This window comes from Marinigracilibium pacificum, from assembly GCF_012926615.1.
GTDB classification, from domain to species: Bacteria; Bacteroidota; Bacteroidia; order Cytophagales; family Cyclobacteriaceae; genus Mangrovivirga; species Mangrovivirga pacifica.
Window position 1 is genome coordinate 57,672 of the sequence record NZ_JABBNU010000008.1, and the last position, 55,145, is coordinate 112,816.

Annotated in this window: 70 protein-coding genes (2 of these 70 cut by a window edge); 15 read left to right on the forward strand and 55 right to left on the reverse strand. The window is 36.6% G+C overall.

Going from position 1 to position 55,145, the window contains the following annotated elements:
* The 5 genes from HH304_RS13240 to HH304_RS13260 form a co-directional block, all read left to right on the forward strand.
* Window positions 1–727, forward strand: partial view of a PspC domain-containing protein gene (locus tag HH304_RS13240; RefSeq protein ID WP_169682432.1) — the final stretch only. It extends 1,697 nt beyond the left edge of the window; the window shows 727 of its 2,424 coding nt (coding positions 1,698–2,424); the start codon falls outside the window, past its left edge; its stop codon occupies window positions 725–727.
* A 125-nt stretch (window positions 728–852) separates the two neighbouring features.
* Entirely contained in the window at window positions 853–1,278 is a 426-nt protein-coding gene (locus HH304_RS13245; protein ID WP_271711618.1) for a carboxypeptidase regulatory-like domain-containing protein, read from the forward strand.
* Window positions 1,279–1,386: 108 nt separating this feature from the next.
* A complete protein-coding gene (locus tag HH304_RS13250; RefSeq protein WP_271711619.1) occupies window positions 1,387–1,926 on the forward strand; it encodes an RNA polymerase sigma factor in 540 nt (179 codons plus the stop codon).
* Entirely contained in the window at window positions 1,919–2,722 is an 804-nt protein-coding gene (locus HH304_RS13255) for a hypothetical protein (protein ID WP_169682436.1), read from the forward strand. Before HH304_RS13250 ends, HH304_RS13255 begins: the two co-directional genes overlap by 8 nt.
* Before the next feature lie 2 nt (window positions 2,723–2,724).
* Window positions 2,725–3,813, forward strand: a complete 1,089-nt coding sequence (locus HH304_RS13260) for a hypothetical protein (protein ID WP_169682439.1) — start codon at window positions 2,725–2,727, stop codon at window positions 3,811–3,813.
* A 35-nt stretch (window positions 3,814–3,848) separates the two neighbouring features.
* On the opposite strand, the gene HH304_RS13265 is transcribed toward HH304_RS13260, so the two are convergent.
* From HH304_RS13265 to HH304_RS13275, 3 genes are read right to left on the reverse strand one after another with little or no spacing between them, the layout of a single operon-like run.
* Entirely contained in the window at window positions 3,849–4,316 is a 468-nt protein-coding gene (locus tag HH304_RS13265; RefSeq protein WP_169682441.1) for a hypothetical protein, read from the reverse strand.
* A gap of 12 nt (window positions 4,317–4,328) precedes the next feature.
* Window positions 4,329–5,672 (reverse strand): adenylosuccinate lyase, encoded by a 1,344-nt coding sequence (purB, locus tag HH304_RS13270; protein ID WP_169682442.1) that lies wholly within the window; start codon window positions 5,670–5,672, stop codon window positions 4,329–4,331.
* A gap of 57 nt (window positions 5,673–5,729) precedes the next feature.
* Window positions 5,730–6,041: a HesB/IscA family protein gene (locus HH304_RS13275; protein ID WP_169682444.1), complete on the reverse strand. Its 312-nt coding sequence runs from the start codon at window positions 6,039–6,041 to the stop codon at window positions 5,730–5,732.
* 134 nt (window positions 6,042–6,175) lie between these two features.
* Between HH304_RS13275 and HH304_RS13280 the strand changes: the two genes are divergently transcribed.
* From HH304_RS13280 to HH304_RS13290, 3 genes are read left to right on the forward strand one after another with little or no spacing between them, the layout of a single operon-like run.
* Entirely contained in the window at window positions 6,176–6,700 is a 525-nt protein-coding gene (locus HH304_RS13280; protein ID WP_169682446.1) for a DUF7935 family protein, read from the forward strand.
* A 2-nt stretch (window positions 6,701–6,702) separates the two neighbouring features.
* Entirely contained in the window at window positions 6,703–7,302 is a 600-nt protein-coding gene (locus HH304_RS13285) for a hypothetical protein (RefSeq protein ID WP_169682447.1), read from the forward strand.
* A gap of 32 nt (window positions 7,303–7,334) precedes the next feature.
* Window positions 7,335–7,802 (forward strand): response regulator, encoded by a 468-nt coding sequence (locus HH304_RS13290; RefSeq protein ID WP_169682449.1) that lies wholly within the window; start codon window positions 7,335–7,337, stop codon window positions 7,800–7,802.
* 46 nt (window positions 7,803–7,848) lie between these two features.
* Here HH304_RS13290 and HH304_RS13295 read toward each other — a convergent pair whose 3' ends face one another.
* Genes HH304_RS13295 through HH304_RS13320 form a run of 6 tightly spaced genes read right to left on the reverse strand, consistent with a single transcriptional unit; the run spans window position 7,849 to window position 13,882 of the window.
* A complete protein-coding gene (locus HH304_RS13295) occupies window positions 7,849–9,576 on the reverse strand; it encodes a M3 family oligoendopeptidase (protein ID WP_169682451.1) in 1,728 nt (575 codons plus the stop codon).
* 4 nt (window positions 9,577–9,580) lie between these two features.
* Complete coding sequence (locus HH304_RS13300) at window positions 9,581–10,654, reverse strand: ferredoxin--NADP reductase (RefSeq protein WP_169682453.1); 1,074 nt, start codon at window positions 10,652–10,654, stop codon at window positions 9,581–9,583.
* A gap of 51 nt (window positions 10,655–10,705) precedes the next feature.
* A complete protein-coding gene (locus HH304_RS13305; RefSeq protein ID WP_169682455.1) occupies window positions 10,706–11,578 on the reverse strand; it encodes a ChaN family lipoprotein in 873 nt (290 codons plus the stop codon).
* Window positions 11,565–11,933: a dihydroneopterin aldolase gene (gene folB, locus HH304_RS13310; protein ID WP_169682814.1), complete on the reverse strand. Its 369-nt coding sequence runs from the start codon at window positions 11,931–11,933 to the stop codon at window positions 11,565–11,567. The genes HH304_RS13305 and folB overlap by 14 nt, the downstream gene beginning before the upstream one ends.
* A 2-nt stretch (window positions 11,934–11,935) precedes the next feature.
* Entirely contained in the window at window positions 11,936–12,928 is a 993-nt protein-coding gene (locus HH304_RS13315; protein ID WP_169682457.1) for a DivIVA domain-containing protein, read from the reverse strand.
* A 48-nt stretch (window positions 12,929–12,976) separates the two neighbouring features.
* On the reverse strand, window positions 12,977–13,882 hold the full coding sequence (locus HH304_RS13320) for a WD40 repeat domain-containing protein (protein WP_169682459.1): 906 nt from the start codon (window positions 13,880–13,882) through the stop codon (window positions 12,977–12,979).
* 26 nt (window positions 13,883–13,908) lie between these two features.
* Here HH304_RS13320 and HH304_RS13325 point away from each other — a divergent pair, with 26 nt between their 5' ends.
* A complete protein-coding gene (locus HH304_RS13325; RefSeq protein WP_169682461.1) occupies window positions 13,909–14,562 on the forward strand; it encodes a 4'-phosphopantetheinyl transferase family protein in 654 nt (217 codons plus the stop codon).
* On the opposite strand, the gene HH304_RS13330 is transcribed toward HH304_RS13325, so the two are convergent.
* The 4 genes from HH304_RS13330 to HH304_RS13345 all read right to left on the reverse strand — a co-directional run bounded on the left by HH304_RS13330 (window position 14,559) and on the right by HH304_RS13345 (window position 18,898).
* Window positions 14,559–15,404: a transglutaminase-like domain-containing protein gene (locus HH304_RS13330; protein WP_169682463.1), complete on the reverse strand. Its 846-nt coding sequence runs from the start codon at window positions 15,402–15,404 to the stop codon at window positions 14,559–14,561. The genes HH304_RS13325 and HH304_RS13330 overlap by 4 nt on opposite strands.
* Window positions 15,405–15,417: 13 nt before the next feature.
* Window positions 15,418–17,043, reverse strand: coding sequence for an acyl-CoA carboxylase subunit beta (locus HH304_RS13335; protein WP_169682465.1), 1,626 nt, complete (start codon window positions 17,041–17,043; stop codon window positions 15,418–15,420).
* Window positions 17,044–17,106: 63 nt separating this feature from the next.
* The gene (locus HH304_RS13340) at window positions 17,107–18,039 is read right to left on the reverse strand and encodes an MlaD family protein (RefSeq protein ID WP_169682467.1); all 933 of its coding nucleotides are present in this window, start codon (window positions 18,037–18,039) and stop codon (window positions 17,107–17,109) included.
* 76 nt (window positions 18,040–18,115) lie between these two features.
* Window positions 18,116–18,898, reverse strand: coding sequence for an N-acetylmuramoyl-L-alanine amidase family protein (locus HH304_RS13345; RefSeq protein WP_333908757.1), 783 nt, complete (start codon window positions 18,896–18,898; stop codon window positions 18,116–18,118).
* A gap of 85 nt (window positions 18,899–18,983) precedes the next feature.
* On the opposite strand from HH304_RS13345, the gene HH304_RS13350 reads away from it, so the two are divergent.
* Window positions 18,984–21,698, forward strand: coding sequence for a putative LPS assembly protein LptD (locus tag HH304_RS13350; protein ID WP_169682471.1), 2,715 nt, complete (start codon window positions 18,984–18,986; stop codon window positions 21,696–21,698).
* An 80-nt stretch (window positions 21,699–21,778) separates the two neighbouring features.
* On the opposite strand, the gene lysS is transcribed toward HH304_RS13350, so the two are convergent.
* The 3 genes from lysS to HH304_RS13365 all read right to left on the reverse strand — a co-directional run bounded on the left by lysS (window position 21,779) and on the right by HH304_RS13365 (window position 25,790).
* Window positions 21,779–23,521, reverse strand: a complete 1,743-nt coding sequence (gene lysS / locus HH304_RS13355) for a lysine--tRNA ligase (RefSeq protein WP_169682473.1) — start codon at window positions 23,519–23,521, stop codon at window positions 21,779–21,781.
* Window positions 23,522–23,643: 122 nt separating this feature from the next.
* Window positions 23,644–24,615 (reverse strand): ABC transporter ATP-binding protein, encoded by a 972-nt coding sequence (locus tag HH304_RS13360; RefSeq protein ID WP_169682475.1) that lies wholly within the window; start codon window positions 24,613–24,615, stop codon window positions 23,644–23,646.
* A 2-nt stretch (window positions 24,616–24,617) separates the two neighbouring features.
* A complete protein-coding gene (locus HH304_RS13365) occupies window positions 24,618–25,790 on the reverse strand; it encodes a proline dehydrogenase family protein (RefSeq protein WP_169682476.1) in 1,173 nt (390 codons plus the stop codon).
* Between the two features lie 97 nt (window positions 25,791–25,887).
* Here HH304_RS13365 and HH304_RS13370 point away from each other — a divergent pair, with 97 nt between their 5' ends.
* Entirely contained in the window at window positions 25,888–26,976 is a 1,089-nt protein-coding gene (locus HH304_RS13370) for a bifunctional 3-deoxy-7-phosphoheptulonate synthase/chorismate mutase type II (protein ID WP_169682478.1), read from the forward strand.
* Window positions 26,973–28,049 (forward strand): 3-dehydroquinate synthase, encoded by a 1,077-nt coding sequence (gene aroB, locus HH304_RS13375; protein WP_169682480.1) that lies wholly within the window; start codon window positions 26,973–26,975, stop codon window positions 28,047–28,049. The genes HH304_RS13370 and aroB overlap by 4 nt, the downstream gene beginning before the upstream one ends.
* Here the strand turns inward: aroB and HH304_RS13380 are convergent.
* On the reverse strand, window positions 28,031–28,264 hold the full coding sequence (locus HH304_RS13380; RefSeq protein WP_169682482.1) for a YtxH domain-containing protein: 234 nt from the start codon (window positions 28,262–28,264) through the stop codon (window positions 28,031–28,033). The genes aroB and HH304_RS13380 overlap by 19 nt on opposite strands.
* A 100-nt stretch (window positions 28,265–28,364) precedes the next feature.
* Here HH304_RS13380 and aroA point away from each other — a divergent pair, with 100 nt between their 5' ends.
* Entirely contained in the window at window positions 28,365–29,582 is a 1,218-nt protein-coding gene (gene aroA / locus HH304_RS13385; protein WP_169682484.1) for a 3-phosphoshikimate 1-carboxyvinyltransferase, read from the forward strand.
* On the opposite strand, the gene HH304_RS13390 is transcribed toward aroA, so the two are convergent.
* From HH304_RS13390 to HH304_RS13400, 3 genes are all read right to left on the reverse strand, one after another.
* Window positions 29,583–30,398, reverse strand: coding sequence for a helical backbone metal receptor (locus tag HH304_RS13390; protein WP_271711620.1), 816 nt, complete (start codon window positions 30,396–30,398; stop codon window positions 29,583–29,585).
* A complete protein-coding gene (locus HH304_RS13395) occupies window positions 30,346–31,416 on the reverse strand; it encodes a M42 family metallopeptidase (protein ID WP_169682486.1) in 1,071 nt (356 codons plus the stop codon). Before HH304_RS13395 ends, HH304_RS13390 begins: the two co-directional genes overlap by 53 nt.
* Window positions 31,417–31,481: 65 nt before the next feature.
* Window positions 31,482–33,074 (reverse strand): acyl-CoA carboxylase subunit beta, encoded by a 1,593-nt coding sequence (locus tag HH304_RS13400; RefSeq protein WP_169682488.1) that lies wholly within the window; start codon window positions 33,072–33,074, stop codon window positions 31,482–31,484.
* 133 nt (window positions 33,075–33,207) lie between these two features.
* On the opposite strand from HH304_RS13400, the gene HH304_RS13405 reads away from it, so the two are divergent.
* The gene (locus HH304_RS13405; RefSeq protein ID WP_169682490.1) at window positions 33,208–34,149 is read left to right on the forward strand and encodes a Ppx/GppA phosphatase family protein; all 942 of its coding nucleotides are present in this window, start codon (window positions 33,208–33,210) and stop codon (window positions 34,147–34,149) included.
* A gap of 3 nt (window positions 34,150–34,152) precedes the next feature.
* On the forward strand, window positions 34,153–35,241 hold the full coding sequence (locus HH304_RS13410; protein ID WP_169682492.1) for an Ldh family oxidoreductase: 1,089 nt from the start codon (window positions 34,153–34,155) through the stop codon (window positions 35,239–35,241).
* Window positions 35,242–35,248: 7 nt separating this feature from the next.
* On the opposite strand, the gene HH304_RS13415 is transcribed toward HH304_RS13410, so the two are convergent.
* The 35 genes from HH304_RS13415 to fusA all read right to left on the reverse strand — a co-directional run.
* Window positions 35,249–35,845 carry a hypothetical protein gene (locus HH304_RS13415; protein ID WP_169682494.1) on the reverse strand — a complete coding sequence of 199 codons (597 nt, stop codon included), beginning with the start codon at window positions 35,843–35,845 and terminating at the stop codon, window positions 35,249–35,251.
* Window positions 35,846–35,847: 2 nt separating this feature from the next.
* A complete protein-coding gene (locus tag HH304_RS13420) occupies window positions 35,848–36,162 on the reverse strand; it encodes an FtsB family cell division protein (protein ID WP_271711621.1) in 315 nt (104 codons plus the stop codon).
* Between the two features lie 126 nt (window positions 36,163–36,288).
* Window positions 36,289–37,572 carry a phosphopyruvate hydratase gene (gene eno / locus HH304_RS13425; protein ID WP_169682496.1) on the reverse strand — a complete coding sequence of 428 codons (1,284 nt, stop codon included), beginning with the start codon at window positions 37,570–37,572 and terminating at the stop codon, window positions 36,289–36,291.
* Between the two features lie 11 nt (window positions 37,573–37,583).
* Window positions 37,584–38,687 (reverse strand): glutamine-hydrolyzing carbamoyl-phosphate synthase small subunit, encoded by a 1,104-nt coding sequence (gene carA, locus HH304_RS13430; protein ID WP_169682498.1) that lies wholly within the window; start codon window positions 38,685–38,687, stop codon window positions 37,584–37,586.
* A gap of 89 nt (window positions 38,688–38,776) precedes the next feature.
* A complete protein-coding gene (gene rplQ, locus HH304_RS13435) occupies window positions 38,777–39,382 on the reverse strand; it encodes a 50S ribosomal protein L17 (RefSeq protein ID WP_169682500.1) in 606 nt (201 codons plus the stop codon).
* Between the two features lie 5 nt (window positions 39,383–39,387).
* Window positions 39,388–40,377 carry a DNA-directed RNA polymerase subunit alpha gene (locus HH304_RS13440; protein WP_169682502.1) on the reverse strand — a complete coding sequence of 330 codons (990 nt, stop codon included), beginning with the start codon at window positions 40,375–40,377 and terminating at the stop codon, window positions 39,388–39,390.
* Between the two features lie 31 nt (window positions 40,378–40,408).
* Window positions 40,409–41,011, reverse strand: coding sequence for a 30S ribosomal protein S4 (gene rpsD / locus HH304_RS13445; protein WP_169682505.1), 603 nt, complete (start codon window positions 41,009–41,011; stop codon window positions 40,409–40,411).
* 26 nt (window positions 41,012–41,037) lie between these two features.
* Window positions 41,038–41,430: a 30S ribosomal protein S11 gene (rpsK, locus tag HH304_RS13450; protein ID WP_169682506.1), complete on the reverse strand. Its 393-nt coding sequence runs from the start codon at window positions 41,428–41,430 to the stop codon at window positions 41,038–41,040.
* A 44-nt stretch (window positions 41,431–41,474) separates the two neighbouring features.
* Window positions 41,475–41,852, reverse strand: coding sequence for a 30S ribosomal protein S13 (gene rpsM, locus HH304_RS13455; RefSeq protein WP_169682508.1), 378 nt, complete (start codon window positions 41,850–41,852; stop codon window positions 41,475–41,477).
* A gap of 2 nt (window positions 41,853–41,854) precedes the next feature.
* The gene (ykgO, locus tag HH304_RS13460) at window positions 41,855–41,971 is read right to left on the reverse strand and encodes a type B 50S ribosomal protein L36 (protein ID WP_137089645.1); all 117 of its coding nucleotides are present in this window, start codon (window positions 41,969–41,971) and stop codon (window positions 41,855–41,857) included.
* Between the two features lie 4 nt (window positions 41,972–41,975).
* The gene (infA, locus tag HH304_RS13465) at window positions 41,976–42,194 is read right to left on the reverse strand and encodes a translation initiation factor IF-1 (protein ID WP_169682510.1); all 219 of its coding nucleotides are present in this window, start codon (window positions 42,192–42,194) and stop codon (window positions 41,976–41,978) included.
* Window positions 42,172–42,972: a type I methionyl aminopeptidase gene (gene map, locus HH304_RS13470; RefSeq protein ID WP_169682512.1), complete on the reverse strand. Its 801-nt coding sequence runs from the start codon at window positions 42,970–42,972 to the stop codon at window positions 42,172–42,174. Before map ends, infA begins: the two co-directional genes overlap by 23 nt.
* Before the next feature lie 3 nt (window positions 42,973–42,975).
* Window positions 42,976–44,292 (reverse strand): preprotein translocase subunit SecY, encoded by a 1,317-nt coding sequence (gene secY, locus HH304_RS13475; protein WP_169682513.1) that lies wholly within the window; start codon window positions 44,290–44,292, stop codon window positions 42,976–42,978.
* Between the two features lie 8 nt (window positions 44,293–44,300).
* Window positions 44,301–44,747 carry a 50S ribosomal protein L15 gene (gene rplO, locus HH304_RS13480; RefSeq protein ID WP_169682515.1) on the reverse strand — a complete coding sequence of 149 codons (447 nt, stop codon included), beginning with the start codon at window positions 44,745–44,747 and terminating at the stop codon, window positions 44,301–44,303.
* Entirely contained in the window at window positions 44,744–44,923 is a 180-nt protein-coding gene (gene rpmD, locus HH304_RS13485; RefSeq protein ID WP_169682517.1) for a 50S ribosomal protein L30, read from the reverse strand. The genes rplO and rpmD overlap by 4 nt, the downstream gene beginning before the upstream one ends.
* Window positions 44,924–44,928: 5 nt before the next feature.
* Window positions 44,929–45,450, reverse strand: coding sequence for a 30S ribosomal protein S5 (rpsE, locus tag HH304_RS13490; protein ID WP_169682519.1), 522 nt, complete (start codon window positions 45,448–45,450; stop codon window positions 44,929–44,931).
* Window positions 45,451–45,454: 4 nt separating this feature from the next.
* Window positions 45,455–45,808: a 50S ribosomal protein L18 gene (gene rplR, locus HH304_RS13495; RefSeq protein WP_169682520.1), complete on the reverse strand. Its 354-nt coding sequence runs from the start codon at window positions 45,806–45,808 to the stop codon at window positions 45,455–45,457.
* Between the two features lie 11 nt (window positions 45,809–45,819).
* The gene (gene rplF, locus HH304_RS13500) at window positions 45,820–46,371 is read right to left on the reverse strand and encodes a 50S ribosomal protein L6 (RefSeq protein ID WP_169682522.1); all 552 of its coding nucleotides are present in this window, start codon (window positions 46,369–46,371) and stop codon (window positions 45,820–45,822) included.
* 10 nt (window positions 46,372–46,381) lie between these two features.
* Window positions 46,382–46,780, reverse strand: coding sequence for a 30S ribosomal protein S8 (gene rpsH, locus HH304_RS13505; RefSeq protein WP_169682524.1), 399 nt, complete (start codon window positions 46,778–46,780; stop codon window positions 46,382–46,384).
* Between the two features lie 89 nt (window positions 46,781–46,869).
* Window positions 46,870–47,139, reverse strand: a complete 270-nt coding sequence (gene rpsN, locus HH304_RS13510; RefSeq protein ID WP_169682526.1) for a 30S ribosomal protein S14 — start codon at window positions 47,137–47,139, stop codon at window positions 46,870–46,872.
* A gap of 6 nt (window positions 47,140–47,145) precedes the next feature.
* Window positions 47,146–47,700: a 50S ribosomal protein L5 gene (gene rplE, locus HH304_RS13515; RefSeq protein WP_169682528.1), complete on the reverse strand. Its 555-nt coding sequence runs from the start codon at window positions 47,698–47,700 to the stop codon at window positions 47,146–47,148.
* The gene (gene rplX / locus HH304_RS13520) at window positions 47,693–48,037 is read right to left on the reverse strand and encodes a 50S ribosomal protein L24 (protein WP_169682530.1); all 345 of its coding nucleotides are present in this window, start codon (window positions 48,035–48,037) and stop codon (window positions 47,693–47,695) included. Before rplX ends, rplE begins: the two co-directional genes overlap by 8 nt.
* Before the next feature lie 3 nt (window positions 48,038–48,040).
* Entirely contained in the window at window positions 48,041–48,409 is a 369-nt protein-coding gene (gene rplN, locus HH304_RS13525) for a 50S ribosomal protein L14 (RefSeq protein ID WP_137089632.1), read from the reverse strand.
* Window positions 48,410–48,411: 2 nt separating this feature from the next.
* A complete protein-coding gene (rpsQ, locus tag HH304_RS13530; RefSeq protein ID WP_169682532.1) occupies window positions 48,412–48,669 on the reverse strand; it encodes a 30S ribosomal protein S17 in 258 nt (85 codons plus the stop codon).
* A gap of 11 nt (window positions 48,670–48,680) precedes the next feature.
* Window positions 48,681–48,875 carry a 50S ribosomal protein L29 gene (gene rpmC / locus HH304_RS13535; RefSeq protein ID WP_169682534.1) on the reverse strand — a complete coding sequence of 65 codons (195 nt, stop codon included), beginning with the start codon at window positions 48,873–48,875 and terminating at the stop codon, window positions 48,681–48,683.
* A 4-nt stretch (window positions 48,876–48,879) separates the two neighbouring features.
* On the reverse strand, window positions 48,880–49,299 hold the full coding sequence (gene rplP / locus HH304_RS13540; RefSeq protein ID WP_169682536.1) for a 50S ribosomal protein L16: 420 nt from the start codon (window positions 49,297–49,299) through the stop codon (window positions 48,880–48,882).
* A gap of 46 nt (window positions 49,300–49,345) precedes the next feature.
* Window positions 49,346–50,062 (reverse strand): 30S ribosomal protein S3, encoded by a 717-nt coding sequence (gene rpsC, locus HH304_RS13545; RefSeq protein ID WP_169682537.1) that lies wholly within the window; start codon window positions 50,060–50,062, stop codon window positions 49,346–49,348.
* A gap of 2 nt (window positions 50,063–50,064) precedes the next feature.
* Complete coding sequence (rplV, locus tag HH304_RS13550) at window positions 50,065–50,457, reverse strand: 50S ribosomal protein L22 (RefSeq protein ID WP_169682539.1); 393 nt, start codon at window positions 50,455–50,457, stop codon at window positions 50,065–50,067.
* A gap of 11 nt (window positions 50,458–50,468) precedes the next feature.
* Entirely contained in the window at window positions 50,469–50,747 is a 279-nt protein-coding gene (rpsS, locus tag HH304_RS13555) for a 30S ribosomal protein S19 (protein ID WP_169682541.1), read from the reverse strand.
* 2 nt (window positions 50,748–50,749) lie between these two features.
* The gene (rplB, locus tag HH304_RS13560) at window positions 50,750–51,577 is read right to left on the reverse strand and encodes a 50S ribosomal protein L2 (protein ID WP_169682543.1); all 828 of its coding nucleotides are present in this window, start codon (window positions 51,575–51,577) and stop codon (window positions 50,750–50,752) included.
* Window positions 51,578–51,587: 10 nt separating this feature from the next.
* The gene (rplW, locus tag HH304_RS13565; protein WP_169682544.1) at window positions 51,588–51,875 is read right to left on the reverse strand and encodes a 50S ribosomal protein L23; all 288 of its coding nucleotides are present in this window, start codon (window positions 51,873–51,875) and stop codon (window positions 51,588–51,590) included.
* A 3-nt stretch (window positions 51,876–51,878) separates the two neighbouring features.
* Entirely contained in the window at window positions 51,879–52,508 is a 630-nt protein-coding gene (gene rplD / locus HH304_RS13570; RefSeq protein WP_169682546.1) for a 50S ribosomal protein L4, read from the reverse strand.
* Window positions 52,509–52,512: 4 nt separating this feature from the next.
* The gene (gene rplC / locus HH304_RS13575) at window positions 52,513–53,145 is read right to left on the reverse strand and encodes a 50S ribosomal protein L3 (RefSeq protein WP_169682548.1); all 633 of its coding nucleotides are present in this window, start codon (window positions 53,143–53,145) and stop codon (window positions 52,513–52,515) included.
* A gap of 185 nt (window positions 53,146–53,330) precedes the next feature.
* Window positions 53,331–53,636 (reverse strand): 30S ribosomal protein S10, encoded by a 306-nt coding sequence (gene rpsJ / locus HH304_RS13580; protein WP_137089622.1) that lies wholly within the window; start codon window positions 53,634–53,636, stop codon window positions 53,331–53,333.
* 11 nt (window positions 53,637–53,647) lie between these two features.
* Window positions 53,648–55,145 carry the 3' portion of an elongation factor G gene (gene fusA / locus HH304_RS13585; RefSeq protein ID WP_169682551.1) on the reverse strand. Its footprint extends 653 nt past the window's final position, so 1,498 of the gene's 2,151 nt are visible here — the last part of the coding sequence; its start codon lies beyond the right edge, outside the window — the gene reads right to left on this strand; its stop codon occupies window positions 53,648–53,650.

The following is a 55,145-nucleotide window of genomic DNA, read 5'->3' on the forward strand; positions in this document are numbered from 1 at the left end:
AACACTGAGCAAATATGGCTTCAGCCGATCAGATTTTTCTAATAATACCTGGGTATTTAATCCTGAAGGCCTGCAATGTATGACATGCTCTTCAGAATATGATTCTAAGTATAGTTACGAATACGATTACAATGGCAGAGATGGAGAAATCATAGAATTTGACTCTATATCAAGTCTGGTAATCGATGAAGCTTTTAATGTGAAGATAAATCAAGGAGAAAAGTATTCAGTAAAATTAAGCAGTCATTCAGAAAGATATGTTGAGAAAGTAAACCTTACTAACATTGATGGTACATTAACGCTTGACTTTGACAATGATGGAAACTCATGGTCCGATGAAAGTGATGAGGTTTACATTGAGATTTCTGTTCCGGAAATACAATCAATAAAGTCAACTGGTAAAAGTAAAATCTACATAAACAATCTTAGACAGGAAAATCTGGAGATTGACGCTTCTAACCAGGCGAAGGTTAATTTTTCTGGAGACATAAACAATCTTTTTATCACCGCAACGGGGATATCAAGAATTGACCTTGAAGGAAACTGTAAATTCATGCAAACGAAGATATCAGGAAGTAGCTCTTTAAATGCAAAACAATTAAGAACTGACAGAGCTGAAGTGACCGTTTCAGGTGCTGCACGAGCTAAAGTAAATGTTATTGATGAATTAATAGAAAACACTTCTCAATATGGCTCAATTGAAAACATCGGGCAGTATAACAAATAAGAATTTTCTGTTTATATTTATTAAAAACCGGCTTTAGGCCGGTTTTTTGCTTTAAATTAAAAGTAAGATCAAAACAAGTCCATAAAATGAAAATGAATCGAACAATTTGCTTAATACTTATAACAATGACCATATTTATGATCTCATGTGCCTCAGGCAAAAAACAAAGTAGTCAGGGAGTTATTGGGAAAGTAATGTGGTATGAAGGAAATTTTATGCCCACCATGGGAGATAACAGTCAAAGAGATAAACCTATTGGAGTTGAGAGAAAAATTTATGTATTCAAACCAATAAAAACTACATCTCTGGAAATTTCAAATAACACATGGGCCAAGGATATTTCTGAAGAGCCAATAAAAATTATAGAATCAGATAAAAGTGGTAATTTCAAGATCTCCTTACCTGAAGGTAAATACACTCTATTAAGTAAGGAAGAGGCTGGTTACTACATAAATAGCTTTGATGGAGATAATATAATTAACCCTGTCGAAGTAAGAAAAAACAGTTGGACTGAGGTAGAAATAAGGTTAGATTATAAAGCATCTTATTAATTTTTTTTGAGTGACGCAACCTTTTGATAAGTAGCTGCATCTTCCTATTGAATGCGAATAATGAAACTGAAGATTTCACATAACGACTCGCTGGAACAGGTCATCTTAATGTGCCGAAAGAACAATCGTTCTGCACAGAAATCGCTCTATGAACGATATTCTGGAAGAATGTTATCTGTCTGCAGACGCTACATTTCGGATAGCCTGGAAGCGGAAGGAGTTATGGTCAAAGGGTTTATGAAAATCTTTGAAAAAATTCATCAGTATGAATTCCAGGGAAGCTTTGAAGGCTGGATGCACAGACTTATGGTCAATGAAGCATTGATGTACATAAGAAAGAATAAAAACATGTGGCCAGAATCTGACATCAACGAAGCGTCAAATGTGCCTGATTATGCTGCACTTTCAAGTACACTAGAAGCCGATGATTTGATGAAAATGATTGATAAGCTTCCTCAAGGATACAAAACGGTATTTTCTCTATATGCTCTTGAAGGCTTTTCTCATAAAGAGATCGCAGAAAAACTTGACATAAGTGAAAACACCAGCAAGAGCCAACTCAGTCGTGCTCGCTCTCATTTACAAAAAATGCTTTGTGAAGAAGAGAGTAGAATTAAAAAAATTGTAAAGGAGGACCATCATGGATAACTCAAAAATTGACAAGCTGTTCAGGGAAAAACTATCTACTCATGAGTCCCAGCCTACAAATCAGGCATGGGAAGATTTGAATAGTATGCTGGACAATAAACAAAACAAAAACAAGAAAACAGTATACATGGTAGCTGCGGCTATTGTTTTCATGATTTTATCCTCGATATCATTTTACTTTTTTAACAATGAAAATAATGTAAGTGAACAACCTTCTCTTGCTAACTCAAATGAGGTCATTAAGCCTGAAGAAATTACTCAGCCAGATAATATCATTACCCCTGATGAGACTGAAAGTCTGGAACTCATTGCTAAAAATACTGATGAAGCAAAACAACCTGTTGATGAACAAAAATTAGAAGTTATTGATGACGAAAAGACAGAATACAAAGTAGCAAAAGCAGAACCGATCAAAAACCAACACCTGAATAAAAATATATCAAAGACTGAAAATGATAATTCAAAAGAGATACCTGAAGTGTTAAGTGAAATTTCACCTACTGAAGAAATTATTGCAGCAAATATTGAGTCTGAACAACCAAAAGAGGGATTTGAAGACTTACAAGCATCTGTTGAATCAGTTACGATTTCGTTTCCGAAAGTTGCAGCAAATACCAGAAGTTCGGAAACAACAGAATCAATTGAATCAACATGGGGAAATGACTCAGTAATCGAAAGCCTCACTGCAGATAGTAAGGTATCCAAAGAAGGAAAAAAGATTTTCAATTCATTAAAAAGTACTACCAATCAGTTATTCGCATTCAATGGTAAAAACAAAAACAAAGAAACTGAATAGGTATGAAAACTAGATTATTATATATACTAACCCTATCCTTTATTACAAGTCTGATATCTTTTGGACAAAAGGACACACTGAAACTAGAGTTTTCAGGAAACAATACGGTAATTATCCAATATAATGATTCAACAGGCCTGGATGAAATCAGGAGCTATGACTTAAACAGGATAGTTGATGATTATCGAAATCACCTTGATTCAGGTGATTCTGAAGACTTCAAAATGATCATTATCAATAATCAGGGTGATTACATAAGAATCAAAAGAAATGAAAAGGGAAAAATCTATGTAATCAAATCTGATGGAACAACTGATGTTCGCGTTGAAGGAGAAGATTACGAATCTGATGATGACAATGATGAAAGCAACTACACTTTTGAATACAGAAAAAACGAAAAATCTTCTGATTCAAATAGAAAAAGACCTGGCACAAAAACTACTGGTCATATAGAATATGGGCTAAATAACTGGATGGAAGGATCTGATTTCCCATCAGGCAACAATCAATATGCAGTTAAACCTTGGCATAGTGCACGTATAGGGGGAACAATCGAAAATAAATCTTCATTTGGAGGGCCGTTGTTTTTACTTTGGGGTGCAGGTATTCACTGGTACAATTTTAAATTTGAGGATCCGGCAACCCGAATCTCAAAAACTGATAACGGGGTTATTTTCTTCTCAGATCAAACTCAAGAATATGATCACATCAAAAGCAAGCTAACTGCCTCTTATGCATCATTACACTTTGTTCCAATGCTTGATTTCTCATACAAGAAGAAGAATGTAACTCTTGATGATGGTACCATAAGAAAAGTTACCAAATACAATAAAAAGAGCTTCAGAATTGGAGTTGGAGGGTATGTTGGATATCGTCTGGCGAGCTACTCCAAATTCACTTATAACCTTGATGGAGATAAAGAAAAAGAAAAAGATTTTTCGAGTTTTAACATGAATAATTTCAGGTATGGAGTAAGAGGTCAGATCGGATTTGGAGACTTCAACTTCTTTGTTGACTATGATCTCAACTCCGTATTTGATGACAAAAATGCGCCCGACTTAAACGCAGTAAGTTTTGGGTTCATATTCTAAAGCAAAAAGGGAGATTAAAATCTCCCTTTTTCATTTTATATATCTAGTTTTTCAACATCTTCATCACTAAGTTTCAGATCTTTAATTATCCGCTGCTTATCCGGCCTTAACTTTGTTGTTGAATAAAACAGCAGAACAATATATACCCCTAAAAACAACCCGTTTTCAGATAAAAAATAGCCAAAAACTGCGGCAAGTGAGGCTACTTCAAAAGCAGCAAATAACACAACATTCGAAGTCATAAATCCTGCTAATTTCATTCCAAGATCCTTAGCTCCAATTGCATTCTGAATTGATCTTTTATAATATAGAATCCCCCCTATAGCACTTAAAATAATAATTGCTATAATCAAAAGAGTGGTTGTCATATCTACTTCGGTCATTAATGGTTTTAATGATCCATCATAGAAATGTAACCAAACATAAACAAAAAATCCTAGTGGTAATGCCAAGGTAAAATAATAAAGCAATGACATTCTCTTAAGAAAAGATTTATTATTCATGGTTTTTTAAGTTTATTCACCTGTATAATTAAAAGGAGTAATTACAGAAAGCTCCTTCTTGATATCCTCAGATACATTTAATCCCTTGATAAAATCACTAATTGCAGAAGCAGTGATCTTTTCATTTTTCCTTGTCAATTCTTTTAACGCTTCATAAGGCTTAGGGTACCCCTCTCTTCTAAGAATTGTCTGAATTGCCTCTGCTACAACTGCCCAGTTTTCTTCCAGATCATTATCTATTGCAGCTCTGTTCAACTCTAATTTACCCATCCCTTTAGATAATGACGCCAGGGATATTAGAATATGACCAAAAGGCACTCCTACATTTCTAAGTACTGTACTATCTGTTAGATCTCGCTGTAATCTGGAAATTGGTAGTTTTCCTGATAGAAATATAAATAATGAATTCGCAATACCAAGATTACCTTCAGCGTTCTCAAAATCTATAGGGTTTACTTTATGAGGCATGGCTGAAGACCCAACTTCACCTTTCTTGATTTTCTGCTTGAAATAATTCATCGCCACATATTGCCACACATCTTTGCTGAAATCGAGCAATATGGTATTCACTCTTTTCCATGCATCAAAATAGGCAGCCATATGATCATAATGCTCAATCTGTGTTGTCGGAAAGCTTCTCTTCAACCCCAGATATTCAGAGACAAATGAATTTCCAAATTTATGCCAGTCCCTGTCAGGGTAAGCAATATAATGTGCATTAAAATTACCCGTTGCACCGCCAAACTTCGCTGCAAAAGGTATTACTTTCAAATATTCTAATTGCTCCTTTAATCGATTAACGAAAACCTCCAGTTCCTTTCCTAATCGAGTGGGAGAAGCAGGCTGTCCATGAGTTTTAGCCAGCATTGGCACATCTTTCCATTGAGCAGAAAGGTCGGCCATGATTTTAACAACATTCTCCAAAGCAGGAAATAAAACATTATCATGAGCTTCTTTCATTGAAAGAGGTATCGCAGTATTGTTCACATCCTGTGAAGTCAATCCAAAATGAACAAACTCCTTAACATCAGATAAGCCAAGCTGATCAAACTTTTCTTTGATCAGATATTCAACCGCTTTAACATCATGGTTTGTTGTCTTTTCAATTTCCTTAATCGATTTTGCATCCTCCAATGTGAAATCCTTATAAATTGATCTTAAAGAATCAAATTTATCCGAAGTAACAGATTTTAACTGAGGCAAATTATTCTCGCATAACGCTATGAAATATTCAATTTCGATTCTCACCCTGTATTTTATCAGGCCAAACTCTGAAAAATACTCTGCCAATGAATCTGTTTTAGATCTATATCGGCCATCTACAGGTGAAATTGCGGTTAAATCTTCTAGTACCATGATGTGACTATATCCGTGTTATTAATAAAGAGCCAAAAATAACTAATTCGTTTAAGTTTAGGCCAGCTCACCCTTAAATTCTTCCTTTTTTAAGAAAAGAAATCCTCTGGCATCACTTCCTTCATAAAAATCAACTACCATACCTATTAGATACATAACAAATTTCTTTTCAACATAAACCGGAATCCCCTCCACGTCGAAAGTATCATCAGACTCTTTCTTTTTATCAAACCCTAAAGCAAAAGACAACCCTCCGCAACCTCCTCCTTTAGCGCCAACACGAAGGCCATACCCTTCTGGTATACCCTTTTTTGTCATTATATTTTTAACTTCTGATAAAGCCGCCTTACTAAATTCAACTGTTTTCATGTCTTTTTTCAACTGTAAATGAATCAAAATAGTAATAATTCATACACATAATAAGTGCTAAATAAATTTCTTTCTAATTTTAGGTTTATTATTATATCGTAAGATTTCAATTTTTGTTAACAAATAATCATTTTATGGAAGGAATTATCGGAGATATATTGAAGATCACCATCCCTGCGGCTCTGGTACTTACAGCTATGTACCTGGCAGTAAAATCATTTATATCTAAAGAACTTGAAAAAAGTTCAATAAAAATTAAAGCTAAAAATTCTGAAACTGTACTTCCTATTCGATTGCAGGCATTTGAAAGAATGATCTTATTTCTTGAAAGAATTTCTCCTGACAATCTATTCCCGAGAATAAACAGGAATGACCTGACTGCTGATGAATTGCGATATGTTGCAATAAATGAAATCAGTATTGAATATCAACATAATCTGGCTCAACAAATCTATATGAGCGAGGATTCATGGCAACAAATTAAAAATGCTAAGGAGTTTATGATTAGTTCCATCAACGATGCTGCCGGACGCTGCGATAAAAATGCTCCCGGACTTGAATTAGCTAAAATAGTTCTTAGTGAAAGCATGCAAGATGAATCAAACCCTTTGATTACTGCCATGTTAACTTTAAAAGCTGAAATCAGAAAAATCTTTTAATCATGAACAAAAATATTTTTAATATAGCTTTAGCATTTGCCTTCTTGACTTTAGTAGTTTCTTGTGGTAAAAAAGATTCGGGAGAAGTGGCAGAACAAATTAACTATGACTCTGTTTACTCTTTATACAATACAGTGAAATTTAAATCTGATAGTAGCTGGGAACATATGATTTATGAAGACAATGGTAAACTTGAGCTTATGGAAGAGCTCATATCCATTATGGCCCAGTCAGGTTTAAGCAGTGAAGAGGCTGAAAAGCTAAAAAATGGATTGAATGACCTGAAAAGTTTGCAATATTCAAGAGCTGACCTTAAAGAATCTGAAAAAATTGATATTTATGATTCAGCAACTGATTCTTATACAATGCAACTTTTTGAAGCTGCCGATAAAATTAAAGTTCAGGACATCAATGGCGAGGCAGAAATCATTATGGATAGTATCGAATCAGCTAATAATAACAGGTTAATGCTTAGAATAGATCATGATGCTCACACTAAAGTGTACAATGAGATAATCATGAATTTTCCAGATTCAATATCTTCATTAGAAAATGGAGTGAAACCTGAAGAACGCGGGATCTTTACACTTCCTTTTGAATGATTTGAAATTAATTTCAACCACTTTGGATAGATATGCTTGCAAATAAACATCAACCTCTGGTAGTAGGTGCTCATGAAGAGATGAAACTAGAGCTGTTAAAAATGCATCTCGAGGATAAAGGGTTCAGAAAAATCAGGACATTTACTGATAGCTCTGAACTACTGGATTTTCTTGATGAAACTCGTCCATGGGCAGTGGTGACTGACATTAATATTAAAGGTCTGAATGGTATTGATCTTATTAGAAGAATAAAACAAAAATATAAGAACTTGCCTATTTATGTACTTTTTAATGAAGGTGTAAATGAAGTTATAATTGAAGAATCTATCAAAGCGGGAGCCGAAGATGTAATTGTTACTAGTGACAACAATCCAGGAATTCAAATAGAGGAAAAGCTCCGGAAGTTTTATAACAAACAAAGAAGGAAAGTAAACCTTTTCTTTGGTTTTGTCTTATTAAGCATAATACTTGGAATAATATTATACGGATTATTTAAATAAAGAAGGCCTTGAATATTCAAGGCCTTCCTTATTATAGCTTTATTTCTTAAACTATTTTATTTAGCTCATCGTTTACGAAGCTCATTAATTCTTTTATATAATCAGAAGAAAAGTCAAAGGATATTCCAGCCGCTTCATAAATCTCAGGAATAGTTTTAGTATATCCCAACTTCAAAGCATTTTTATAGCCTTCCAATCCTGCTTTATTATCTTCTTTAAAGCGTTTCCAAACAGCCACTGCTCCCAATTGAGCCATTCCATATTCGATATAATAGAATGGAACCTCATAAAGATGTAGTTGACGCTGCCATAAATTTTCACGATAATGTTCAAGCCCTGACCAGTCTGTTAAACTATCCGCAAACTGGCTAAATATCTTCACCCACTCAGCATCTCGCTCCTCTACAGTATGATTTGGATTTTCGTAAATCCAATGCTGAAATTTATCAATAGTAGCCACCCAAGGTAAAGTTTGGATAATTTGCTCCAGATGTTCTTTTTTAGCTCGTTTCAACTCCTCCTCATCAGAAAAGAAAATATCCCAATGATCCATTGTTATTAGCTCCATTGACATACTTGCTAGCTCAGCAACCTCTGAAGGTGTATGTTTAAAATCCGTAAGCTCAAGATCATTTGCCAAAAATGAATGCACAGCATGGCCTCCTTCATGTAGCAGAGTAACCATATCTCTCAACTTTGTAGTAGCATTCATGAAAATAAATGGCACTCCGGTTTCTGACAATGGATAGTTATATCCTCCTGGAGCCTTACCCTTTCTACTTTCAAGATCAAGGTGACCCATCTCTCTCATTTTTATCAGGCAATCTCCCAGGTAAGTATCTAATCTGTTAAATACCTGTATGGTTTTTTCCAAAAGCTCTTCTCCACCTTCAAATGGCTTCAATGGTTTTTTACCTTCAGGATCAACACTTTTATCCCATGGCCTTAAACTATCTACACCTAGAGACTGCTTTCTTCTCTCAGCCATATCATTAAGTAGAGGAACAACTTCTTGAGCAACTGACTCATGAAACGCATAACAATCTTCCACAGTATAATCAAACCTACCCATGGCAGAAAACATATAATCACGATAATTATCAAATCCTGAATTCTGCCCCATCTGATTGCGAAGACTTACCAAATCAGAAAATATAGAATCAAGTTTGGCTTTATCTTCTAACCTGCGGTCTGCAATTTTACGGTATACATCTTCTCTTAACTCTCTGTCAGGGCTAAGTAAAAAATCACCCGCTTGTTGAAGAGTAAGTTCCTTTCCATCAAGCTCAATTGTCATTGCGCCAGTTACAGTACCATACTCTTGTGACTTTGTTTGAGCTTCTGTTTGAAGAGGTATATTTTCTTCTCTGAAAATTTTAATACTTTCACGCATAGCTCTGGTAAGGATGTGATAAGCCTTTTCTTTTTCAACTCCTTCCAGAAATTCGTTTTCTATTGCCTTTTTATTCAATTTATCAGAATATGGAGCAATATGGGGCTGGATATTTTGCACAAAATTCCGGTAATCATCAACAAATTTCTCATTTGCAGTATCAGTAGTCATCCGGATATATCTCCAACCTAAATCTTCTGAAACAACTGCCTCTAACTCACTCCTGTCTTTAAACCACTTCCTTAGCTCCTCCTCTGTACTTAGCTTTCTATCTAGAAGATTATCAAAAAACGGTTTAATATCTTCCCAGGAATTTACTTTAAGCAGTTGAGGTAAAAACTCTCTTTTTGGTGTATCTGGGGTATCAGTTGTATTTATCATAATATTATTCGAAATCCAATTTTACATCATCACTTTGAGGATGCCCAACACAAGTTAGCACATACCCTTCATCTATCTCTTCTTGTGTCAAAGCATCACTTTCTTCCATTGATACTTCTCCACTTAAGCATTTAGCCCTACAAGCCGTACACATCCCGCTTTGACAACTAAATGGCATATCTAAATCCTTTATTAAACCCGCTTCAAGTATACTTTGCCCTGGCTTAACTGTCAATTCATACTCTTCACCTTCAAGGATTACTTTAATTTCTCTTTCAACACTTGTAGTAGAAGACTCATTTTTCTTTTCAGCAGGAGTAAAACTCTCTTTCCGTATTTTTTCTGAAGGAATTCCCTTTTTAATCAATGCTTCTTCTACCACCTTCATATATGGTGCAGGGCCACACATATAATACATCGATGGTTCGTCGCCAGTCAAACTGTTTAAAATTCCGGTAAGCATTTCAGGGTTTGGCAATCCCTCAAAACCATCATAATCCGCATGACCTCTTTCAAGAATATGTATCACCTTCAATCTACCTGAAAACTCTGCCTCTAGTTTATCCCAAACAGACTTAAATATTATCGAATCCTGATCTCGATTTGCATATACAAGGGTTACCGAAGAGCCAGGTTCATCCTCAAGAACCTGACGTGCAATTCCTCTTAAAGGAGTAATTCCACTACCTGCACCAAATAAAGCAATATGTCGTTGTGCCTCTGGGTCAGTATCGAGCACAAAATTACCCATAGGTAACATTACTGTCATTGTATCGCCGACATGCAAAGCTTCATTAAGGTAATTTGACATCTTCCCTCCTGCTACCCGCTTAACTGTTACTGCTGGGTATTCATCTACTTTTTTATATGTACAAAGAGAATATGACCTTCTAACCTCCTCTCCATCGATATCTGAGATTAGCGTTAAAAACTGCCCTGGCCTATAGATGAGATCAGGATTATCAAACACGATTGTTATCGCATCTGCTGTTTCTTTGATTATATCTTTAACAACAAATTCGGCATATTCCGAACCTGAATATTTCTTTTTCTTCTTTTTAAATAATCCAAATACCATATTGGGTTAGTTTAATACGGTTGCAAAAATATCAAAAATCGTCCTCTTAAATTAGTAAGTGACTGGAGAATCAGAAGGGATAACGATTATCAAATCAGCTTTATTTAAATTCTCCTTTTCAAGCTGATTAATTTCTTCCTGCATTATCACTTCAATAGTGAAAACGGATAAGCCAGGATTTTTGTTTGTTAAAAACCCAATGATACCCTCATGTTGTGTAGAATGGAACGACCCATTTAAATGAAATACCTTTTTAGCACCATTTTCAAATTCTTTTGCAATAGAGGTTGCCATGGTATAGTCTTTCAGCGCCTGAGCCTCTACAAAATAATCCATGTTCATTGTATGACCATGCCCACCCATTTGCTTGATTTGATTATATGTATCATAATCTGGTAAATCAAACTTCTTCTCAGGTACCAAATCGCTTGGTAATTGCATCAATAGCAGTGAATCAAGACCGACCTTCGATACAATAGAAGCATATCTACGTGGCACATTGCTTGCCAGTAAGGAGACAGAATTACTTAAACTATAATCAACTAAAGGAGCATAATCCGTACTGTAATTTGGCCATAGGTGAGTAACCGATTCAAGTTTTTTATTTGTAATGATTCCTAATTCGAGCTCATTCAAAAACATTTGCTGATCTGTTTCAAACATCTCAAATCCGGCAACCAGCCCCTCAGTAGGTAATGATTTTAAAATTCGAAGTGACAACCAATGTGATACCGCTTGATTATGTAGCTCACCAAAAAAAATCACATCAGCATTTTTTATTTCATTCAGCTTATCAGGAATCTGAACAGAGTTGCCTTCCGAATCAAATGCTTGATAAAGAGAGAAGGATGAATTTTGCGATTGAACTGGAAAACTAAAAAAAAATAGAATTACTGGTAAATAAAAAAAATTAAGTGATCTCATTACGTTCTCTTTTCATTGTTACTTTAGCCCTTTGGCATACACCACCAATAGGGGGGTTAAATTTCGAAATACTGACTTCTACTGATTTTGATTTAGAAAACCGAGTAAAAACACTATCAATTACTCGTTTGCAGATATGTTCCAGAAGTTTCGAGGGAATATTAATTTCATCGCGGATAATTTTATAGAGATCCTCGTAATCTAATGTTTCAGCTAATTTATCATGCTCGGCAGCATCACTAAAATTAACTTCTACAGTTATATCCACAGCATACTTGTTACCTATACGTCTTTCCTCATCGTAATACCCGTGATAAGCGAAAAATTCAATCCCTTCTAAAGTAATTAAGCCCATCATTAATCAAGGTTATCGAAAAAAGATCCGTCTTCAGCATTATCAGAATCGGTAGATACTCTACTTTTCTTTTCCATTTCTGCCCTAGCTTTCTTCTCTTCCTGCTCTTTATGAATACGTGCAGCTTCAGCCTTTTTTGCTTCTTGTTCTTTTATTAACCTTGCAGCTTCAGCCTTTTTCCTCTCTTCTGCTTCTTTTAATTTTAATAATTCTTCTTCCTTTTTTTTCGTCTCTTCAGCTTCCAGTTGTTGTCTTTCAGCTTCCTCTCTTAGTCGCTCTCCTTCTTCTTCTATGGCCTTCCTTTCTTCCTCAAGCTTTTTGGCAACTTCCTTATCTTCTTCTTCAGATGCATTAGGGTCAAACTTACTATACTTTGTCCCCCCTTCTGAAGATAGCACCTCCCTGATGATCTCATTAGCCGGACGCAAAGACCTTACTTCCTCTTTAGCATCTCTGATTGCTTTATCTATATCTTTCTCGGTACCTTGTTCTATTCTGGAAACCTTCTCAGCAATCTCATTCGATATTGATTTAATTTCCGATAACAGATCATTTTTGTACCCTTTAAGAATGCTATAATTCTTCTCTAACTTTCTTAACTCTTCAAGCATATCATCAAGGATATACTTAGCCTTATTTTCAGCATCAACGAGGTATTCTTTTGCCTTGCCTTTAGCCTCATTTATTATTGATTCAGCCTTCCATTGTGACTCACGTACATTTAACTCAGCTTGTTTGTTAGCTTGTTCAATAACATTGGCACCGGTATCTTCAGCTGTTTTTAAAGTCTTGAATAGTGATTCTTCTACTTCGCGAAGTTTTTCAACTTCCTTTTCTGAAGTTTTCAACTTTATTCTCAATTCGCGGTTCTCTTCGTTCAACTTCTCCCATTCCTGAGATAGTGAAAGCAAGAACGCCTGTACTTCTTCTTTGTCGTATCCTCTAAGCTTTTTCTCAAAAGTCTTCTGGCGTATTTCTAATGGTGTAACTTTCATCCGCGATCTATTAAAAATTATAAAAAATCAAATAATCAATATTAACTATTATAGAGATAATTCCCAAACAGAAATAGCTCTATCATCTCCTGCAGAGACTATAAAATCAGTTTCTGGAAGCCATAATAACTTATTTACTGATGTTCCATGACCTGCATGCCTTACTTTGTCTATTACTTTTAGCAATTTAACGTCTCCTGCCTGCCAGACTTTTATCGATTTATCCATACTTGCAGAAACGAAATATCTAAAATCTGACCGAAAAGCAACATTATTGATAGTATACATATGTGCTACAATCTCTTCTTTAAGCTCATAACCGGCCACAGCATTCCAGATTTTTATTCTTGCATCTCGCCCTCCACTTATCAACTCCATACCATCCTCAGAATACTCAACGGTAAATACCGAATTGTCGTGTGCAGAAAATGAATAAACACATTCAAAATTATCAAGAGAAAAAATCCGAATGTGATTATCACTATAACCTACTGCCATTTCATTTCTAGTTTCAGAAATTGCTATGGCTCTAACACTCTTTTTAGATTCTGACACTTTCTTCACAATTGACATGGACTTGCTATCAATAATGAACAAGGTTCCGTCACCATCTCCCACTATAAAATTGTCTTTAAAAGAACTAATATCAAAGAATGCAGCAGAAGATAATTTCAAACTGCCTGTTTCTTTCTTCGAATCAAGGTCAATCACATGAATGCCCTCATAATTCTCTCCTATTATCAACCTATTCCCAGCTTTATGCAAAGCATAGACTGATCTATTTACCTTAGCTATTAACTTTCCTTGATCCGGTAAACGGACATCCCATTCGGCGATTAAACCATCACCTCCGGAAGAAATAAATCTATGTCCATCTCCCAGGTCCTCAAGAGCATATACGCAATCTTTGTGACCATTAAAAGTATGAACTTTGGATACTTGAACTTTCGACATTAATTTTAATTTATTAACCTGCTGAAATGTCAGATACAAATGTAAAAAATATAGATAAGAACTCATTTCTGTTTATCAGGCAAATAAATGATATGGAAAATTCTTTTGAGATTGACCAATATGCCTCCGATGATGAAAAAAAAGTATTATCTACATTAAAAACAACGCAAAGAAAAAAGGAATGGTTAACTATTAGACACCTTTTATCTGAAGCGTGCATTAAATTTAAACTGGATTACTGTCCGGTAATTAAAGATAACCATGGCAAACCATACCTACCCGGGTTTGATGGAGGTATAAGTTATACCCACTCTCAGACTCAAGCAGGACTATTAATTCATCCCCATGCCTCTGTAGGTATTGACATTGAAAAGCCCCGGGAAAAGCTTTTCAAGGTAAAACACAAGTTTCTCAGCGACGAAGAATTAGAGTGCTATGATAATGATATTGAATTAATGACCATCGCCTGGTCTGCAAAAGAGTCTATTTATAAAGCCTATGGAAGAAAAAACCTCTCTTTAAAAGATAACATTGATCTTTTGTCAATAAACTATGATACTAAAATTATAGAGACAAGAATTATTAAAGGAGACTTGAAAGAGAAAATGAAGGTTCATTTCTTTTTTAGTAATGACGAAATTGTCACCTATACAATAAGAGAAAATCCAACACCATTTTAATTGCCAGGAAGTGGTAAAAATATCTGTAGCAGCTCTCTTATTTCAGATGTTTTATCTTCATCTTCCAGACTTTCAAAAGACATAATTAAATTTCGAAGCACTCTTTTGACAATATCTTTACTTGAACAAGGCTCATAATATTCCGGCTTTTTAGGGACATGAATATTTTCAAGATAATTATCGATGTCTTCTTTTCTGAATATCAGTCCTCTGTTGAATACATTAATGTAAAAATCTGTTTGCTTATTCCTGTAAATTAAAATAAACAAATTAGGCAGGTTTACTCCATGCAATGGTATGTTCAAACGATTTGCCACAAGCATATAAACTGAGCAAAGTAAAATTGGATTTCCCTTACCAGATTCAAGAACTGTATTAATAAAACTATTGGTTGGCGAATGAAAATTTTTGGTATTCCCAGAGAATTTATACTTGTTGAAAAAGATGCTGTTTAAGGTTCTTATTTGATCATAATAATGCATATTATCTTTAAACAACAACCATGTATCCAGGTAAATATCATTGAGCTTGTCTGTGAGGGTTTGAAATTCAAGATCAGGATATTGATATTTTGCAACCAGATAAAGACCATCAAGTAATTCAGGGCTTTCTTCTTCCGACCACTGTATTAATTTATTCTTGAGATCAGTAAACTGAAGTGAATGGATAATATTCTCTATTCTTTCCTGTACAACTGGATTAAGGTTCCTCTCCCATTCTTTTTCCAAAAAAGGAATAATCCGGTCTCCCAAAGACCGGATCTTTTCTTCAACATGTATTAATATACTTTCATCCTCTTCATCAAGAAGGGATACTAACGCCTTCAATTCCTTTTCTTCCATACCAACAAATTAATCACGTCTGTAGAACACCAACATTAAATTTTTCTATCGGTGCGTGATCTGCTGCTTCAATACCCATAGAAATTACTTTACGGGTTTCTATAGGATCAATTATTCCGTCGACCCACAGTCTTGCTGCGGCATAATACGGACTCAGCTGACTATTATACCTATCTGTGATCTCTTTTAAAAGTTTTTCTTCCTCTTCTTTTGATATTTCTTTTCCTGCAGCTTTAAGTGATGATACTCTGATTTGCAAAAGTGTTTTTGCCGCAGATGCACCACTCATTACTGCCATTTGTGCTGATGGCCAGGAGTAAATTAATCTTGGATCATAGGCTTTGCCACACATCGCATAATTACCTGCTCCGTATGAATTCCCCATAATAATAGTAAACTTAGGTACTGTCGAATTTGCCATTGCATTTACCATTTTGGCACCATCCTTAATAATCCCACCATGCTCAGCCTTACTTCCAACCATAAAACCACTCACATCCTGTAAAAATACTAAGGGTATTTTTCTTTGGTTACAATTCATGATAAATCTTGCAGCTTTATCTGCGGAATCTGAGTAGATCACTCCGCCCATCTGCATTTCCCCTTTCTTAGTCTTTACAACCTGTCGTTGGTTTGCAATGATTCCAACAGCCCAGCCATCGATTCTTGCAGTAGCACAAACTAATGTTTTACCATACAATTCTTTATATTCATCAAACTCCGATTTGTCTACCAGAGTTTTGATAATATCTCTCACATCATAAGGTTTTGTTCTGTCAGAAGGGAAATGACCGTAGATATTTTCCATCGGCTCTTCAGGTAGTGCAGACTCTTTTCGATCGAATCCAGCTCTTTCAAACTTCCCAATCTTATCCATTGTTCGTTTAATCGCATCAAGACAATCCTGATCGCTATCATACTTATTGTCTGTAACTCCGCTTATTTCACAATGAGTAGTAGCTCCACCGAGTTCTTCATTATCGATTACTTCTCCTATTGCTGCTCTGACAAGATAAGACCCTGCGAGAAATATAGATCCGGTTTTATCAACTATTAATGCTTCATCAGACATAATTGGAAGGTAGGCTCCTCCAGCAACACAAGACCCCATAATAGCTGCAATCTGTATTATACCCATTGCACTCATTTTGGCATTATTCCTGAATTGCCTACCAAAATGTTCCTTATCAGGGAAAATCTCATCTTGCATTGGTAAAAATACGCCTGCACTATCCACCAGATAAATAATAGGTAGACGATTTTCCATCGCTACTTCCTGAGCTCTTAAGTTCTTCTTTGCTGTTATTGGAAACCATGCTCCAGCTTTCACTGTTGCATCATTGGCTACAAGCACACATTGATGACCGGAAACATAGCCTATACCTGTTACAACTCCTCCAGAAGGGCATCCTCCTTCCTCTTCGTACATCCCATCTCCGGCAAAGGCTCCAATCTCTAAAAATTGGGTATCATCATCTCTTAGATAATCAATTCGCTCCCTGGCGGTGAGCTTACCTTTAGCATGGTGTTTCTCGATTCTTTTTTCTCCACCACCAAGCTTAACTTGATTGAGACGATAATTTAATGTGCTAACTAATTGTTTGTTTTGATCTTCGTTTTTGTTAAAAGTAATATTCATGGGTTAATGATTTTGCGTAATATAAGCAAAACCTTCGAAACCTAACAGTTGTTAGGATTGGAATTATTCATTAGCCTTTTCAAGGTCTTTAACAACCTTTTTATGCTTCTTCCCAAGAGGTCCAAAAAAGTGTTTAGGATAATAATTCATGTGATTTAACAAGCTGTCAAAACTCTTTAATGATGAGTTTAAATTCACATAAACTGAATCATCATTGAGTAGCTTACCCAAAGAACCCTGCCCTTCATTAATACTTGTTAAAGCTTTATTCAAATTAGATAATGCCATATTTGCAGAATCAACAGTTGCCTTTAGATCAGTATCTTTCAATGACTCACTAAATTCAGACATATTAGCTATCACTTTAGGAAGTCCATTTTCATCATCAGATAGTTTATAACTCAATTCTCGATATGCCGCTAATGTCTTTTTAATTTCAGGTGTTGTTTGATTAAACATATATGTAGCAGAGTTTGCAGTTGTTTCAAAAGTATCAAGACTTTGAGCAACTTTATCTGCTGCTATTTGTAACCTGAGAGATAATTCCTTGAATTCATCCATTACAGGAATCACCTTTTTTTGCAACTCAGCTATCTGATTTGATTGTACGGATCCAAAGAGAGTATCTCCATCATTGAAAAAACCTGAATTGGTTTTCAATTTTAACTCTACTGCTTTACTCCCTAACAAGTCATTAGATATAATCTCAGCAATAGTTGAATCACCAACAGGAATTTTTTTGTCTACATCAATAGTAATAGCGATTTCATTTCTTCTTTCAGGAAGCAGATTGATTTCACTTACTCTACCTACTGTAAAGCCGTTAATCAGAACAGGATTAGATACGGTCAATCCATCGATATTATTATAAACGACATGATATTGTCTGGTGTCGGAAAAAAAATCAATTCCCTTTAAAAAATTAAATCCATAGTAGAACATTGCCAGGGCAACTACTGCTAAAAGACCAACTTTAGTTTCTTTTGATAATTTCACTGCTTTTTCTTTTAGGGTATTGCAATATACCTTTTTTAAAGTTGATGTTTATATCTGCCTCCTCCAAGAAATCTGACTAATTTCTTGATTCCATTTCTTCCTTATAATCTCTTATCGCCCTAAAAATACCAGAAGCGATATATTCTTGAACCAACTCCTTATTTAACTCATTTTCTTCCTTTTGGTTACTAAGATAACCTGTTTCCACCAATACAGAAGGCATTGAAGTTCTCCATAATACGGCAAAACCAGCTTGCTTTACCCCTCTACTACGTCTTCCCGCTCTTTCTGAAAATTGAGTTTCTATTCTTTCGGCCAATTTCAAACTATTCTCCAGGTAAGCATCCTGATATAATGAGAATAAAATGGCACTTTCAGGTGAGTTCGGATCAAAACCCTCGTAGTTTTCCTGATAATTATCTTCAAATAAGATAGCTTCATTTTCCCTTTTCGCCACCTGCATATTACTTTCAGATTTATGCAATCCCATTACATAAGTCTCGGTGCCATGAATTTTAGGGTTTCCTACCCAGTTACAATGGATTGAAACAAAAAGGTCAGCGTTATTTTTATTTGCCAATTCCGCTCTTTGATATAATTCTAGAAAGGAATCATTATCTCTTGTATAAATTATTCTTACTCCATCGAGATAATTTTCGAGTGTGGCACCAAGTTTGAGCGCAATATTTAGTGCAACATTTTTTTCTTTAGAAATATTGCCATGGGTACCTGGGTCTTTCCCTCCGTGTCCTGCATCAATTACTATAACGTCAATTTTATTTTCAGCTCTTTCCAACGGAATGAACGAACCAAAGAATAAAAAAAAGCAAATGCTTAAGAATAGTATATTATTTTTCACTATTGTACTGTTGTTTTTGCCGAATCGCATAACTTTACGCAAAATTGTAAATTTTTCATCAAAGTATAAAAAATCACCTTCTTATTTGGTTACGAGATTTTTTTACATATTTCTAATATTTTCAACTATTTCTGGTTTTGCTCAGGGCCTAAATGTCAATTCTGACTCTAGTTCCGTAAGCAATGAAACCCGAAATTTAACTGATGATATCCTAAATCAAAAGGATACAGTACCTGAAAATTCTGCAGATACCCTGGAGGTAGATCTTTCTGCCAAAACCTCAAACCCATCAGGTCTATCTGGTGAAATCAAATACTTTGCCAAAGATTCCACAATCATGGATGTGGTTTCAAATAAAGTATACCTTTATAATGACGCTTGGATAACCTATGAAGATATAAAGCTTGAAGCTGATAGAATTGTTATTGATTATGAAGAACAATCTTTATCAGCTGAAGGAGTTCAGGACTCTACCGGTAAAGTAAGAGGTCAACCAGTCTTCAATGAGGGTACCCAAACATATTACGTCAGAAAACTAAAATATAACTTTAAAACAGAACGTGCGATTGTTGAAGGAATTGTAACAAAGCAAGGTGAAGCCATAATGCATGGTGATCAAATGTATAAAAATGAAAAAGATGAAATTTTCATCAGCAAAACTAAGTATACCACCTGTAACCACATAGAACCTCATTATTATATTTCATCCCGAGAAATAAAGGTAATCCCTAATGACAAAGTAATATCAGGCCCTTTCAATTTAAATTTCATGGGTGTTCCTACTCCTTTGGGCTTTGCCTTCGGAATGTTTCCGGATACTGAAACAAAAAATGACGGTACATCCGGTGTCATATTCCCAACTTTTGGAGAAGAAAGAAGAAGAGGTTTTTTCGTTCGTGACTTTGGATATTATTTTAACATCAGCCAATATGTCAAGCTTGCTTTAACAGCAGAAGTTTATTCTAAGGGTAGTATGGGAGCTAGAGCTGCTACGACATATAAAAAGAGATATGCGTATAATGGAAATTTTGACTTCACATATAATCGCCTGACTTCAGGAATTGAAGGTGATACTTCCGTTACCAAAGATTTCTGGGTGCGATGGAGTCATACTCCTCAATCAAAAGGAAATTCAAGGTTTTCTGCAAGTGTGAATGCTGGTACGTCAACATATAACCAGAATAACGAACTAAACCCTAATCTTAACACAAGAGCAACATTTAACTCTGCAGTTACCTATTCGACTATTTTCCCTAACTCACCATTTAATCTTTCTGCTTCAGCCAGATATAATCAGAATGTACAAACAAAGGAAGTTGACTTACAGTTTCCTGACCTAAGTTTTGGTATGAACAGGATCTTCCCGCTAAGATCGCTTACAAAAAAATCAAGAGGTTTGATTGGGGCAACATCATTATCCTATAATATGGCTGCAACAAATAGGATTTCGAATAAAGTTGATGGAGATTATTATGGTATAGAAAGAGATACAATTCTCCCGTTTAATGCAGAAAACATGCCTTTCTTTATTGAAAGAGCACGTAATGGCATCAGACATTCAATTCCTATTGGAACTTCAGCAAGTATATTTAAGCATTTTACTATCAACCCTTCTTTTACTTATAATGAAAGATGGTATTTCAGTAAACTAAACCATCGTTATAATAAAGAGATTAATCGAGTTGTATCTGACACCTCAGGTGGCTTTAACAGAGTTTATGATTTTTCAACAAGCGCTTCTCTAAATACAAGAATTTATGGAACGTACCAATTCAAGCAAGGTGCCAAAATACAGGCTATTAGGCATTTAATGACTCCTGCATTTGCTTACAACTATACTCCTGATTTTGGGGCTGAAAAATATGGTTATTACCAGACCATTGAGGTACCTGGAAAAGATCAGCCTGAAATTCGATCCAGATATGATGGCTATGCTTATGGAACCCCTGCTAGAGGAGAAAGCCAAAGCCTTAGCTTTAGCTTAACAAACAATGTTGAAGCTAAAATTCTTGACAAAAATGACTCTACAAGTGAAAAGCCTTATAAAAAAGTTCCGTTAATAGAAAACTTTAGCTTTAGTACAGGCTACAATTTTGCTGCTGACTCATTTAATCTTAATACTTTTAATTTTAGTTTCAGAACATCTTTATTTAACAGAAAATTAAGCCTTAACATCCCTTTAAGGGTAGATCCGTATGTTTACGAATTAACAGGGATTAATCAGGAAGATGGAGATATTACTCAAAGAAGAGTTAATAAATACGCATGGAATGAAGGAAGAGGTATCGGTCAATTATCTTCTGCAAGTCTTGCACTATCTACCAACCTTAATGGCAAAGGAAGACAAAGTGATAATGAAAGAAGAGATGAGATGGATGAAATAGCTTCAGGAAACCTAGAACTACAAGAAACCATTAGTAGAATAAATGCTAATCCTGACCTATATCTAGATTGGTCAATACCATGGAATTTAAGAATTAATTATAACCTATCGTATTCTAAAAGAGGTTTTGAGGATGCTGAAATATCTCAAAATGTTCGGTTTAGTGGTGACTTTAGTTTGACAGAAAACTGGAAAATAAACTTTAGCTCTGGGTATGATTTCAGAACTAAAGATTTCTCTCAAACCACAATTGGTATCAATAGAAACTTACACTGCTGGGTAATGAATGTTACCTGGGTACCTTTTGGAACCTTCCAGTCATTTAATTTTGAGATCCGTGTAAGATCAAGTATGCTACAAGACTTGAAATTAACCAGAAACAGAAACTTCAGAGACAACCCTTCATTTAATTTCTAATAATATAGAAGTCAAATAAAACTGATATAAAAAAAGCTGTCTGAATCAGACAGCTTTTTTATTTTTTTATTAGAATTTAATTACCCATTTAAAGCCGAGATCCATTCCTCAACTTCTTCTTTGGTAGGGTTTTTAACATCCTTAAGTTTCATTTTTTTACGAGTCCCGCAAACATCATTAAATAATTTATTTGCATTTGCCTCTTTTATTTTATCAAGTGTTGTAAGCCCTAGATTCTGAAGAATTGGAATAAGGTCTTCCCTCACGCCAATATTTACATAATCTTCTACTGTGGCTACAATAGCTTTCTTTTCCGGCTTCATTTGTGGGAAAAACAATACATCTTGAATTGAACCAGAGTTTGTCATGATCATTGCCAGACGGTCAATACCAATACCCAAACCTGCTGTTGGAGGCATACCATATTCCAAAGCTCTCAAAAAGTCCTCATCAAGAACCATTGCTTCATCATCACCTCGCTTACCTAATTCAAGCTGGGCTTCAAATCTTTCTCTTTGGTCTATAGGATCATTAAGCTCAGAAAACGCATTACAAATTTCCTTTCCATTACAAATCGCTTCAAATCGCTCAACAAGCCCTTCCTTATCAGCATGCTTCTTAGCCAAAGGAGACATTTCAACAGGATAATCAGTAATAAATGTTGGCTGGATTAAATTAGGCTCAACTTTTTCACCAAAGATTTCATCAATAAGTTTTCCTTTCCCCATTGAATCATCAACTTCAATACTTAATTCAGTTGCTGTCTTTCGAAGTTCTGCCTCGTCCATAGCTGAAATATCTATACCAGTAAACTCTTCTATAGACTCAAACATGGTATATCTTTTCCAAGGGCGCTGGAAATCAATCGTATTCTTTCCAACCTTGACAGCTGTTGTGCCATGAAGATCAATAGCAGCTTTTTCTACCATCTCTTCTACAAGATCCATCATCCAGTTATAATCCTTGTAGGCAACATATAGTTCCACCTGCGTAAATTCAGGATTATGGAATCTTGACATTCCTTCATTTCTGAAGTCTTTGGCAAATTCAAATACACCATCATATCCCCCAACAATCAATCTCTTCAGATATAATTCATTTGCAATTCGCAAATACAAGGTCATATCAAGAGTATTGTGATGAGTTTTAAATGGTCTGGCAGCAGCCCCACCATAAAGTGGTTGCAGGATAGGCGTTTCAACCTCTAAATACCCTTTATCTGCAAGGAAGCTCCTGATGCTATTAACCATTCGTGTTCTTTTCACGAAAGTCTCTCTAACTTCAGGGTTTACTATTAAATCAACGTAACGTTGTCTATATCTCGTTTCAGGATCAGAGAATGCATCATAGGTTTTCTTATTTCCTTCTTCATCCTCAGTTTCTTTAACTATCGGTAGTGGCTTTAAGCTCTTTGTTAAAAGTTTAAAGTCAGTAACATGTATTGTTAACTCACCAGTTTGGGTAGTGAAAACATATCCTTTGATTCCAATAATATCTCCGATATCAGTCATTTTCTTGAAGACATCATTATAAAGAGATTTATCTTCACCTTCACAGATATCATCTCGACGGAAATATAATTGAACTCTTCCAGTAGAATCCTGCAATTCAGCAAATGAAGCTGATCCCATTATTCGCCGACTCATTAATCGACCAGCTATTGAAATATTCTTATAGTCTGTTTTATTCTTTTCGTAATTTTCTTCAATGTCCTTTGCTGAAACATTTACTTCGAACAATTCTGACGGATAAGGATTTATTCCAGATTTTAATAAAGCTTCTCGCTTTTGCCTGCGTACGATTTCCTGCTCGCTTAATTGCATGGATTTTTATTTTTTTGTTATTAAAGGTGCAAAATTAATTAAGATTCAATGAAATTGAAGCCTCATAGATTAATATTTGTCGAAACCAATATTATAATTTAATTTTTCAGGTCAAAAATCAACTATTTTCGAACTGATAAAGACTTGTCCAGATCAAACTCAACATGAATTACACTATCTAATTCATATGCTTCTTCAGAAAATGCATGATATTCCTCACCATCTAATTCAAATGTATAAAGAAAGCTATTTCCCGCAAATACCTTTTCTTTTATTAATGCTGGTTTAGAATTTGATGATTTTTCCAGCTTGAGAAATGTATCCTCCCACCTTGAACCTTTGTATACCCCGTTCTTATCAGACATCCAGTTAACAGGTCCAAATAATTCAGCCGTGATTTTATATTTAGGGGAAAGGTATATGTTTTCAGGAGTGCCGCTTTCAATAAAAACACCATCCTTCATCACAATGATTCGATCAGCAAGCCCAAATAATTCTTCAGGATGATGCGTGACGATAACAGAAGTGATTTTATTATTTCTGAGATACTCTCTTAGAGCAGTAATTAGCCTTAATTTATTACCTCTGTCTAACTGACTAAAAGGCTCGTCCATCAAAAGCAATTCGGGAAACTCTGCTATGGCTACAGCCAATGCAAGCCTTTGCCTTTGCCCTCCACTAAGTAATTTGCAGATCTTGGACTCATAAGGTCTTAGCTGAGTCAAATCAATCAACTCAGCATACCTTTCCTCTATAAATTCCTGATTATAATGTCTAAGAGCAAATTTTAGTCGGCGGGCTACAGTATCGTTTGGATCTAGCTTAAAATCCTGTCTCAAATATTTTACTCCGTCAAAGCCTGGAATCAGTAAATCCTCAACAGAAGGCAGTTTTTCTCCCTCCTGATAAAATTCACCTGAATCAGACTCAATAAAGCCTCCGATAAGTTTTAGAAGTGTAGATTTTCCGGAACCACTAGGGCCAATAACTCCTACAACCTCACCTTCGTTTAGATCAATTGAAGCTCCCCTTACAGCAGCCAGATTTTCTCCAAAATAAACTTTCGATATGTCTCTGAAGGAATACTGCGACAAACTTATTTCTTGTTTCTTCGTTTCATCTCGGTACTTACCAGAGTATATTCCCTACTCGACTGCCCTGCAATTGATGTATTCTCTTCAGCTCTTCGCACTAAATATGGCATCACAGACTGTACAGGGCCATAAGGCACATATTTCACAACATTAAAGCCACGGTCAGCAAGATTAAATGAAATATTATCACTCATACCATATAGCTGAGCAAAATAAAAACGTTCATCATCATGCTTAACGCTATGCTTATCCATTAATTCTGTCAATAATGAATTACTATAAGCATTATGAGAACCACAAATAACTGCAATTCGCTGTTTATTGTCTGTGCAAAATTTCAATGCGCTGTTAAAATCATCATCTGAAGCCTGCTTTGTAGGTTGAATAGGATCAGGGTAGCCCATCTCTTCAGCTCTGTCCCTTTCTTTTTCCATGTATGCCCCACGAACAAGCTTAGCACCCAACCAATATTGATGCATAGTAGCATCATGAAATGCATCCTTCAGATTTTTTAAAGATGCTCTACAATACATTTGATAAGTATTATAAATAATAGCCTTCTCTTTATTGTAAAGAGCCATCATTTCATATGTAAGGTCATCAATCACCTTTTGGATCCAGGTTTCCTCGGCATCAACAAGGATTCTGACATCATTGTCGTATGCATATTTACAAATCCTGTGAAACCTCTCTTTTAGTTTCTTAAATGCCTCTTGCTCTTTTGAGGACAATTTCTCTTCAGCCTGAACTTTAGCCAAAAGATCAAAAGCCCCAATACCCGTAACTTTAAAAACTGAAAAAGGAATTTCCTTAGAACCAGCTGAACGATCTATTGTCTTAAGAATTTCTTTCGTTGTCGCCTCAAACCCTTTCTCGCTCTTTTCTCCTTCTACTGAATAATCAAGAATTGTACCTACGCCTCTGCTTTTTAAAAGATTTATCGTATGTTCACAATCTTTAATTGACTCACCTCCACAAAATTGTTGAAAAACGTTCCATTTAATGAATGGCTTCACAGGAAAGTTTATTTTTATTGCGGATTTCATAAAAAAAGTACCTACTTTTACCAACAGTGGTGAATTCATAGCTTTAAAAATCAGATACGACTTTTTTAACTCTGCATCATCTTTATGGCTAAATGCTATTTCAGTATTTTCAAATGACAACTCGTTCATAGAAACAGTTTATTAAATTTCGATGCAAAGATAAAACCTGAAGTTCTTAAAAAGTGTTTATTATGTAGTAAAATTCACCAAAAATTTAATTTGATAGATGAATATCAAGCCAATTGACACATGGAGTAGTGAAATCCCTAGGCCTTTAATCATTTCCGGGCCTTGTAGTGCTGAGACTGAAGAGCAACTACTTGACACCTGTAAAAGGATTAAAGATATAGGCATAAACATTATGAGAGCCGGAGTCTGGAAACCCAGGACCAGGCCTAACTCTTTTGAAGGGATTGGAACTGAAGCTCTCCAATGGATACAAAATGTGAAAAAGGAGCTTGATGTAGAATTTGCCATAGAAGTCGCTAACCCTCAGCATGTAGATGAGGCATTGAAGCATGGGATCGATATTTTATGGATTGGTGCAAGGTCTACAGTAAACCCATTCACAGTTCAGGATATAGCCGATTCTCTTAAAGGGGTTGATATTCCGGTACTAATTAAAAACCCAATCAACCCTGACCTTGCCTTGTGGCAGGGAGCTATAGAGCGCGTGTTTGGAGCTGGAATTAACCGGATTGGAGCCATACACCGGGGGTTCTCAAGTTTTCAAAAAACGAAATTCAGAAATGAGCCCATGTGGCAATTACCTATCGAACTAAAAAGATTGATGCCAGGCATTCCAATTATTGGGGACCCAAGTCATATTGCAGGCGACCGAGAAATGATCTATGACTTGTCTCAAAAAATGCTCGATCTTGGTTACGACGGTTTAATGATTGAAACTCACCGCGACCCGGTAAATGCTTGGAGCGATGCAAAACAGCAGGTATCTCCTTATATGCTAAAAGAGATTGTCAAAGACCTGAACGCAAGAATCTCTAACACTGATGACGAATTATTCACCAACAGACTAGAGGATATAAGGTCTCGAATTGATCAGGCTGATAGAGAACTTTTGGAAGTAATTGCTACCCGCATGAAATTAGTTGAACAAATAGGTGAATATAAAAAGGATAATAATGTAGCTATTTTCCAGGTTCAAAGGTGGGATGAAGTTTACAACACAAGAGAAGAATGGGGGAGAGCTTTGGGAATGGATTCTGAATTTGTTAATAAATTAATTTCACTGCTCCATGATGAATCCATCAAAACTCAAACTCAAATAATGAATAAGAATCATAAAAAAGCATGATACCAAACTATATTTTATTTGAAGCAGATATAACTAATATCATAGATAACTTTATTTCAAATAATAAGGTATCAAAAGTATTTATTCTGGTTGATGAAAATACTGAAAAACATTGCTTGCCATTATTAAAACTGAATACACCATATCAATTAATACAAATTAAATCAGGAGAATCAAATAAGACTCTTGACACTTGTGTTACTATTTGGGATAGTCTTACCAAAGCAAATGCAGATAGAAAGGCCTTATTACTAAACCTTGGAGGTGGTGTTATTGGAGATATGGGTGGATTTTGTGCATCTACTTATAAAAGAGGAATAAAATTCATGAATATCCCTACTACATTACTTTCGCAAGTTGATGCCTCTATTGGTGGAAAGCTGGGAATTGACTTCAAGGGATTAAAAAATCATATCGGCCTATTCCAGAATCCTGATATGGTAATAATTAACAACCAGTTTCTTGACACACTCCCTGAAAGACAATTGCTTTCAGGTTTTGCCGAAGTTGTCAAACATGCTTTAATTTCAAATCGTGAATGGTGGGAAATGCTAAAAAACACAAACCCTCATAACATTGATAACTGGAATGAGATCACTCGCACCGCTGTGGGAATTAAAGGCGAAGTAGTAAATGCAGATCCGACTGAAAAAGGATTAAGAAAAATCTTAAACTTCGGACATACCATCGGGCATGCAATTGAAAGCTGGTTTCTTGAAAAACATGGTGATGACTCATGCTTACATGGCGAAGCCATTGCTGCAGGCATGATTGCTGAAGCATTTTTGAGTATAAAGCATACTAATCTTTCGGAAAACGAATTTGAGGAAATCAATGATTATATATTGAGTCACTTTCCTTTAATATCAATTCCCGAAGATGCTGTAGATGAAATTGCGAAGAACTGTCTTCACGATAAAAAGAATAATTCAGACAAGATCAGTTTTGTGCTTTTACACGGCATAGGTAAAAGCACATATGATCATGAGATTGAATTAAATGAAATTAAAATAGCAATTGAGAAGTATATGCAAATTACAACTCTTTATTCTGATCAGACACCTAAAAGTTGATTGTCTGACGGATCGTTTGATTCTGCATATCTTCGCTCGTCAGTTGGTTTATTTCCAGTTAAAGCATTTAAATTATTTCTAATATTTTTTGCTTTAAAAAGTAGTGATCGTCTTGTGTCGTCACCTTTTCCTGGGGCTAATAAAAATCCAATGGTTGTGCCGATTGCAGCACCAGCCATTAATGTGAAAAATTTTCCGGTAACAGATGTTTTCATAGGCTTATTATTTTAAATGAAATTTCAGTTTCTATAATAATATAACGAAAACCGTGCCGAAATTGTTGAAATTAACGAATTAATTAACAATAACTTAATCATGTCCAGTCTCAAGATAGAGAAAAAGAAAAACATTGATAATGTTGAAATAACTCCTGTTGCAAGTAAGAGTGAAAGCAACAGAGCTTTAATAATAGAATCACTTGCCGGAACAACAAATACTATATTAAACCTTTCGGAAGCAAGAGACACCCAAACAATGAACAAGTTGTTAAATACTCAGGAAGACACTCTCGACGTAATTGATGCCGGAACGACAATGAGGTTTTTAACAGCTTTTATGTCTATTAAAGACAAAGCCTCAATTATGACGGGTACCCCAAGAATGTGCCAAAGACCAATCGGCATTCTGGTTGAGGCTTTGAGATCAATTGGAGCAGACATTAAGTATGTTGGTGAAGAAGGATACCCTCCTTTAAAAATTAATGCATTCAAAGGCCAAGCTTCTGATGAAATTTCAATAAAAGGTGATATAAGCTCTCAATATATATCAGCATTATTAATGATAGCCCCAGTGTTACCAAATGGTTTAAAAATCACTATCAAAGGTAAACTAGGAAGCAAACCTTATGTTGATATGACTCTTGGATTAATGGAAGTATATGGAGTAAAAGCTGACTGGACAGACAATATTATCACTATCCCTCATCAGAATTATAAACCAAATCAATACACCATAGAAAGTGACTGGTCTGGTGCCAGTTATTGGTTCAGCCTTGTTTCACTTGCTGATAGTGCTCAAATCAAGCTAAAAGGACTTCGAAAGAACAGCTTTCAGGGTGATCATGTAATTACGTCTATAATGAAAAGCCTGGGTGTAAAATCAGAATTTACGGAAGATGGCATAACACTCACAAAATGCGATCATGATGATGTCATACATATTGATTTCACTCATTGTCCGGATCTTGCACAAACAGTCGCTGTAGTCTGTGCTGCAAAAAAGATTCAGTGTCATCTTAAAGGATTAGAAAGTTTAAGAATAAAAGAAACTGATAGAATTCAAGCACTTCAAAACGAACTGGCTAAAATTGGAGCTACACTTGAAGAAAAAAATGGAGAATGGCTATTGACACCATCCAATGATGACTTACCGGATTTGATAAAAGTAGAAACCTATGATGATCATAGAATGGCTATGGCATTTGCACCTCTAGCTACTAAAATGAATGTAGAAATTGCTGACGGTGACGTAGTAGCAAAATCATACCCAACATTCTGGGATCACATGAAACAAGCTGGTTTTACTATAAGCTAATTATGAATTTAATGTCCTGAAGTAGTCGAATGCACCAAGCATTCGGCTGCCGTACCAGGAAAAATATTCTCCATCAACGATTCTGATTTTAGAATCAGGAAACATAGAAGCTATTTCTGAAAAATGCTTCTCTTTGAATGGATAGGGCTCACTACTTAGTAAAATTTCATCGGGTGTCAATCGTTTTAATGACTCATCTAATATCGGATACCTTGTGTGAGGACATAGATTTTTATACCCGGCATTACCCAGCATCTCCGTAATAAAAGTATCCTTACCTGCAATCATCCATGGATCCTTCCAGATAAAATATAAACAGCTACGCTTTTCACTATTAAGACTTACAGACTTGTTTCTGATTTGATTAACAATTTTATTAGCTTGTACTGACCTAAAGGTAAGCTCACCAATGTCCTTTATCATTCTTAACGCATCATCAATGGTCTGTATATCACTGACATAAACCGGAAACTTTTTTTCGAGTTCAATGATATCAGACTCGTTATTCTCTTCCTTGTTTGCAATGATAAGATCCGGGTTTAAACTTTGGATTTTATCCAGCTTTGGATTTTTTGTTCCTCCAATAATTACCTTTTCCTTTCTCCAAGAGGCAGGATGTACACAAAATTTTGTTATCCCAATAACTTCATCTTCTAGATCTAGATCAGACAACAATTCCGTGAGAGATGGAACCAAAGAAACAATACGAACAGGGAAAGATGGTAACACCACATCCCTGTTCATCATATCTTTTACTATTATATTATTTGATGTATCTGAAGTCATGGCCTGCTTCCAGCTGAAGAACGAATTCATACATTAGGCGAATCACATTTTCAACGTCATCTTTATGAGCCATTTCAACAGTTGTATGCATATATTTTAAAGGCAACGAGATTAAAGATGAAGCAACACCCTCATTACTATACGCAAAAGAATCAGTATCAGTACCTGTTGAACGACTTGCTGCTAACCTTTGAAAAGGAATCTTACTCTTTTGAGCTGTATCAACTACCATTTTCAAAAGATTATTTTGTACTGCAGGACCGTAAGTAATAACTGGCCCTCTGCCACATTTAAAATCACCCTGCTCCTTCTTATTATACATTGGTGAATGAGTATCGTGGCATACATCAGTAATAATTGCTACATCAGGCTTTAGTCGTTGAGCAATCATTTGAGCTCCTCTCAGACCAATTTCTTCCTGTACTGCATTAACAACATAAAGGGTAAAAGGAAGTTCAACTTTGTTTTCTTTTAACCTTCGGGCTACCTCTGCAATCATAAACCCACCAATGCGATTATCAAGCGCTCTACCTGTATAATATCTGTCATTAAGTACAGTAAAATTATCATCAAATGTAATTACACAGCCAACATGAACACCAAGTTTCTCTACTTCTTCTTTGGAATCTGCTCCAATGTCGATACAAATATTTTTCATTGAAGGAGTTTCTTCCTTGTCTTGCTGCCTGATATGGATAGCTGGCCATCCAAACACCCCTTTTACAACTCCTTTTTCAGTATGGATATTGACTTTTTTCGAAGGAGCAATTTGATGATCAGAACCACCATTCCTTCTTACATATATATACCCTTCATCAGTTATATAATGCACAAACCAGCTAATCTCATCTGCATGTGCTTCTATAACTACTTTATACTCTTTCCCTGGATTTATTACCCCAACAGCTGTACCATAAACATCAGTGATATATTCATCGATATATGGCTTCAGATAGTCGAGCCAGATTTGCTGTCCCGGAGTTTCAAAACCGGTAGGCGATGCATTATCTAAATATTCTTTTAAGAACTTAAAACTTTTATCATCCATATTTTCTCTGATTTATGAAAAAGGCAACCTGTAAACAGGTTGCCATATAAAGATATCTTGAATAATTATAGTGGAATATTACCGTGCTTTTTACGAGGCAAATTATCCACCTTATTTTGAAGCATTTCAAAAGCATTAATAAGCTTTTTACGCGTATTATGAGGTAATATAACCTCGTCTACATAACCACGGTGTGCGGCACGATAAGGGTTAGCAAACTTAGCTGTGTATTCATCTATTTTCTCCTGATGCTTAGCATCTCTATCTTCAGCCTCAGCAATTTCTTTTCTAAAAATAATCTCAGAAGCTCCCTTCGCTCCCATAACCGCAATTTCAGCAGTTGGCCATGCAAAGTTGAAGTCCGCACCAATGTGCTTTGAATTCATAACATCATAAGCTCCACCATAGGCTTTCCTTGTAATAACAGTCACTCTAGGAACGGTAGCCTCACTAAATGCATATAAAAGTTTAGCGCCATTTGTAATAATAGCGTTCCATTCCTGATCTGTTCCAGGTAAGAATCCCGGCACATCCTCAAGAACTAATAATGGAACATTAAAACTATCACAGAATCTGACAAATCGAGCTGCCTTCTGGCTTGCATTAATATCTAACACACCAGCTAAAGAAGCAGGCTGGTTCCCAACAATACCAATACTTCTTCCTGCTAACCTGGCAAATCCTACGACAATGTTTTCAGCATAATTTTTATGAACTTCAAAAAACGAATTTTCATCAACAATACCATCAATCACTTCCTTTATGTCATAAGGCTGGTTTGGATTATCAGGAACTATTTCATCAAGTACTTTTCTTGTTTCATCCGACTTCACCTCATAAGGAACTGAAGGAGGTAACTCCTCACAGTTTTGTGGAATATAACTCAACAGTTTCTTGATATTATTTATACACTCAACCTCATTAGCGCATGAAAAATGTGTAACACCACTTTTAGTACTATGTGTGCTAGCACCACCCAACTCTTCTGCAGTAACATCCTCCTGAGTAACAGTCTTAACTACGTTTGGCCCTGTTACAAACATGTATGAGGTATTTTCAACCATCATAATAAAGTCAGTAATAGCTGGAGAATAAACTGCACCTCCTGCACAAGGACCCATAATAGCCGAAATTTGAGGGATTACACCTGAGGCTCTTACGTTTCTATAAAATATATCAGCATATCCTGCCAATGAAACAACTCCCTCTTGAATTCTGGCTCCTCCTGAGTCATTAAGCCCTATCACAGGAATGCCATTTTTCATGGCCAGATCCATTATTTTTACAATTTTCTCAGCATGTGTCTCAGAAAGAGAACCTCCAAAAACTGTAAAATCCTGAGAAAAAACATATACAGGTCTTCCATGGATTTTACCATACCCAGTAACGACACCGTCACCTAAATAATGCTGCTTGTCCAGCCCAAAGTCTTTGGCTCGGTGCATTACAAACTTACCAATCTCTTCAAATGAATTTTCATCAAGCAGAAGCTCAATTCTTTCTCTTGCTGTCAGCTTACCTTTCTCGTGTTGTGACTTGATTCGAGCTTCTCCACCTCCTTGTTCCGCTTCTTTATTCTTTCTTGCTAATAATTCGAATTTTTCCTCTCTTGTTGGTAGAGTATATATAGCTTTATTTTTTTCAGAATCTGAACTCATGTTTTAAAATGGGTTTATTTGTTTATCAAATATAGATAACTTCAGGCTTATACACCCAAAATTTCAAATGCATTCTGTTATGTTTTGTATCGAGTTTAAAAATACCTAAATTTCGCAGATTTTTTAAAAACAAATGGACAATCAAAGAACCGCTGTCATAGATCTGGGCACAAACACCTGGCACCTGCTCATTGTAAGAGTTGTAAACCATCAAATTGAGGTTTTACATAAAGAAAAAATGGCTGTTGGGATTGGTAGAGGTGGCATTTCTAAGGGCTTTATAACTGAGGAAGCACAAAAAAGAGGTTTTGAAGCTATTGGATATTTCAAAAGAGTTATCAATGATCTCAAAGTTGACAATATTTATGCTACTGCAACCAGCGCAATGAGAAATGCTAAAAACGGACAGGAGATTGCAGATGAAATACTGGATAGATTTGGCATCAAGGTTGAAATTATTGACGGAGACAAGGAAGCTGAATATATTTATCATGGTGTAAAATCAGCCTTATATATTGGTGATGACCGATCATTAATTCTGGATATCGGTGGAGGCAGTGTTGAATTTATAATTTGTAATGAAGATAATATCTTCTGGAAGCAATCATTTGAAATAGGTGGGCAAAGACTTGTGGATATGTTTCAGTCATCTGATCCTATGTCTGAAAGCAATATAAATGAATTGAGGAACTACCTGGATATTATGCTTGCGCCTTTAATTGATGCTTGCGAAAAATATCACCCGGTTGTTTTAATTGGTGCTTCAGGTAGTTTTGATACACTAAATGATATTTCTTGTGAGAAATTCCCGTTAAAATACAATAAAATTAAAGCTGATTTATGGCTTGATTTAGATGATTTTGAGGAAATTTACCGCGGACTTATTGGCAAGTCCAGAGAAGAAAGACTTCAGATACCTGGCATGATTCCATTGAGAGTTGATATGATCGTTGTTGCGGTGGTACTCATTAAGTATGTACTCAACACTTTGGAACTAGGAAAAATAAGAATATCTCCGGCATCATTGAAAGAAGGCCTTCTTCAAGAAGTTTTAGTGAAAGAAGAAAGCAAATAAAGCATGACTACTTTATACTCCTATCAGGAACTATACAAATTCGCATATAATATTTTTCTGGCAATTGGATGTGATCCTATGGATGCTGAACAAGCAACAAAAACATTATTGTCAGCAGACTTAAGAGGTGTAGACTCTCATGGCATAGCAAGACTAATTGGTTATGTCCGGCTATGGGAATCTAAAAGGGTAAACCCCAAACCTGAAATTAAAGTTGTTCACGAAACTCCATCTACGGCTGTAATTGATGGCGACAGTGGCCTTGGTCTGGTTGTTGGACCTCAAGCTATGAAATTAGCTATGCAAAAGGCTGAAAATGTAGGAACAGGATGGGTAGCAGTAAAAAACTCAAATCATTATGGGATAGCCGGATATCATAGCATGATGGCCCTTGAAAAAGACATGATTGGTTTTAGCTTTACGAACGCGAGTCCATTAGTAGCTCCAACTTATGGTAAAGAACGCATGCTTGGTACAAACCCTATAAGTGTAGCTATTCCGACGAATAAAGAAACTCCATTCATTGCAGACATGGCAACTACTACAGCTGCGAATGGAAAACTAGAAATATTACAACGAAAGAATCAAGAAGCTCCATTGGGCTGGGTACAAGACCAGGATGGAAACCAGACTACTGATCCTGAAGCTGTAAAATCAGGAGGAGCCTTATTACCACTAGGTGGTTCTCCCGAAAATGCTGGTCATAAAGGATATATTCTTGGCTCTATTGTCGATATTTTATCTGGCGTTTTATCTGGCGCAAACTATGGACCATGGGTACCTCCTTTTGTTAGTTTCCTCCCAGTATCTGACAATCCGGTTGGCGAAGGACTAGGTCATTTCTTCGGCGCTATGAGGGTAGATGCTTTCAGGCCTAAAGAAGATTTCCTAAACCATATGGATAATTGGATTAAGCGTTTTAGAGAAACTAACCCAATTGACAGTAAAAATCAGGTCAAAATACCAGGCGATCCTGAGCGTGAGTTTGAAAAAGAAAGAAGTGTAAATGGTATTCCTTTACTACAGCCTGTTGTAGATAGCCTTAAAGTTTTATCTGAAAAATTAGACGTTGAATTACCTGAAGCTAAATAAATAATTATTATAGCATAATACCGGCTCTAACAACTAATGGACTACCATATGGTGATTTTAAATCATCATGTAAAACATTATACATGACAGATAAAAATACACCTGAACCGGTTCTACCTATTGGCTGAAGGTATCCGCCTCCAAGAAACAAAGAAGGAACCCATTCTCGTTGTTTTCGGTTATCTTCAATAAAGTCAACTCTTAGACTCTCAAATTCCGATCTTAAGAATATATTATCAAGGAGAAAATAATTCGCCCATAGGCTACCACCATAAGAACTGTAGGAGAAGTCACCGTAGAAATTGTCTTCATATTTCACATATAAATAACGAATACCTACACCAGCCATGAATTTACTACTGACAACATAACCAATTGAAGGAGCCGCGTCAATATAAAATGGATTAAACCCAAGCCCTAGATTTCCTCCAAACCTTAATCTTTGTGCAAAAGAAACTTCATCCTCTTGTACAGTAGATTGTCTTTTGGGAGTTTTTTGGGTTTCAGTGACTGTAGTGTCTTTCTTTTCTTTATAATACTCTTGAGAATAAGCTGAGAATGTTAAAAGAAAAATAAATAATAGGCTGGCTGATAGTGTTTTCATATTTAATCTTTATTGTCTACGATAATATAAAGATCTTCTGATTCTTTTTTCATGAAATATCTTTCTCTGGCAAACTTCTCAAGGAGTTCTGTATTACTTAGTAATTCATTACGATCCTTTTCAACCTGTTGAATATTATCCTGATAATACTCCTTCTCTTTTTCCAGATTATTAAGCTTCGAGCGGAGCTTATAGGTAGTTATGAAGTTGGTATTATCAAAAAATAACATCCAAACCAAAAACACTAATAAACTCATCACATAAATATTTGACAATTTACTTTTTAGCCTACTTAAAAATCTTTCCAACTCTAACATCTCAAAAATATTTATACAGTCAAAGATATGTGCTTTTAAGTAAAATAATAATCCTTCCTGACACTTTCAATAAAAAAAGCTGTAAACAATAGTTTACAGCTTTAATACTTTAATTTATTTTTTGACTTACTTACTAATAGTAGGATATTTAGCAACCTCAGCAAGTTCTTCTTCAATTCTCAATAATTGGTTATACTTAGCCATTCTATCACTTCTTGAAAGTGAACCAGTTTTTATCTGACCAGCATTTGTTGCAACTGCGATATCAGCAATTGTTGCATCTTCAGTCTCACCACTTCTGTGACTAATAACTGCAGTAAAACCAGCTCTGTGAGCCATATCAATTGCTTCTAGAGTCTCAGTAAGAGTTCCGATTTGATTAACTTTGATTAGGATACTGTTTGCTGATTTCTCTTCAATTCCTCTTTTCAAGAATTTCACATTGGTTACAAATAAATCATCACCTACAAGCTGACATTTACTTCCAATTTTGCTAGTTAGCAAGTTCCAGCCATCCCAATCTTCTTCTGCACAACCATCCTCGATAGAATCAATTGGATATTTTTCAATTAGTTCAGCCAGATATTCGACCTGCTCTTCTTTGTTTCGCTTTTTACCGTTTTCGCCTTCGAATTTAGCATAGTTATATACACCATCCTCATAGAATTCCGAAGAGGCACAATCTAGAGCCAAAGTAACTTCAGAACCAGGCTTATATCCCGCTCCTTCGATGGCTTTGATTACAGTATCAAGAGCTTCTTCAGTTCCACCAGTGAAATCAGGGGCAAATCCACCTTCATCGCCAACAGCAGTACTTAAGCCTTTTGCTTTCAATATCTTTTTTAACTCATGGAAAATCTCTGTTCCCATTCTCATTGCTTCACTAAATGAAGGAGCACCTACAGGACGAATCATAAACTCCTGGAATGCAATAGGAGCATCTGAGTGAGATCCACCATTAATAATATTCATCATTGGAACAGGTAAAACATGCGCGTTTGACCCTCCAATGTATCGATATAATGACTGCCCTGATTCCATTGCAGCAGCTTTAGCAACAGCAAGAGAAACACCTAAAATAGCATTAGCTCCAAGCTTTCCTTTATTATCGGTGCCATCAAGCTCAATCATAATCTTATCGATCATGTTTTGCTCATAAACATCAAATCCAACCAATTCAGGAGCAATAACTTCATTTACGTTATCAACAGCTTTAAATACACTTTTACCCCCGAACATACTCTTATCCCCATCTCGTAATTCAACCGCTTCATTTATGCCCGTACTGGCTCCAGATGGAACTGCTGCCCTACCTACAAAACCATTTTCTGTAGTTACGTCCACTTCAATTGTTGGATTCCCACGTGAGTCCAGAATTTGTCTGGCGTGGATACTTTCGATTAAACTCATAGTTTTTGTTTTTAGTTCATTAACGCGATAAAATCATCAAATAAATACAGTGAATCATGAGGACCAGGTCCAGCTTCGGGGTGATATTGTACAGAAAAGACTTTTTTATCTTTAATTCTGATACCTTCTACTGTATTATCATTGAGGTTAATGTGTGTTATTTCAACATTTGGATGTTTTTCAACTGACTCCATACTCACAGAGAAACCATGGTTTTGAGAGGTGATTTCACTCTTTCCTGTTAAAAGGTTTTTTACCGGGTGATTTAATCCTCTATGACCATGGTGCATTTTATATGTTTCAACATCGTTAGCCAAGGCAATCATTTGATGACCAAGACAAATGCCAAACATTGGACTTCCACTTTCTTGAATCTCTTTAACTGTTTTGATAGCATATTCAGTTGCAGCCGGATCACCAGGGCCATTACTAATAAAATATCCCTTTGGTTTCCACTCACTCATTTCCTTGAATGAAGTTTGAGCAGGAAATACTTTACAGTAAATCCCTCTTGAAGTCATATTCTGTAGAATACTTCTTTTGCAACCTAAATCAAGAACAGCTACTTTAATTCCATTTGGATCACCAACAAAGTAAGGCTCATTTGCAGTTACCTTTGTACTCAATTCAAGGTTTAGCATTGAAGGGACTTTTTTTAATTCCTTCTCCAATTCTTCTTTGGTGTGGTATTCAGAACTAATGATGCAATTCATTGCACCTTTTGTCCTTACATGTTTAACTAACTTTCTTGTGTCAAGGTCAGCGATACCTACTACCTTATTTTCAACTAAATAATTATGGAGTGTTTCATCAGAAGTTTTTCTACTTCCTTTCCAAGAAAACTCATTTACTATAATTCCACTAATTTGAGGATGCTCAGACTCTTCTTCTTTATCGATAACATTGTAATTACCAATGTGTGAAGTAGTGTTAATAATTACCTGTCCATAATATGAAGGATCGGTATATATCTCCTGATAACCGGTCATCCCTGTATTAAAACAGATCTCACCGCCTGCAGTACCGGAGTACCCAACAGATATACCATGTAAAAGAGTACCGTCTTCAAGTAATAAGCTTGCCTTAGAATGTGGATTATACTTGGCTGTAGTCATAATGTATTTGTGAAATATGATTTGTGCAAAAATAAAAAAGGGAACAAACAAATGTTTGTTCCCTTTGAATTTTATTTGGTAAATATGTATTATTCACCTTTATCTTCAGTATTTTCTTCAGAAGATTTTGATTTTGGCTCAGCTTTTTTAGCTTCTTTCTTAGGAGCAGCCTTTTTAGTTTCAGCTTTTGGCTCTTCAGATTTAGCTTCAGCTTTTGGCTCAGCAGCTTCTTTTTTAGATTCTGCCTTAGCACCTGTAGATTTTGAAGTTGAAGAACCACCTCTTCTACTTCTTCTAGTTTTCTTACCTGCAGATTTTTCTTCAGTAAGCATTAACTCATTGTAGTCTACAAGCTCCATGATACACATTTCTGCATTATCACCTAAACGATTGTTCATTTTGATAATTCTAGTGTATCCACCTGGTCTGTTTGCAACCTTATCAGCTACTTCGTTGAATAATGCATCAACAGAATGTTTGTTTTGTAGGTAGCTGAAAACAACACGACGAGAGTGAGTAGAATCTGCCTTTGCTTTAGTGATCAAAGGCTCTACATATTTTCTAAGCGCTTTTGCTTTAGCAACAGTCGTCGTGATTCGCTTATGTAGTATGAGAGAACTAGCCATATTAGAAAGCATTGCCTTTCTATGAGATGCAGTTCTGCCCAAATGATTGATTTTTTTTCCGTGTCTCATTTTTCTTACTCTTCGTCAAGTTTATACTTCGACAAATCCATTCCAAACGTCAAACCTTTTTCTTGAACTAATTGCTCAAGTTCAGCAAGAGACTTTTTACCGAAGTTACGGAACTTCATCATATCAGAGATTTCCAATCTTACTAAGTCTCCAAGAGTTCTAACATCAGCTGCTTTAAGGCAGTTGTAAGCTCTTACAGATAAATCAAGATCACTCAATGAAGTTTTCAATAACTTACGCATGTGAAGCATTTCTTCATCAACTTGCTCAGGCTCACCAGACTTCTCAGTTTCAAGAATCATATTTTGATCTGAGAATAGCATAAAGTGCTGAATCAAAATGTTTGCAGCTCCTTTTAGTGCATCTTCCGGGTGAATAGATCCGTCAGTTTCAATGTCAAGCACTAACATTTCATAGTCAGTTTTTTGCTCAACACGAGTATTTTCAACGCTGAACTTTACATTTTTGATAGGCGTGAAAATAGCATCTATTGGAATATATCCGAATACCTGCTCAGCTGGTCTGTTTTCTTCAGCTGGTAAGTACCCTCTACCCTTATCAACAGTTAATTCGATTTCGAAATTAACAGACTCGTCCATATGACAAATCACCAAGTCTGGGTTTAGAATTTCGAAGGCAGAGGTATTTCCACCGATATCTGCAGCTTTAAATTCTTTGCTACCACTAACCTTTACTGTGATTTTATTTTCAACAAGATCGCCTACTTTTTTAAACCTCACCATCTTAAGGTTTAGGATGATCTCAGATACATCCTCTACTACCCCTTCGATAGAAGAGAATTCGTGTAGAACGTCCGGAACTTTAATACCGGTGATGGCGTACCCTTCCAATGAGGAAAGGAGAATTCTTCTAAGCGCATTACCTATGGTAACTCCATAGCCCGGTTCAAGTGGTTTGAATGTAAAAAGCCCGTGAAAATCATCTGCTTTCTCCATCGCCACCTTTTCGGGCATTTGAAATGCTAAAATGGACATATTTTTCGAGTCTTTATATTAAGTCAAAGGATTATTTAGAGTACAATTCAACGATCAATTGTTCCTTAATGTTTTCAGGAATCTCTTCACGCTGAGGCATTGTTACGAATTTACCAGCAAACTCTTTTCCATCCCATTCTAGCCATGAAAACTGCTTTCTTCCAGCAGCAAGAGAGTTAGTGATAGCTTCCAAAGATTTACTTCTTTCACGAACTCCTACTACATCTCCTTCTTTCAAAGAGTAAGATGGTATGTTAACGATTTCTCCGTTAACTGTAATGTGTTTGTGTGAAACAAGTTGTCTTGCACTCCTTCTAGTAGGCGCAATACCTAATCTATAAACAGTATTATCTAATCTAGCTTCCAATAATTGAAGAAGAACCTCACCGGTTACACCCTTCTTTCTGGTAGCTTTTTCGAATGTATTTGAGAATTGCTTCTCTAATACACCATAAGTATATTTCGCCTTTTGTTTTTCTGCAAGCTGAATTGCGTATTCAGACTGCTTTCTTCTGCGGCTACGTCCGTGTTGTCCCGGACCGTAACTTTTCTTTTGAAGCGCTTTGCTAGGACCAAAAATCGCTTCTTGGAATCTACGGGCAATTTTAGCCTTTGGACCTGTATATCTAGCCATTATTTTTTTCCGTTCAGTTAATTAAATTAGACTCTTCTTCTTTTAGGCGGACGACATCCGTTGTGAGGTAGAGGAGTAATGTCTTTAATCATTGTAACCTCAATACCAGTGTTTTGAATTGTTCTGATTGCTGATTCTCTACCAGCTCCAGGACCTTTAACGAATACTTCAACCTTACGAAGACCTAGATCGTATGCTTTTTGAGCACAATCTTGAGCAGCAGTTTGAGCAGCATAAGGTGTGTTCTTTTTAGAACCCTTAAAGCCCATTTTACCTGCAGAAGCCCATGAAATAACTTGACCGGCCTGATTGGTCATTGAGATTATAATATTGTTGAAGGTGGCTTTAATGTGAGCCTGTCCAACTGCCTCAACAACTACTACTCTCTTTTTTGCTTTATCTTTTCTTTTTTGAGCCATATTTCACTACAATTTTCAGGAAGGTAATCCTATCCTACTTACTATTATTTAGTAGCTTTTTTCTTGTTAGCAACAGTTTTACGCTTACCTTTTCTAGTTCTAGAGTTATTCTTAGTCTTTTGACCACGAACAGGTAAACCTTTTCTGTGACGTAATCCTCGGTAACAACCGATGTCTAATAGACGTTTAATGTTAAGCTGAATTTCTGACTTTAGTACACCTTCTACTTTAAAGTTTCCAGTGATGGCGTTACGAATCGCTGTAGATTCGTCGTCAGTCCACTCGCTTACTTTTTTGTTCTTATCAACCCCGGCAGTAGACAAAATCTTTTGAGCTGAACTTTTTCCTATACCGAAGATATATGTAAGGGCAATTTCTCCCCTTTTATTATCCGGAATATCGACTCCTGCAATACGTGCCATAATTATCCTTGTCTTTGTTTAAACTTAGGGTTCTTTTTGTTAATAACGTACACCTTTCCTTTACGGCGTACGATTTTACAATCGCTGCTTCTCTTTTTTACGGATGCTCTTACCTTCATGACTTTATTTGTATCTGTAAACGATTCTACCTTTTGTTAAATCATACGGAGACATCTCTAATTTTACTCTGTCTCCTGGTAATATTTTAATGTAATTCATCCGCATTTTACCCGAAATGTGCGCGATAACTTCGTGCCCATTCTCAAGCTCCACGCGGAACATCGCATTTGACAATGCTTCGGTGATTGTACCGTCTTGTTCAATCGATGATTGTTTCGCCATATTGTTCTTTTAAATAATCTTCAATATATTGATGCGTTGTTAAAATTTCTGCCTCACCTTCCTCGGTAATGGCAATTGTGTGCTCAAAATGAGCACTTGGTAATCTATCTGCAGTTCTTATAGTCCATCCGTCGGATTCCTGGATTATTCCTTTCTTCCCTAGATTTACCATTGGTTCTACTGCTAATACATAACCCGGCTTTAATTTAGCTCCACGACCTCGTTTCCCATAATTGGGTACTTCAGGTTTTTCATGTAGATTCTTACCAACACCATGGCCAACAAGTTCTCTTACAACTGAATAACCTTCTTTTTCGACAAATGATTGTACAGCATAGCCTATATCACCGATCCTGTTTCCGGCTACTGCAGCATGGATCCCTTCATATAAGGATTGGCGAGTAATACGAATCAGCCGCATTATATCTTCGCTTACTTCACCTACTGCATAAGTATACGCACAATCACTGTGGAAGCCTTTATAAAAAACGCCACAATCAATTGAAACTAAATCACCATCTTTCAAAACGTACTCACCGGGAATACCGTGAACGACGTTTTCGTTCACTGATATACAAAGTGATGCGGGAAACCCGCTATATCCCAAAAAGGACGGATGTCCTTGATGATCCTTAATATATTCTTCAGCTATCTTGTCTAGTGCTTTTGTACTTATTCCAGGTTTTACTGCTCTGGCTACTTCACCATGAGCCCTTCCTAAAATATCGGCACTTTCCCTTATGATCTCTATTTGTTCTTTCGACTTTACAGGTATCATAAATTAGACAGCAGCTGCTTCTGAGCGCCCTTTAACTTTCCCAGATTTCATCAACCCTTCGTAATGGCGCATTAATAAATAACTTTCAATTTGCTGTAGAGTATCCAGAATTACACCAACCATGATCAATAAGCTGGTTCCACCATAAAACTGTGAGAACATTGGTGAAACACCTGCTAATGTTGCGAATGCTGGTAAAATTGCTACAATCGCTAAGAATAATGATCCTGGTAGAGTGATTTTAGTTAATACACTATCTAAATACTCTGAGGTATCCTTACCTGGTTTAACACCTGGAATAAATCCACCATTTCTCTTTAAACCATCGGCAATTTCAGTTGGATTAACTGTGATTGCTGTATAGAAGAAAGTAAATAGAATAATTAATATAGCAAAAGTGATATTATATACTGGTGTCTGGTAATTTGAGAACGTAGTAACAAAATAGTTACCCAGATCTGTGTCCTGAAAAGGTTGAGCAAAAAGTGCGGGTAAGAACATCAATGCCTGAGCAAAGATGATAGGCATTACACCAGAACTATTTACCTTAAGTGGAATATACTGTCTCTGTCCTCCATAAGCTCTTCCTCCAGATACATGCGCTTTTGCATAATTTACAGGAATTCTTCTTACAGCTTTAGTTAGAGCTACAACAGCCATAACTACAAAGAATAGAGCCACCATTTCAATAACGAAAAGAATTATCCCTCCCTGATCACCTTTTGAAGTAGCTTCAAAGATTAGTGAATTAGGGAATCTTGAAATGATACCGATCATAATTAACATCGAAATACCATTTCCAATACCTTTATCAGTAATTCTTTCACCAAGCCACATACAGAACATAGTTCCTGAAGTAAGAATGATGGCAGAACTTATTTTGAAAAACAATGGGTCAACAACCACTGCTTCCTTCGGAATATAAGCCGTAAGGTAACCAATTGATTGACCCAATGTTATTATAATAGTTAAAACTCTTGTGATCTGAGTCAATCTTTTACGACCGCTCTCCCCTTCTTTTTGCAATCTCTGGAAATGAGGTATTGCTATGGTTAGCAATTGAACTACGATCGATGCCGAAATATAAGGCATAATACCAAGGCCAAAAATCGCTGCATTATTAAATGCTCCACCTAAAAAGCTGTCTAAGAGACCGAAAATTCCGTCTGCTTGTTCAGGTAATAGGTCTGGATTAACGCCAGGTAAAACGATAAAAGACCCAAGGCGGAAAATAATTAAAAAGCCAAGGGTATTAAGGATCCTAGTTCTTAGTTCCTCAATCGAAAAAATGTTCCTAATGGTCGTAATAAACTTTTTCATTCCTCTAATTAAAGTGTTGTTACTGTTCCTCCTGCCTTTTCAATAGCTTCTTTAGCTGAAGCTGAAAATTTATGAGCAGTAACCGCTAATTTAGCCTTTAATTCTCCTTTACCAAGAATTTTGATCAAATCATTTTTCTGAGCGAAGCCATTATCGATCAAAACTTGGAGATCTACAGTTTCTATTTTTTTGTTATCAGCTAACTCTTGTAATTGGTACAAGTTAACTGGCTTGTATTCAACTCTGTTAGGATTTCTGAAGCCAAACTTTGGAACCCTTCTTTGAAGAGGCATCTGACCACCTTCAAATCCTGCTTTGCTGCTATATCCTGATCTAGATTTAGCACCTTTATGTCCTCTTGTTGACGTTCCACCATGTCCTGAACCCTGACCTCTACCAATACGTTTAGTACTTTTAGTTGATCCTGCGGCTGGTTTTAAAGTATGTAATTTCATATCTCAGTTACATTTACCAAGTGACTAACTTTATTGATCATACCCGCTATTTGAGGAGTTTTTTCTACCTCTACGGATTTGTTGATACGTCCTAGGCCCAGAGCTTCAATAGTTCTAACCTGTCTTTTTGGACGACCAATCGTACTTCTTACTTGCGTTATTTTAACCTTCGCCATAATCTTTAACCGTTAAAAACTTTTTCAAGTTCAACACCTCTTGTTTGTGCCACAGTGTAGGCATCACGTAATTTTGACAATCCATTGAAAGTTGCCTTAACTACGTTATGTGGGTTTGATGACCCTTTTGATTTAGCGAGTACGTCTGTAATTCCTGCACTTTCAAGTACAGCACGCATAGCACCACCGGCGATTACTCCAGTACCGTGAGATGCAGGTTTGATCAATACTAGTCCACCACCGTATTTACCAACGGTTTCGTGAGGAACAGATCCTTTTAGTACAGGGACTTTGATCAGATTCTTTTTAGCATCGTCAATGCCTTTTGTGATAGCATCAGTTACTTCATTAGCTTTACCTAATCCGTAACCTACTACTCCGTTACCATCTCCTACTACAACAATTGCAGAGAAACTGAAACGTCTACCACCTTTTACTACTTTAGCTACACGCTTAATTGCAACGACCCTTTCTTTCAGGTCCAATTCACTCGCTTTTACTGATCTTATTGTACTACTTTGTGACATATTCTTAGAATTTTAGGCCTCCTTCTCTAGCACCATCTGCTAGTGACTTTATTCTGCCATGGTAGCGGTATCCACTACGATCGAACACGATAGTCTCGATGCCATTTGATTTTGCTTTTTCAGCAAGTTTTTTACCTACAGTACTTGCATCTTCTACATTGAAGTTCTTCTTTGAAGGATTCAACTCTTTTGAAGAAGCAAATGCAAGAGTGTTACCGTTGATGTCATCGATTAACTGAGCATAAATTGACGTATTACTTTTGTATACGCTCAAACGAGGACGCTCAGCTGTACCACTAATTTTTTTACGTATTCCTCTTCTTATTCGTAATCTGCGGTTATATTTCTTAATAGCCATATTACTTCTTATTATTTAGCAGCTGTTTTACCTGCTTTACGTCTAATTCTTTCACCTACAAAGCGAATACCTTTACCTTTGTAAGGTTCAACTTTTCTTAGTGATCTAATTTTAGCTGCAACCTGCCCGATTAATTGCTTATCGTTACTTTCAAGAGTTACGATAGGGTTTTTACCTTTTTCAGTAGCAGCATTCACCTTAACCTCTTCAGGTATCTCAAAGAAAATACTGTGAGAGTAACCTAGGTTAAGTTCTAGTAACTGACCTTGAGCTGCAGCTTTGTAACCTACACCCACAAGTTCTAGTTCTTTTTTATACCCGGCTGTAACACCCTCGATCATGTTGGCAACTAATGCACGAGTTAAACCGTGCATTGCCTTATGCTTCTTTTGCTCAGATGGACGCTCAAATGAAACTACTCCATCCTCGATAGACACACTTATCTCCTCGCTCAAAACCTGAGTCAATTCGCCTTTCGGTCCTTTGACAGTTACTTCTCCAGGTTTGTGAGTTATTGTTACACCTTCAGGTATATTTATCGGTTTTTTACCAATTCGTGACATAATTTCCTTATTAGTATACGTAGCATAAAACTTCACCACCGATATTCTGTGTACGTGCTTCCTTGTCAGTCATCACTCCTTTACTAGTAGAAATGATAGCTACACCAAGTCCGTTTAATACACGTGGTAATTCGGAGGCTTGCGCATATTTTCTCAAACCAGGCTTACTAACACGCTCTAGATGAACGATAGCAGGAGCCTTGGTTACAGGGTTATACTTTAACGCGATTTTAATTGTGCCCTGTACATTCACATCATCTTCGAATTTATATCCCTGGATATACCCTTTGTCATGAAGGATTTTAGTCAATTCCTTCTTAATATTCGAAGCCGGAAGCTCTACCACACGGTGGTTAGCTTTCTGCGCGTTTCTAATCCTTGTTAAATAATCTGCTATTGGATCAGTCATCTTTAATCAATAATATCGTTAAGCCTGATTTGAAACAGGCGTGCAAAGATAAAGAACTTTTCTTATAAATAAAATAAAAGCGCTGATAATTACCAGCTTGCTTTAGTTACACCCGGAATTTTACCTTCCAGAGCCATTTCTCTAAATGTTACCCTTGAGATACCAAACTTTCTCATGTAACCTTTAGGACGGCCGGTTAATTTACATCTGTTGTGTAATCTAACCGGAGAGGCATTTCTTGGAAGTTTATCCAGTCCAACGTAATCGCCTGCAGCCTTAAGTTCTGCGCGTTTCTTAGCGTACTTTGCTACAAGTCTTTCACGCTTTCTTTCACGAGCTTTTAATGCTTCTCTTGCCATAATTTCTTATTTGTTTTTGTTTACGAAAGGCATTCCAAGCGCTTTCAACAGTTCGTAACATTCTTCGTCAGTTTCGGCAGTAGTAACAAACGTAATATCCATTCCGTTTATTTTTTTAACCTGATCGATACTGATTTCAGGGAAAATAATCTGCTCTTTTACGCCCAATGTATAGTTTCCACGACCATCAAAACCTTTATCACTTACACCACGGAAGTCTCTTACACGAGGTAAAGCAATGTTTAATAATCTATCAAGGAATTCATACATGCGCTCACCTCTCAAAGTAACTTTTGCTCCGATTGGCATTCCTTCTCTTAGCTTAAAGTTAGAGACAGAATTTTTCGCTATAGTAGCTACAGCTTTCTGACCGGTGATGGCAGTTAACTCTTCAACACCAACATCAACTAATTTTTTATCGGCAACAGCAGCACCAATACCTTTGTTGATACAAATCTTGGTGATCTTAGGCACCTGCATTACAGATTTGTACTGAAACTTTTCTTTCAGTGCAGGTGAAATCTCGTTTAGATATTTATCTTTTAATCTAGGATTAGCCATTTTTAATTACCTCTCCGGTTTTTTTAGAATAACGTTGTAGTTTACCGTTTTCATCAACTTTACGTCCTACTTTAGTAGGCTCGCCAGTTGCTGGATCAACCAACATTAGGTTGCTCATGTGAATAGGTGCTTCAACCTTTTCGATACCGCCTTCTGGCTTAGTAGCTGATGGCTTAACATGTTTAGTAACAATATTAACACCTTCAACGATGGCACGATATTTTGAAGGGATCACCTCTAGAACTTTTCCTTCTTTACCGTTGTTATTTCCAGCAATAACTTTAACAGTATCACCCTTACGGATGTGGAATTTATTTGTTTTGTGTGCGTTCTTCATAACTTAAAGTACTTCAGGAGCTAAAGAAACAATTTTCATGAATTGCCTTTCACGAAGTTCACGTGCAACAGGCCCGAAAATACGGGTTCCTCTAGGCTCGTCATTGTTATTCAGCAGCACAGCGGCATTGTCTTCGAAGCGAATATAAGATCCGTCTTTACGACGTACCTCTTTCTTCGTACGAACAACAACAGCTCTTGAAACTGTACCTTTTTTCAGGTTGCTTGATGATAGTGCAGATTTTACTGTAACGATGATCTTATCACCAACAGAAGCGTATCGCTTTCCAGTACCGCCAAGTACTCTTATACAAAGTACCTCTTTAGCACCACTGTTATCTGCAACGTTAAGTCTAGACTCTTGCTGTATCATGATTACTTCGCTCTCTCAATGATTTCTACTAATCTCCACCTTTTGTTTTTTGACATAGGTCGAGTTTCCATGATTCTTACTATATCTCCTATTCCGCACTCATTATTCTCATCGTGCGCAGTGAATTTGCTGGTCTTACCAACAAATTTACCGTAGATAGGATGTTTTTCTTTACGATCTACAGAAATGGTAATAGTCTTCTGCATTTTATTGCTAACAACTTTACCTATTCTTTCTTTTCTTAAATTTCGTTTCTCCATTGCCTTTTACCTTATTTAGCAATTTCTTTTGCTCTGAGTTCTGTATTAAGACGAGCTATTAACCTTCTTGTTTCTCTAATCTTCATTGGATTTTCAATTGGAGATATTTCATGAGCAAATTTAAGTTTGCTCAATGATTCGGTTTCCTCGTTAATTCGAGCTTGTAGCTCTTCGGCTGTCAGAGATTTAATTTCACTCGTTTTCATACCCTTATTCAGTATAGTCTCTTCTTACAACAAATTTTGTACTGATAGGTAGCTTTTGCTGAGCTAATCTCATTGCTTCCTGAGCAAGTGCACGTGGCACTCCACCAGCTTCGAATAAGATTGTTCCAGGCTTAACTGTAGCCACCCAATACTCTGGAGCACCTTTACCCTTACCCATACGAACCTCTGCAGGTTTCTTTGTAATAGGCTTATCCGGGAAGATACGAATCCATACTTGACCCTGACGTTTCATTGCACGGGTCATCGCGATACGAGCAGCTTCGATTTGGCGAGATGTGATCCATCCTGGCTCAAGCGATTTAATCGCAAAAGAACCAAATGCAATGGTATAACCACGTTGAGCTATTCCTTTAACTCTACCCTTCTGCTGCTTTCTAAATTTTGTTCTTTTAGGTTGTAACATTTTTAAAATTTGTTAACGTTCAGCAATCATTTAAAACCTGCGTCGGTTAGCGTTTTCTACGTTGACGTTTTCTACCGCCTCCGCTGTTGTTATTACCTTGATTTGAACCACCTCCAACATTAGGTGATAAATCACGCTTGCCGAACACTTCACCTTTAAAGATCCAAACTTTAATACCGATAATACCATAAACTGTATCGGCTTCAGAAACGTGATAGTCGATATCTGCACGTAGGGTATGCAAAGGGATACGACCTTCTTTATATTGCTCAGTACGAGCCATTTCAGCGCCACCAAGACGTCCGCTAACTTTGATCTTAATTCCTTGAGCTCCAACTCTCATTGCAGAAGAAATAGCTTGTTTCATAGCTCTTCTGTAAGAGATACGAGCTTTAAGCTGTTGTGCAATGCTGTCGCCTACAAGTTTGGCATCTAACTCTGGGCGTTTGATCTCAAAGATATTGATCTGAACATCTTTACCAGTTAACTTTTTAAGCTCTTCTTTGATCCTGTCAACTTCAGAGCCACCTTTCCCGATAACGACTCCGGGGCGGGCAGTGTGAATGGTAAGTGTGATACGCTTAAGGGTGCGTTCTATAACTACTTTAGAGATACCACCTTTTGGTATCCTAGCTGCTACATATTGTCTTATTTTGTGGTCTTCTACTAGCTTATCGCTGAAGTCCTTACCTCCAAACCAGGCAGAATCCCAACCTTTGATTATTCCAAGTCTAAGACCTATAGGATTTACTTTTTGTCCCATTCCTATTCGTTGTTATCTTTTTCCTGATTATTTTCTGCTGTGTGATCTACCGACTGAAGGCTATCAACCACAATTGTTACGTGATTAGAGCGCTTTCTAATACGGTGTGCACGGCCTTGTGGAGCCGGACGAAGTCGCTTAAGCATACGACCACTATCTACGAAGATTGTCTTAACATATAAGTCAGCTTCTTCCAAATCAGCATCTTCATTTTTTTGTTGCCAATTTGCGATAGCAGAAAGTAACAATTTTTCAAGCTTGGCAGAACCATGCTTGGAATCAAACTTTAATATATTCAAGGCTCTGTTCACTCTTTCTCCACGGATCATATCCGCAACAAGACGCATCTTGCGTGGTGAAGTAGGCACATTGTTTAATTTAGCTATTGCTTCCATCTTTTAACCGCTTATCGTTTGCCTTTATCCTTTTTATTCACATGCCCTCTGTAGGTACGTGTTGGGGCAAATTCACCTAATTTATGTCCTACCATGTTTTCAGTAACATAAACAGGGATAAATTTATTTCCGTTGTGGACCGCAAATGTGAATCCTACAAAATCCGGCGAAATCATTGATCTTCTTGACCAGGTCTTGATCACTGATTTTTTGCCGCTTTCATTCATGGCATCTACTTTCTTTTCGAGCCTGAAATCAATATATGGTCCTTTTTTTAATGATCTAGCCATAATTATTTTTTCTTCCTTCTACTGATGATTAATCTGTCAGAGTATTTCTTTGGTTTACGAGTCTTCAAACCTTTAGTGTATAGACCGTTTCTTGATCTTGGATGTCCTCCAGAAGAACGACCTTCACCACCACCCATTGGGTGATCAACAGGGTTCATAACTACACCACGTACACGTGGACGTCTTCCTAACCATCTGTTACGACCTGCTTTTCCTAATCTCACATTCATGTGATCAGAATTACTAACAGCACCAATCGTAGCAAAACATCTGGTTAATACTCTTCTTGTTTCACCTGAAGGAAGCTTAATTGTAGCATAGTTTCCTTCACGAGCTAAAAGCTGAGCATAAGATCCTGCACTTCTAACCATTGAAGCACCTTTTCCAGGCTGTAATTCAACATTATGAATGATTGTACCTAGAGGAATGCTAGATAATGGTAGAGCATTTCCTACCTCAGGAGCTACACTTGCACCAGCGATGATTTGTTGTCCTTCTTTTAATCCTTCAGGAGCAAGAATATATCTCTTCTCTCCATCAGCATAGTACAACAACGCGATGAAAGCTGTACGGTTCGGATCGTATTGGATAGCCTTTACCGTAGCAGGTATGTCTCTCTTATCTCTTTTAAAATCTACAATTCTATATTTTTGCTTATGACCACCACCAATGTAACGCATTGTCATACGTCCCTGGTTATTACGGCCACCTGATTTAGTCTTACCAACAACAAGAGATTTCTCTGGAGCCTCTTTGCTGATAGCACTGTAAACAGGAGCTAATCTGTATCGTTGTCCCGGAGTTACCGGTCTTAATTTTTTAACTGCCATTTCTCAGTTGTTATATACCACTGTAAAAATCTATTACTTCACCTTCCGCAACTGTAACAATTGCTTTCTTGTAAGAAGGTTTTCTTCCTGAAAGAATCTGAGACTTTGTATATCTCGTTTTTTTCTTTCCAAGTACATTTATTGTGTTAACGGCTTCAACAGATACGCCGTAGGCTTGTTCAACAGCCTTTTTTATTTGCAGCTTATTGGCTTTTCGACTTACTACGAAGCCATACTTGCCACTTTCGTTCATCTCCGAGACCTTTTCGGTCACAATAGGTTTAATCAGTACGCTCATGGCTTACTTATTAAAAAGTTTTTCCAATTTTTCTACACTGCCTTCGCTAATAATCAGCGTGTCAGCATTTATCACTTTATACGTGCTCAGTTCATCACACGTAATAACATCAGTCTTTTGCACATTTCTGCTTGATAAGTATAAATTCTTATCTGCAGTATCTATTACAACTAATGTCTTCTTATCAGCTAATGACAGAGCATTTAGCATTGCTAAATAATCTTTTGTCTTAGGAGCATCAAAAGTTAATCCTTCTAATACTGTAATAGCTGAATCTTTTGCTTTATATGCTAAAGCACTTTTTCGCGCTAATTCCTTAACCTTCTTGTTAAGTTTAAATCCATAGTTTCTTGGTCTTGGACCGAATACACGTCCACCACCTTTGAAAACAGGAGATTTTATACTACCAGCACGAGCAGTACCTGTACCTTTTTGTTTCTTAAGTTTTCTGGTAGAACCAGTGATCTCAGCACGCTCTTTTGACTTGTGCGTTCCTTGTCTTTGATTAGCAAGGTATTGTTTCACATCAAGATATATTGCGTGGTCATTTGGTTCAATCCCAAAAACTGAATCAGCCAACTTAACCTTTCTGCCCGTATCCTCTCCGGTTTTTGATAATACTGTTATTTCCATGATCTTACTTCTCTAGAATTAAGTATGAATTTTTTGCACCGGGTACCGAACCACTAACAAGAATTAGATTCTCTTCTGGAAGAATCTTCATTACTTTTAAGTTCGTCACCTTAACTGATTTGTTTCCGGTTTGTCCAGCCATACGAACACCTTTGAATACTCTCGCAGGGTATGAAGCTGCACCGATTGATCCAGGTGCTCTTAGACGGTTGTGCTGACCATGAGTTGCCTGACCTACACCACCAAATCCGTGACGTTTAACCACACCTTGAAAACCTTTACCTTTGCTTACGCCTTTTACATCAAGGAAATCGCCTTCCTCGAATACGTCTTTTACACTGACTTCTTTACCAAGCTCGACACCTCCTTCGAATTCAAGACGGAAGTCTCTGAATTCTACTACTTTAGCTTTAGGAGTAGTATCTGCTTTTTTAAAGTGCCCTAACAATGCTTGAGGTGTACGCTTTTCTTTACGCTCACCATATGCTAATTGCACAGCATTGTAGCCGTCAGTTTCTTCATTCTTCACTTGTGTAATAACACAAGGACCAGCCTCTATCACCGTGCATGCGACGTTTCGTCCATCGGCACCGTAAATGCTAGTCATTCCGATTTTTCTACCAATTATTCCTGACATTTCTTATATTTTTAACTCCCTTTTGCACAACGAGTTGCGGATAAACCACGCAAAAGGACTGCAAAGATAGAAATTTATATGATTAAAAAAAACTAATTATCAAATAATTACTTTACTTGATTTTAGACAATAAAAAAAGAACCAATACAATGATTGGTTCTTTCTATTTTTTGAGTGAGATTCTATCAAACTTTAATCTCTACGTCAACACCACTTGGTAATTCAAGTTTCATAAGAGCGTCAACTGTCTTAGCACTGTTAGAATAGATATCGACTAATCTTTTATAAGTGCAAAGCTGGAATTGCTCTCTTGACTTCTTGTTTACGTGTGGAGAACGTAACACTGTAAAGATGTCCTTCTCTGTTGGAAGAGGAATCGGACCACTTACTACTGCACCAGTAGTTTTTACAGCACGTACGATCTTCTCTGATGATTTATCAACCAGGTTATGATCGTATGACTTAAGTTTTATTCTTATTTTCTGTGTCATAATTCAGTTTTTTAAACGGCTGTACCTTTAGTTTCAGCGATTACTGTCTCAGCAATGTTTTTAGGGACTGCATCATAATGTGAGAACACTAATGAAGCAGTAGCTCTACCTGAAGAAATTGTTCTCAGGTCAGTAACATAACCGAATAGTTCTGATAAAGGCACATCAGCTTTGATGATTTGAGCTCCGCCTTTAGTATCCATTCCTTTCATGATACCTCTTCTCTTGTTCAAGTCACCAGTAATAGGACCAGTAAACTCTTCAGGAGTAACAACTTCAACCTTCATGATTGGTTCAAGAAGCTGAGGAGATGCCTTAGCAGCAGCAGTTTTAAAACCAATTCTTGCAGCTAATTCGAATGATAACGCATCAGAGTCAACATCGTGGAATGAACCGTGGAATAATCGTACATATAAAGTATCAACAGGGAAACCAGCCAAAGGACCGTTTTTCATTGCTTCTCTGAATCCCTTTTCAATTGCAGGAATAAATTCTTTAGGGATAACACCACCAACAATCTTGTTATCAAACTGTAGACCGTCTTTAGCATTTTTCTCTAGAGTTTCATCCTCTTTTGCAGGTCCTAATTCGAATACGATATCAGCGAACTTACCTTTACCACCACTTTGCTTCTTGTAAACCTCTTTGTGCTCAACATAACCTGTAACAGATTCTTTGTAAGCAACCTGAGGAGCACCCTGGTTAATCTCAACCTTGAACTCACGTCTCATACGATCAATGATAATCTCAAGGTGAAGTTCACCCATACCTCTAAGTACAGTCTGTCCAGTTTCCTGATCAGTTTCTACACGTAAAGTAGGATCTTCTTCAACAAGCTTAGAAATAGCTGTTCCTAATTTATCTACGTCAGCTTGAGTCTTAGGCTCGATTGCGTATCCAATAACCGGCTCAGGGAATTCCATTGCTTCAAGGATCAATGGATTCTTCTCACTAGTTAGAGAGTCACCTGTTTTAATATCTTTAAAACCTACACCAGCACAAATATCACCAGCTTCAACCTTATCGATAGGGTTTTGCTTGTTAGAGTGCATCTGCATCAAACGAGATATACGCTCTTTTTTACCAGTACGGTTATTTAATATATAAGAACCTGAATCAAGTGTACCAGAATACACACGCATAAATGCTAATCTACCTACGAAAGGGTCAGTAGCAATTTTAAATGCAAGTGCAGCAAATGGCTCTTCGTTATCAGGATTTCTAGTTTCTTCTTTCTCGGTATCTGGATTAGTTCCTGTTACAGGAGGAAGGTCATAAGGAGAAGGCAAGTATGCACAAACTGCATCAAGTACCGCCTGAACACCTTTATTTTTAAATGCAGATCCGCACATTACTGGAGACATAGACATGTCGATAACTGCTTTTCTGATTGCAGCCATCATTTCTTCTTCAGTAATAGAATCCGGATCATCAAAGAATTTCTCTAAAAGAGCATCATCATATTCTGCAACTGCTTCAACAAGATTTTGCTTCCACTCCATAACTGTA

What these genes read in the sequence shown, in the direction of transcription:
- HH304_RS13245 (WP_271711618.1), top strand. Translation starts at nt 853, where the DNA reads ATGACCATATTTATGATCTCATGTGCCTCAGGCAAAAAACAAAGTAGT.
- HH304_RS13250 (WP_271711619.1), top strand. Translation starts at nt 1,387, where the DNA reads ATGTGCCGAAAGAACAATCGTTCTGCACAGAAATCGCTCTATGAACGA.
- HH304_RS13255 (WP_169682436.1), top strand. Translation starts at nt 1,919, where the DNA reads ATGGATAACTCAAAAATTGACAAGCTGTTCAGGGAAAAACTATCTACT.
- HH304_RS13260 (WP_169682439.1), top strand. Translation starts at nt 2,725, where the DNA reads ATGAAAACTAGATTATTATATATACTAACCCTATCCTTTATTACAAGT.
- HH304_RS13265 (WP_169682441.1), bottom strand. Translation starts at nt 4,316, where the DNA reads ATGAATAATAAATCTTTTCTTAAGAGAATGTCATTGCTTTATTATTTT.
- purB (WP_169682442.1), bottom strand. Translation starts at nt 5,672, where the DNA reads ATGGTACTAGAAGATTTAACCGCAATTTCACCTGTAGATGGCCGATAT.
- HH304_RS13275 (WP_169682444.1), bottom strand. Translation starts at nt 6,041, where the DNA reads ATGAAAACAGTTGAATTTAGTAAGGCGGCTTTATCAGAAGTTAAAAAT.
- HH304_RS13280 (WP_169682446.1), top strand. Translation starts at nt 6,176, where the DNA reads ATGGAAGGAATTATCGGAGATATATTGAAGATCACCATCCCTGCGGCT.
- HH304_RS13285 (WP_169682447.1), top strand. Translation starts at nt 6,703, where the DNA reads ATGAACAAAAATATTTTTAATATAGCTTTAGCATTTGCCTTCTTGACT.
- HH304_RS13290 (WP_169682449.1), top strand. Translation starts at nt 7,335, where the DNA reads ATGCTTGCAAATAAACATCAACCTCTGGTAGTAGGTGCTCATGAAGAG.
- HH304_RS13295 (WP_169682451.1), bottom strand. Translation starts at nt 9,576, where the DNA reads ATGATAAATACAACTGATACCCCAGATACACCAAAAAGAGAGTTTTTA.
- HH304_RS13300 (WP_169682453.1), bottom strand. Translation starts at nt 10,654, where the DNA reads ATGGTATTTGGATTATTTAAAAAGAAGAAAAAGAAATATTCAGGTTCG.
- HH304_RS13305 (WP_169682455.1), bottom strand. Translation starts at nt 11,578, where the DNA reads ATGAGATCACTTAATTTTTTTTATTTACCAGTAATTCTATTTTTTTTT.
- folB (WP_169682814.1), bottom strand. Translation starts at nt 11,933, where the DNA reads ATGGGCTTAATTACTTTAGAAGGGATTGAATTTTTCGCTTATCACGGG.
- HH304_RS13315 (WP_169682457.1), bottom strand. Translation starts at nt 12,928, where the DNA reads ATGAAAGTTACACCATTAGAAATACGCCAGAAGACTTTTGAGAAAAAG.
- HH304_RS13320 (WP_169682459.1), bottom strand. Translation starts at nt 13,882, where the DNA reads ATGTCGAAAGTTCAAGTATCCAAAGTTCATACTTTTAATGGTCACAAA.
- HH304_RS13325 (WP_169682461.1), top strand. Translation starts at nt 13,909, where the DNA reads ATGTCAGATACAAATGTAAAAAATATAGATAAGAACTCATTTCTGTTT.
- HH304_RS13330 (WP_169682463.1), bottom strand. Translation starts at nt 15,404, where the DNA reads ATGGAAGAAAAGGAATTGAAGGCGTTAGTATCCCTTCTTGATGAAGAG.
- HH304_RS13335 (WP_169682465.1), bottom strand. Translation starts at nt 17,043, where the DNA reads ATGAATATTACTTTTAACAAAAACGAAGATCAAAACAAACAATTAGTT.
- lysS (WP_169682473.1), bottom strand. Translation starts at nt 23,521, where the DNA reads ATGCAATTAAGCGAGCAGGAAATCGTACGCAGGCAAAAGCGAGAAGCT.
- HH304_RS13365 (WP_169682476.1), bottom strand. Translation starts at nt 25,790, where the DNA reads ATGAACGAGTTGTCATTTGAAAATACTGAAATAGCATTTAGCCATAAA.
- HH304_RS13370 (WP_169682478.1), top strand. Translation starts at nt 25,888, where the DNA reads ATGAATATCAAGCCAATTGACACATGGAGTAGTGAAATCCCTAGGCCT.
- aroB (WP_169682480.1), top strand. Translation starts at nt 26,973, where the DNA reads ATGATACCAAACTATATTTTATTTGAAGCAGATATAACTAATATCATA.
- HH304_RS13380 (WP_169682482.1), bottom strand. Translation starts at nt 28,264, where the DNA reads ATGAAAACATCTGTTACCGGAAAATTTTTCACATTAATGGCTGGTGCT.
- aroA (WP_169682484.1), top strand. Translation starts at nt 28,365, where the DNA reads ATGTCCAGTCTCAAGATAGAGAAAAAGAAAAACATTGATAATGTTGAA.
- HH304_RS13390 (WP_271711620.1), bottom strand. Translation starts at nt 30,398, where the DNA reads ATGAATTCGTTCTTCAGCTGGAAGCAGGCCATGACTTCAGATACATCA.
- HH304_RS13395 (WP_169682486.1), bottom strand. Translation starts at nt 31,416, where the DNA reads ATGGATGATAAAAGTTTTAAGTTCTTAAAAGAATATTTAGATAATGCA.
- HH304_RS13400 (WP_169682488.1), bottom strand. Translation starts at nt 33,074, where the DNA reads ATGAGTTCAGATTCTGAAAAAAATAAAGCTATATATACTCTACCAACA.
- HH304_RS13405 (WP_169682490.1), top strand. Translation starts at nt 33,208, where the DNA reads ATGGACAATCAAAGAACCGCTGTCATAGATCTGGGCACAAACACCTGG.
- HH304_RS13410 (WP_169682492.1), top strand. Translation starts at nt 34,153, where the DNA reads ATGACTACTTTATACTCCTATCAGGAACTATACAAATTCGCATATAAT.
- HH304_RS13415 (WP_169682494.1), bottom strand. Translation starts at nt 35,845, where the DNA reads ATGAAAACACTATCAGCCAGCCTATTATTTATTTTTCTTTTAACATTC.
- HH304_RS13420 (WP_271711621.1), bottom strand. Translation starts at nt 36,162, where the DNA reads ATGTTAGAGTTGGAAAGATTTTTAAGTAGGCTAAAAAGTAAATTGTCA.
- eno (WP_169682496.1), bottom strand. Translation starts at nt 37,572, where the DNA reads ATGAGTTTAATCGAAAGTATCCACGCCAGACAAATTCTGGACTCACGT.
- carA (WP_169682498.1), bottom strand. Translation starts at nt 38,687, where the DNA reads ATGACTACAGCCAAGTATAATCCACATTCTAAGGCAAGCTTATTACTT.
- rplQ (WP_169682500.1), bottom strand. Translation starts at nt 39,382, where the DNA reads ATGAGACACGGAAAAAAAATCAATCATTTGGGCAGAACTGCATCTCAT.
- HH304_RS13440 (WP_169682502.1), bottom strand. Translation starts at nt 40,377, where the DNA reads ATGTCCATTTTAGCATTTCAAATGCCCGAAAAGGTGGCGATGGAGAAA.
- rpsD (WP_169682505.1), bottom strand. Translation starts at nt 41,011, where the DNA reads ATGGCTAGATATACAGGTCCAAAGGCTAAAATTGCCCGTAGATTCCAA.
- rpsK (WP_169682506.1), bottom strand. Translation starts at nt 41,430, where the DNA reads ATGGCTCAAAAAAGAAAAGATAAAGCAAAAAAGAGAGTAGTAGTTGTT.
- rpsM (WP_169682508.1), bottom strand. Translation starts at nt 41,852, where the DNA reads ATGGCACGTATTGCAGGAGTCGATATTCCGGATAATAAAAGGGGAGAA.
- ykgO (WP_137089645.1), bottom strand. Translation starts at nt 41,971, where the DNA reads ATGAAGGTAAGAGCATCCGTAAAAAAGAGAAGCAGCGATTGTAAAATC.
- infA (WP_169682510.1), bottom strand. Translation starts at nt 42,194, where the DNA reads ATGGCGAAACAATCATCGATTGAACAAGACGGTACAATCACCGAAGCA.
- map (WP_169682512.1), bottom strand. Translation starts at nt 42,972, where the DNA reads ATGATACCTGTAAAGTCGAAAGAACAAATAGAGATCATAAGGGAAAGT.
- secY (WP_169682513.1), bottom strand. Translation starts at nt 44,292, where the DNA reads ATGAAAAAGTTTATTACGACCATTAGGAACATTTTTTCGATTGAGGAA.
- rplO (WP_169682515.1), bottom strand. Translation starts at nt 44,747, where the DNA reads ATGAAATTACATACTTTAAAACCAGCCGCAGGATCAACTAAAAGTACT.
- rpmD (WP_169682517.1), bottom strand. Translation starts at nt 44,923, where the DNA reads ATGGCGAAGGTTAAAATAACGCAAGTAAGAAGTACGATTGGTCGTCCA.
- rpsE (WP_169682519.1), bottom strand. Translation starts at nt 45,450, where the DNA reads ATGTCACAAAGTAGTACAATAAGATCAGTAAAAGCGAGTGAATTGGAC.
- rplR (WP_169682520.1), bottom strand. Translation starts at nt 45,808, where the DNA reads ATGGCTATTAAGAAATATAACCGCAGATTACGAATAAGAAGAGGAATA.
- rplF (WP_169682522.1), bottom strand. Translation starts at nt 46,371, where the DNA reads ATGTCACGAATTGGTAAAAAACCGATAAATATACCTGAAGGTGTAACA.
- rpsH (WP_169682524.1), bottom strand. Translation starts at nt 46,780, where the DNA reads ATGACTGATCCAATAGCAGATTATTTAACAAGGATTAGAAACGCGCAG.
- rpsN (WP_169682526.1), bottom strand. Translation starts at nt 47,139, where the DNA reads ATGGCAAGAGAAGCATTAAAAGCTCGTGAAAGAAAGCGTGAAAGACTT.
- rplE (WP_169682528.1), bottom strand. Translation starts at nt 47,700, where the DNA reads ATGGCTAATCCTAGATTAAAAGATAAATATCTAAACGAGATTTCACCT.
- rplX (WP_169682530.1), bottom strand. Translation starts at nt 48,037, where the DNA reads ATGAAGAACGCACACAAAACAAATAAATTCCACATCCGTAAGGGTGAT.
- rplN (WP_137089632.1), bottom strand. Translation starts at nt 48,409, where the DNA reads ATGATACAGCAAGAGTCTAGACTTAACGTTGCAGATAACAGTGGTGCT.
- rpsQ (WP_169682532.1), bottom strand. Translation starts at nt 48,669, where the DNA reads ATGGAGAAACGAAATTTAAGAAAAGAAAGAATAGGTAAAGTTGTTAGC.
- rpmC (WP_169682534.1), bottom strand. Translation starts at nt 48,875, where the DNA reads ATGAAAACGAGTGAAATTAAATCTCTGACAGCCGAAGAGCTACAAGCT.
- rplP (WP_169682536.1), bottom strand. Translation starts at nt 49,299, where the DNA reads ATGTTACAACCTAAAAGAACAAAATTTAGAAAGCAGCAGAAGGGTAGA.
- rpsC (WP_169682537.1), bottom strand. Translation starts at nt 50,062, where the DNA reads ATGGGACAAAAAGTAAATCCTATAGGTCTTAGACTTGGAATAATCAAA.
- rplV (WP_169682539.1), bottom strand. Translation starts at nt 50,457, where the DNA reads ATGGAAGCAATAGCTAAATTAAACAATGTGCCTACTTCACCACGCAAG.
- rpsS (WP_169682541.1), bottom strand. Translation starts at nt 50,747, where the DNA reads ATGGCTAGATCATTAAAAAAAGGACCATATATTGATTTCAGGCTCGAA.
- rplB (WP_169682543.1), bottom strand. Translation starts at nt 51,577, where the DNA reads ATGGCAGTTAAAAAATTAAGACCGGTAACTCCGGGACAACGATACAGA.
- rplW (WP_169682544.1), bottom strand. Translation starts at nt 51,875, where the DNA reads ATGAGCGTACTGATTAAACCTATTGTGACCGAAAAGGTCTCGGAGATG.
- rplD (WP_169682546.1), bottom strand. Translation starts at nt 52,508, where the DNA reads ATGGAAATAACAGTATTATCAAAAACCGGAGAGGATACGGGCAGAAAG.
- rplC (WP_169682548.1), bottom strand. Translation starts at nt 53,145, where the DNA reads ATGTCAGGAATAATTGGTAGAAAAATCGGAATGACTAGCATTTACGGT.
- rpsJ (WP_137089622.1), bottom strand. Translation starts at nt 53,636, where the DNA reads ATGACACAGAAAATAAGAATAAAACTTAAGTCATACGATCATAACCTG.